Source organism: Bradyrhizobium sp. ORS 86 (genome assembly GCF_045571475.1).
Taxonomy (GTDB): Bacteria; Pseudomonadota; Alphaproteobacteria; order Rhizobiales; family Xanthobacteraceae; genus Bradyrhizobium.
In genome coordinates, this window is record NZ_CP120699.1 from 5457219 (window position 1) to 5514889 (window position 57671).

Here is a 57671-nt window from a genome sequence, read left to right on the forward strand (position 1 = left end):
ACATGCACTCCGGCATGTACGGCATGTACGCACTGCAGGAGAGCGTGCGGCAGATGCGCGGCATCGCGCCGGCGCAGGTGCCGAATGCCAAGATCTCGGTCTGCCACGGCGTCGGCGGCATGTTCGGGGCGAGCGGCACGATCATCTTCACGAACCAACGGTAACAATGGCTGGCGCGAGCGCAGCACTCAATCCGTCATTGCCGGGCTTGACCCGGCAATCCATCCTCTGAAGAACGATGGATGCGCGGGTCAAGCCCGCGCATGACGAGTGGAGCTCTGCATCGGCCCGCGAATACAGAACAGGAGAACCACATGGCAAAATCACTGCAGGATAAAGTCATCATCGTCACCGGCGCAGGCCGCGGCATCGGGCGCGAGATCGCGCTGCTCTGCGCGGCCGAGGGCGCCAAGGTCGTCGTCAACGATCCCGGCGGCGCTGCCGACGGCGCCGGCTCGAGCGCGGCGCCCGCCGAGGAGGTGGTCGAGGAGATCAAGAAGCGCGGCGGCACCGCGGTCGCGAACTTCGAGTCGGTGGCGGAAGCGATTCCGGCCAGCAAGATCGTGAAGACCGCGACCGATCATTTCGGCCGGCTCGACGGCGTCGTCAACAACGCCGGCATCCTGCGCGACATGATCTTCCACAAGATGAGCGTGGAAGCCTTCGAGGCCGTCATCAAGGTGCACTTGATGGGCTCGTTCTATGTCTCGCACGCCGCGGCGCGCATCTACCGCGAGCAGGAGAGCGGCTCCTTCGTGCACTTCACCTCGACCTCGGGCCTGATCGGCAATTTCGGCCAGGCCAACTACGCCGCCGCCAAGCTCGGCATCGTCGGCCTCTCGAAGTCGATCGCGCTCGACATGGGTCGCTTCAACGTGCGCTCGAACTGCGTGTCGCCGTTCGCCTGGACCCGCATGATCGGCACCATTCCGACCGAGACCGACGCCGAGAAGGCGCGCGTCGAGAAGATCAAACAGATGGGGCCGGAGAAGATCGCGCCGGTCTGCGCCTACCTGCTCTCGGATGCCGCCAGGGACGTCACCGGCCAGATCTTCGGCGTGCGCATGAACGAGATCTTCCTGTTCGGCCAGCATCGTCCAGTGCGTTCAGTTCATCGCGGCGAAGGCTGGACGCCGGAGACGATCGCCGAACACGGCATGCCGGCGCTGAAGGGATCGTTCTCCAAGCTCGACCGCTCAGCCGACGTCTTCACCTGGGATCCGATTTGACAGTTTTATGAAAAAGTCCCCTCGGCCTGCTCCGTGCACAACCGCGCAGCAGGCCGGGGCGGCACTATCTTCGGTTGCTTTATTGAAGCCTGCCCGCTTTATGCCGGATTGCGGGCGGATGGTTCCCTTCCCAACGAAAAAAGCGGGAGGAAACCATGACAAAAGCACTTACCTTTCAGCATAATCTACCGCTCAACCGCCGCAACTTGATGAGGGGCGCGGCGGCGGTGGCCGCAACGGCCGCGACCATCAAGGCCGCCTCCGCGGAGACGGTCGCCCCGTTCGGCGAGACAGGCGTGCCGACGCGCTCGAGGCCGCCGTTGCCCCTGGGGCCGCTTCCCGGCAGCCGCTATCCGGACTCCCACCTCGAATCCGCCAAACCCAAGACGTCGTTCGGACCGGCCGGTTTCCCCGCCTTTGCCGGCACCAGCGCGGTTGAGCGCATCGCGACGGGCTTTCGGTGGGCCGAGGGTCCGGTCTACTTCCCGGCCGGAAGGTATCTGTTGTTCAGCGATATTCCCAACAACCGCATCATGCGGCTGTCGGAGGATGACGGTCACGTGAGCGTATTTCGTCAGCCGTCCATGAACTCGAACGGCAACACGATCGATCGGGAAGGACGTCTGCTCACGTGCGAGCACAGCGGCCGGCGGGTCACGCGGACCGAGCTCGACGGATCGATCACGATCATCGCTGACAAATACAACGGCAAGAAGCTGAACTCACCGAACGACGTGGTCGTCGCCTCCGATGGCTCGATTTGGTTCACCGACCCGGCCTACGGCATCGGTGGCTATTACGAGGGCATCAAGGCCGAGCCGGAACAGGAGAAGCACAATGTCTACCGGGTCGATCCGAAATCCGGTGACATCAAGGTTGTCGCCGACGATTTCGTGGAGCCCAACGGCATCGCCTTCTCGCCCGACGAGAAGAAGCTCTACATCATCGATACTGGTTTCACCGACAGTCCGGACAATCCCTGCCACATTCGCGTGTTCGACGTCGATGTCGCAACCGGCAAGCTGTCGAACGGAAAGGTGTTCGTGGAGATTGCCAAGCCTGCCATCACCGACGGGATGCGGCTCGACACGGCCGGGCGGGTCTGGTGCTCAGTCGGATGGGGCGATCCGAATGAGGATGGCGTGCGCTGTTACACGCCCGAGGGCGAACTACTCGGCAAGATCCACATACCGGAAACTGTCGCCAACCTGTGCTTCGGCGGTCAGCAACGTAACAGGCTTTACATCTGCGGCACGTCGTCGATTTACGCGCTGTACACCAGCGTGCAGGGTGCAATGAAACCGTGATGTCCACATAACTACTGGTTTGCTTCGCCTCCCCCTGAAAGGACCCCTTTCAGGGAGAGGAAGGTCAGCCGCTATTTCTCAACCCCGCTGAAATCCCGTTGATCGTGATCTGAATCCCGCGCAGCACCTGCTCGTCCGGGTTCTGCGCGCGATGTTCCTTCAACAGCTCCACCTGCACGTGGTTGAGCGGGTCGAGATAGGGGAAGCGGTTGCGGATCGAGCGCTCCAGCAGCGGGTTGCCCTGCAGCAGACGATCGTGGCCCATGATGTCGAGCAGCGTCTCGATCGAGAGATGCCATTCCTTGCGGATACGGCCAAAGATCTTGTCGCGTAGCGCGACGTCAGGGACGAGTTCCGCATAGCGCGAGGCGATCGCGATCGAGCTCTTTGCCAGCACCATGTCCATATTCGACAGCAACGTGCGGAAAAACGGCCACTCTCTATAGAGCTCCTGCAGGAACGGCATGCCCTGCTCCGGATGCTCGGCGATCCACGTCTCGACCGCGCTCCCAAAGCCGTACCAGCCCGGCAGCATCAGCCGGCATTGCGCCCAGGAGAACACCCAGGGGATGGCACGAAGGTCCTCGATCTCACGGGTCTTCTTGCGCGACGCCGGACGGCTGCCGATGTTCAGCGTCGCGATCTCGTTGATGACGGTCGAGCCCCAGAAGTAATCGGCAAAGCCTTCGGTCTCGTAGACAAGACCGCGATAGGCCTTGAAGGCAAGCGCCGAGATCTGCTCCATCGCCTTGAGATATTCGGGGCGCGGCGCGCTCCGCCGTGGCTGCAGCAGGCTGGTCTCGAGCGTCGCGGCGGCGAGGATCTCGAGATTGCTGCGGCCGACCTCGGAATTGGAATATTTCGACGAGATGATCTCGCCCTGCTCGGTGATGCGGATCTGGCCGTTCACCGCGCCGCCGGGCTGCGCGATGATCGCGTCATAGCTCGGGCCACCGCCCCGCCCGACCGAGCCGCCGCGGCCGTGGAACAGGCGCAGGCGTACCCCGTGACGCTCGAACACCTCGACGAGGCCGATCTCCGCCTTGTAGAGCTCCCAGCCGGAGGTAACGAAGCCGCCGTCCTTGTTGCTGTCGGAATAGCCGAGCATCACCTCCTGCACGCCGCCGAGGCTGTCGACCAGCCTGCGATAGTCGTGCAGCGCCAGCATGCGGTCCATGATGCCGCTGGAGCCTTGCAAGTCCTCGATCGTCTCGAACAGCGGCACAATGTTGACAGCGCTGCGGCCGGACGGATTGACGAGGCCCACCTCCTTCAGGAGCACCGCGACCTCGAGCATGTCGGACATGCCCTTGCACATCGAGATGATGCATTGGGAGATCACCTCGGAGCCGAATTTGGCGTGCGCCTCGGCCGCCGCCCGGAACACGGCGAGCTCGCTTTGGGTCTCCTCAGAATATTTCACGAAGGGCGACGCGAGCGGCCGCGCGTTGCGCAGCTCACTCAGCAACAGGTTGACGCGGGCGTCCTCGCTGAGCGCCAGATAGGACATGCCGGGATTGGCGATATCGAACAACTCGGAGACGGTGCGCTCGTGCACCGCCGAATTCTGGCGGATGTCGAGCCGCGCCAGATGGAAGCCGAAGCAATCCACCGCACGCCGCAGCAGCCGCAGGCGGCCGCGCGCGATCACGCCGGAATTGTTCGCGATCAGCGAGCGGTTCAGCACGTCGAGGTCGGCCTGGAATTCCCTGACGCTGGCATACGGCTCAGCCTTGCCGACCGGCGGCCGCCTGGTCTCGACCTCGAGCCTGGCGGCGGTCGCCGCGAGCCGCGCATAGATGCCCGACACGGCGAGCCGGTAAGGCTCGCCGCTCCGGTGCGGCGAGGTGTCGGGCGAGCGCTCGGCGAGCGTGCGCAGCTCCTCCGAGATATCGGCGAGATGCGCCGCCAGCGACAGCTCGGCACCAAGCGCATGCAGCTCCTCGAGATAGAAGCTGAGCGCGCAGCTCGACTGCAGCCGCAGCGTGCCGCGCATCACCTCCGCGGTGACGAAGGGATTGCCGTCGCGGTCGCCGCCGATCCAGCTCCCGATCTTGAGGAACGAAGCGAGATCGCCCGCCTCGCCGCCCTCCTTGTTCAGGCGGTCCTCGAGCGCGCAGTGCAGCCGCGGGACTTCCTGCAGGAAGGTGTAGTCGTAGAAGGACAGGCCGTTGGCGACCTCGTCGAGCACTGTAAGCTTGGTCCGGCGCAGGAGATTGGTCTGCCACAGCGTCACGACCGCGCGGCGGAGTTGCTCGTCGGTGGCCTCGCTCTCGTCCGGTGTCATCTTCAATCGTTCGCTGCGGTCGAGCAGCTCCGCGACCTCCATCTCGCGGTCCATCGTGCTCTTGCGGCGGACCTCGGTCGGGTGCGCCGTCAGCACCGGGCTGACCAGCGCGCCCTTGAAAAAGCTGCGGAGGTCGGCCGGGCTGATGCCGGCGTCCCGGGCGTGCTTGAGCGTCTGCTCCAGCAGGCTCGGCCGCGGCGCCCCACCAGGGCCGCCCGTGCGCATCTGGCGGATGTTGTTCTGGTCCTCGGCGATGTTGGCAAGATGCGAGAAGTAGCTGAAGGCGCGCACGATCCGCAGCGTCTCGGCGATCGACATGCCGTCGAGGATGGCCTCCAGCTCTCGCCGCGCCAGCTTGTCCTCGTCGCGATGGAAACGGACCGAGGTCTGGCGAATGCGCTCGACCAGGTCGAAGGTGTCGGCCCCCTCCTGGTCCCGCACGGTGTCACCGAGAACGCGGCCCAGCAGGCGGATGTCGTTCCGAAGCCGGGCGTCTTCCTCCTGAGCCGTTTTCTCAAGCAGCCTGGCTTCTTCGGCGCGCTTGGCGCGGGCTTCGGTTTCGGAAGGCACGGTCTGGGGAGGCATGGCTGGCTACTCCAGAGGCTGCCCGGCAATGCCCAGGAGTGTGCAACTTTTTTGCCGCAGCGCAAGACGAACGTGCGCGGCGCACACATCCACCCCGTCGTCCCCGGCGAAGGCGCCGCTAGATCCTCCGCCCCGCCCGTTCCCAATACGGGTCGCGCAGGCGACGTTTGAAGATCTTGCCCGAGTCCTCCCGCGGTAGATTGGTCTGGATCTCGACGTGCTTGGGCACCTTATAGTCCGCAAGCGAGGTCTTGAGTTGGGCCCGGATTGCGGTGGTATCGAGCGTAACCCCGGACTGCGGTTCGATCACCGCCATCAACGCCTCTCCGAATTCCGCGTCGGGAATGCCGAACACCGCGCAATCGTGCACGCCGGGAACCGCATGCAGCACCGCCTCGATCTCGGCCGGATAGATGTTGACGCCGCCCGAGATCACCATGTCGCGCTTGCGGTCGCAGATGAAGACATAGCCGTCTTCATCGATGTAGCCGACGTCGCCCGAGGTGATGAATCCCTCGCGGTCGATCTCGGCGCGCTTCTCGGGCTTGTTGTGATAGGTGAAATCAGGGTTGCCCGCGATCCGCGAATAGATCTCGCCGATCTGTCCCTGCGGCACCTCCTTGCCGTCATCGCCGATGAAGCGCAGTTCTGCGCCAGGCGAGATCTTGCCGACCGTTCCGGGCTTCTTCAGCGCGTCCTCGGAATTGGCGAAGGTGACCGCGCCCGATTCCGTCGAGCCGTAGAATTCGTAGATCACAGGGCCCCACCACTCGATCATCGAGCGCTTGACGTCGGGCGGACAGGGCGCGGCGGCGTGGATGATGTGGCGCAGCGACGACATGTCGTATTTCCTGCGCACCTCGTCCGGCAGCTTCATCAGGCGAATGAACATGGTCGGCACCATGAAGATGGTGTCGATCTTCTCGCGCTCGATTAGCGCCAGGAATTCCTCGGCGTCGAACCGCGGCATCAGCACCAGCGCGCCGCCGAGCCGCCCGGAGCGGAGCCCGAAGGAATTCGGCGCGGAATGATAAAGCGGGCCTGGCAGGATCGCCCGCGCCCCCAGCTTCAGGCCGTAGATCATCGCCCGCATGGCTTCGGCGTTCGCCGTCTGCGCCGGCGTCGGCGCGAAGCGGCGCACGCCCTTCGGATGGCCCGTGGTGCCAGAGGTGTAGATCATGTTCTGCGGCTGCGGCACCGCCGGCCCCTCGTAGCGCGGGTGCTCCGCCAGCCAGGACTCGAAATCGGTCGCGAAGTCCGGCGTCGCGAGATGATCGGGATCGATCTTGTAGTTCGCCAGGATCTCCGGCGGCGTCGGCGCGCTGAGCACGGTGACGCCTGATGGAATGGCGCCGCGCAACGCGTGCAGCATGTCGGCATGGGCGATCAGCACGCGCGCGCCGGAGTCGGTCAACACGTAGTTGATCTCCTCCGGCTTGAAGTGCCAGTTGATCGGCACGCCATAGGCGCCGAGCCGCATCGCCGCATAGGCGGCCTCGATGAAGGCGATATCGTTGCGCATCAGCATGCAGACGCTGTCGCCCGGCTTGACGCCGAGTCTGTGCAAGCCGCTCGCGATGCGGTCGGTGCGCTCGGCGACTGCCGCGTGACCACGCTTGCGGTCGCCGCTGATGATGCCGTGGAAGAGTTGGGACGTTTCGCTCATTGTTTCTTCTTTTTTGGTCAACTCGAACAACTACCCTCATGGTGAGGAGGCGCATCGCGCCGTCTCGAACCATGAGGCCCGCGGCCATCCCTCGAGACGCCGCTTGCGCAGCTCCTCGGGATGAGGTCGGAAAGTGACTCACGCATCCGTGAATCGCGGCGCACGCTTCTCGAGATTGGCGCGGACGGCTTCGGTCTGGTTCGGGCTGCCGAGCAGCTTCTGCTGCTCGACGGATTCTGCAAGCAGCGCCGCCGCCGGATCGACCGAGAGATTGTTCAGCATCCGCTTCGCCGCGCGGATCGCATCCGGGCTCTTGCCGGCGATTTCGCGCGCGACTTCGAGCGCCGCGGCGCGGGGATCGTCACAAACACGGGTGGCGAGGCCGTAGCTCTGGGCCTCCTGCGCCGAGAAGATCCGCCCGGTGTAGGTGAGCTCGCGCAGGATGTCGTCGCGAACGAGACTTGCCAGGATCGGCGTGCCGGCCATGTCAGGCACCAGGCCCCATTTGATCTCCATGATCGACATCCGCGCATCCTGTGAGAGGAAACGCATGTCGGCGCCGAGCGCGAGCTGGAAGCCGCCGCCGAACGCGACGCCGTGGACCGCGGCGATGACGGGCACCGGAAGCTGGCGCCACCCCCACACCGCCTGCTGCGGGAAATTGGCCTTGCCATGGGTGCGGACGGTGAGATCGCGCTTTTCGCCGCCCGGCACCCCGTTACCGCCCTTCTCCTTCATCGCCGCGAAGCGGCCCATGTCGAGGCCGGCGCAGAAGGCCCGGCCCTCGCCGGACAACACCACCACGCGCAGCCCTTTTTCCTTGGAAAGTCGGTCGGTTGCGGCGACCAGCGCCTCGAACATCGCCGCATCGAGCGCGTTCATCTTGTCCGCCCGCACCAGCCGGACATCGGCGATACCGTCCGAAATCGATATCGAAACGCGATCTTCCATTGAAATCTCCCCCGCTGTCCTCGTTGGCGCTTTACAGAAAGGCCGTTGTTCGGTTTTAGTCAATCGACCAATTAACTGACAACCCCCGTGGGTGGAAACGATGTTCAGCGATCAGCTTCTCGTCGGGCGGCGCATTCTGGTAACCGGAGGTGGCACCGGCCTCGGCAAATCCATGGCCTCGCGGTTCCTGCAACTCGGGGCCGAGGTCCACATCTGCGGACGCCGCAAGAGCGTCTGCGACGAGACCGCCACCGAGTTGATGGCGGAGCATGGCGGACGCGTCGTCAGCCATGGCGTCGACATCCGCAACGCCCAGGCGGTCGACGAGATGATCGACGCGATCTGGACCACCAGCGGTCCCCTCACCGACCTCATCAACAACGCCGCCGGCAATTTCATCTCGCGCTCGGAAGAGCTGTCGCCGCGCGGCTTCGACGCGGTCGCCAACATTGTGATGCACGGCACTTTCTACGTGACCCATGCGGTCGGCCGCCGCTGGATCGCCGGCAAGCACCGCGGCAATGTGGTGTCGATCACGGTGACCTGGGTGCGCAACGGCTCGCCTTATGTGGTCCCGTCGGCGATGAGCAAGTCGGCGATCCACGCCATGACGATGTCGCTCGCGGTCGAGTGGGGCAAATACGGCATCCGCCTCAACACCATCGCGCCCGGTGAAATCCCGACCGAGGGCATGAGCAAGCGCATCAAGCCCGGCGACGAAGCCGGCGCGCGGACCAAGGCGATGAACCCGATGGGCCGTGTCGGCACCATGGAGGAATTGCAGAACCTCGCCGTGTTCCTGATCTCCGGCGGCTGTGACTGGATCAACGGCGAGACCATCGCGATGGACGGCGCTCAGGCGCTCGCGATGGGCGGCAACTTCTATCAGCTCCGCGACTGGAGCGACGACGACTGGACCAAGGCGCGCGAGTCGATCAAGGCGCAGAACGAGAAAGATCGCGCGGCGCGGGGCTGAAACACCAGCTCGCGCCTCACCCTCAACTGTCGTCCCTGCGAAAGCAGGGACCCATAACCACCGCCGCGCGCAATTGCGCACGCTGCGGCTCCAGCGGCGCGCCTCACGCACATTCGTGGTTATGGGTCCCGGCTCAAGGCCGGGACGACGGTGTGGATGCATCGTGCACAACACCCCATATTGTCTTTCGCGCGAGATGCCGCCACACTCCGCGCAAGCAAAACAAAATACCACGGGGGAAGCATGTCCGCTGCACAGCCACCGGCGAACCTTGCCGATATGGTGCGCGACCGCGCCAAGAGCCGCGGCGATGCGCTGGCTTACGAGTTCGAGGGACGCCAGACCACCTTCGCCGAATTCGACATCAAGACCAACCGCGTCGCCAATGCATTGATCGCGATGGACGTGAAGAAAGGCGAGCGCATCGCCTATCTCGGCAAGAACAGCGACTTCTATTTCGAGCTCTTGATGGGCGCGATGAAGGCCGGCGTCGTGATGGCGCCGGTGAACTGGCGCCTCGCGGGCCCCGAGATCGCCTTCATCGTCGACGATTGCAAGGCGCCCGTGCTGTTCGTCGGTCCCGAATTCATCACGCAGGTTCGCAACATCCAGGACAAGCTGCCGGGCGTGCGCACGATCATCACGACGGAGGGCGGCGCGCCGGAATGGCCCGACTATCTCGCCTGGCGCGACGCACAGAGCAGCGACGACCCGAAAATCCCGATCGCGCCGAAGGACATCGCGATCCAGCTCTACACCTCGGGCACAACAGGCAAGCCGAAGGGCGCGATGCTGTCGCATGCCAACTTCCTCAACCTGGTGCAGACCGGTAACGAGGCCGACAAGCCCGACTGGAACAAGTGGACCACCGACGACGTCTCGCTGGTCGCGATGCCGATCTTCCATATCGGCGGCTCCGGCTGGGGTGTCATGGGGCTCTATCACGGCGCCCGCGGCGTGATCGCCCGCGAGTTCGATCCGACCAAGGTGCTCGACTTCTTCGAGCAGTCCGGCATCACCAAGCTGTTCATGGTGCCGGCTGCGATGCAGTTCGTGGTGCGGCAGCCGCGGGCGCGGCAGGTCGACTTCTCCCGCCTGAAATACATGCTCTACGGCGCTTCGCCGATTCCGGCGGCGCTGCTGAAGGAGTGCATCGAGGTCTTCAAGTGCGGCTTCGTGCAGATGTACGGCATGACCGAGACCACGGGCACCATCGTCGCGCTCTCGCCCGAGGACCATGTCGAGGGGCTCGACCGGATGCACTCCGCGGGCAAGGCCCTGCCGGGCATCGAGCTTGCGATCCTCGACGCCGAAGGCAACCGCCTGCCACCCGGCGAAGTCGGCGAGATCGCGACCCGCTCCGGCTCCAACATGGCCGGCTACTGGAACCTGCCCGAGGCGACTGCGAAGACCATCGACAAGGATGGCTGGCTGCGCACCGGCGATGCCGGCTACATGGACAAGGACGGTTACCTCTACATCCACGACCGCATCAAGGACATGATCATCTCCGGCGGCGAGAACATCTATCCGGCCGAGGTCGAGAGCGCGCTCTGCGATCATCCCGACATTGCGGAAGCTGCGGTGATCGGCATTCCCGACGAGAAGTGGGGCGAGGCGGTGAAGGCGGTGGTGGTGATGAAGCCGGGCAAGACGGCGACCGCGACTGACATCATCAACTTCACCCGCGAGCGCATCGCCGGCTATAAGACGCCGAAGTCGGTCGACTTCATCGTCGCGCTGCCGCGCAACCCGTCGGGCAAGATCTTGCGACGAAACTTGCGCGATCCGTACTGGGCGGGGAAGGACCGGCAGGTGAATTAGCCGCTTCTGTCGTCCCGGCCAAGCGAAGCGTGAGCCGGGACCCGTAACCACCGCTTTTCATAGTGGCGCACCGCCGCGACCATATCTGTCATCCATAACAGCCGACGGTGGTTATGGGTCCCTGCTTTCGCAGGGACGACGATGGAGCGATTGCCGCGCATCATGTCTTCTTCATCCTCTCCCGCATGATCCGCCGTCGCTCCTTCGCCTCCTCCGACCACACCGCATTGATGTCGTAGAATTCGGCGAACACCTTTGCGCCCGGCGGCAGCGTCACCCATGGCTGCTTGGTCGAAGTGAAGATGTGGACGTCGGGCGGGCACTGGCTCGGGTCATCCATCGTGCCGACGCGAACGAAGCGCACCGCCGGTCCCGAACCCGGATAGTTGCTCCACACCGCGACCTTGCAGACCGGGCAGCGCGCGATCTTCTGACCCTTGCCGCTCGCCGACGGCGTGTCGATGATATCAGGCTCGGCCGCGAGGTGCTCGACTCGCTCGGCCTCGTACATCGCGTTGACCGCATGCACGGTGCCAGTCTCGCGCTGGCACCAGGTGCAGTGGCAGGCGTGCACGATCAAAGGCCTGCCGGTGAGGCGGTAGCGAACGTGTCTGCAGGTACATCCGCCTTCCATACTCATGCCGCCTCCTCCGTAGCGTGGCTCAGTGCTTGCCGGCTCCCATGTAGCCGAACAGGAAGCCCGCTACCTTGCGCTTCTGGATCTCCTCGCTGCCCTCGGTGATGCGGTAGCGGCGATGGTGGCGATAGATGTGCTCGAACGGCTTGTGGCGCGAATAGCCCATGCCACCGTGTACCTGCATCGCGCGATCGGCGGCGTCGCAGCACAGCCGATTTGCCCAATAGTTGCACATCGAGACCCTGTCCGACAGCGTGTGCTCGACCTGCGCCTGGGTGAGCTGGTCCATCTCCCAGGCGGTCTTACGGATCAACAGCCGCAGCATCTCGGCCTGGGTCGCCAGCTCGACCAGCGGCCACTGGATCGCCTGGTTCTCGGCCAGCGCCTTGCCGAACGGCTTGCGCTCCCGCGCGTATTTGACGCTCTCGTTGATGCAATAGACCGCCGCACCCAGCGAGCTTGCCGCCTGGCGAATGCGATTCTCATGGACAAAGCATTGCGCGAGCGACAGGCCACGGCCGACCTCGCCGAACTGCGCATCCTCAGGCACGAACACGTCAGTGAAGCTGACGCGCGGGTGATCGGTCGGCATGTTGAAGGTCCACATATACTGCTCGACCTTCACGCCCGGCGATTTCGCCGGCACCAGGAAGCAGGTGATGCCGCGGGCATCGCCGTCATTGCCGGACGTGCGGGCAAACAGCGCGCAGTGGGTGGCGACATGCATGCCGGTCGTCCACATCTTCTCGCCGTTGATGATCCAGCCCTTGACGTTGTCGCGGGTCGCCGGCACCGCCCTGGTCTCCATATGCGTGGCATCGGAGCCGTGGTCGGGCTCGGTCAGCCCAAAAGTGATGCGGCATTTCCCAGTGATCGAACCGTCGATCATCGCCTTCTGTTCGTCGGTTCCGTAGCGGTCGAGCATCGTCACGACCGGGAAATTGCCGACAATCGAATGCTCGTTCTGCAGGTCGTTGTGCAGGCCTAGCCCCTTGGAGGCGAAGTGCTCGCGGATCACGGCCATCCAAAGGTTGGAGCCGTCCTTGCCGCCATAGCGCTTCGAGATCGCGAAGCGCAAATGACCGGCAGCATCCGCGCGGTCCTTGGCCTTGCGCAGCAGCGCCTCCCATTCGTGGCGCGGCAGGCCGCCATTGTCGAAATCGGTGCGCGCCCATTCGCGGCGATGGTCGAAGAAGCGGATATTGTCGTCGGCCTCTTCAAGCGGCTTGATCTCGCGTTCGATGAAGCGATCGAGCTCGCCGAGATAGGCTGTCAGGTCAGCCGGCAGATTGAAATCCAAGGCGGTCTCTCCCGGAAATATCGTTGTTTCTGAGTTTGTGTTTAGGCGCTATCGCGCCCCTCGCGTTCGGATCGATTAAGGTGAGAAGCCCGTGTCCAAGTCAAGCAGGCGGATGACGCTTGCATGCGCGGTCGCCTTGCGTAATTGGATGGCACGGAACGGCGCGCACGCGCTAGGATGCCACGCATATTCTTCGCCGCAGAAAATCGACGGGAGCAGACATGGACCTCAAATTCTCCAAGGTGACGCGCAAGGGCCCCATCACCATCGTGACGCTGTCGCGCCCCGAGGTTTACAACGCGCTGCATATCGACGCGCATTTCGAGCTCAACAAGGTCTTCGACGACTTCTCCGCCGATCCCGATCAATGGGTCGCGATCGTCACCGGCGCCGGCGACAAGGCGTTCTGCGCCGGCAACGATTTGAAATGGCAGGCCGCGGGCGGCAAGCGCGGCTGGGACAAGGGCGGCTTCGCCGGCCTCACCACCCGCTTCGACTGCGACAAGCCGATCATCGCTGCCGTCAATGGCGTCGCGATGGGTGGCGGCTTCGAGATCGCGCTCGCCTGCGACCTGATCATCGCTTCGGAGAATGCGACCTTCGCGCTGCCCGAGCCGCGGGTCGGCCTTGCGGCGCTCGCCGGCGGTCTGCACCGGCTGCCGCGACAGATCGGGCTAAAGCGCGCCATGGGCATGATCCTCACCGCGCGCCATGTCAGCGCCAAGGAGGGTTTTGAGCTCGGCTTCGTCAACGAGGTGGTGCCGCAGGGCGAAGCGCTGGCCGCCGCCGAGCGCTGGGCGGAGACGATTGCCAAGAACTCGCCGATGTCGATCCGCGCCTCCAAGCAGACCATCCAGCGCGGCCTCGAAGTGTCGCTCGAGCAGGCGATCACCGAGCAGCGCGACTATCCGGCGGTGAAGGCGATGGTGGCCTCGCAGGATTACATCGAGGGCCCGAAGGCGTTCTCGGAGAAGCGCCCGCCGAAGTGGCTGGGGCGGTAGTCGCTCCTCCGTCATTGCCGCACCATCCTGTAGGATGGGTAGAGCGGAGCGAAACCCATCGGCCGTTGCCGCAGTCGTGATGGGTTTCGCTCCGCTCTACCCATCCTACTTATTTCCCAACTCCCTCTTGTACGACGCATAGTTCGGCTGATCGACGGCGAGCTTGTCCATCGTGGACTGCCAGAGATGTTCTGACAGTCCCGGCGTTGTCAGATCGACCTCGCCGCGCGCGATCTTGTCCGATAGCTCCCGGTTCAGTTCCGTCAGCGAGCCGTCGGCGCCGAGCAACTGCTTCAGCCGCGCGGCCTCAGTCGCGTCGCTCGCCTCGGCCAGCGCGAGCTGCCGGGTCACAAGGTCGAGCGCGTTGATGCCGACCCGCAGCTTGAAGGCATTGTGGCCCTTGATCGCGGGAGTGATCTCGCTGCGCAGGAAATCGGCGACGGCCTTGATCAGTTCCGTGGGTGTCGGTTCGTCCTGCATGTCATTGGCCTCGCGGAGCAAGCAGCCGCAACAGATCGATCTCGGTTTCCGACGCACGCCGTCCGATCATCGCGCGCTCCATCGAATGATCGGGGCCGGCGCGGAAGCGCTGCATCATGCCGCAGCACATCACCCCCCAGCGCAGCGTGCCCATCACTTCCCAGAACATCACGCGCGCCGGGTCGGCCTTGCGACCGGCCTCTTCATAGCCTGCGAACAGCTCCTCGCGCGAGCCGAAGCCGCCGACCGGCTTGTCGATCTCGCCGAAGCGCCAGGAGTTGACGCAGATCCAGCCCAGGTCCTCCATCGGATCGCCGAAATGCGCGAGCTCCCAGTCGAGCACCGCCCGCACCCCGTCGGCGCCGACGATCAGATTGCCGTGCCGGAAGTCGCCATGCACCAGCGTCACCTCGGACGACGGGCCGGGATCGCGATCGCGCAGCCAGCGCAGCGCCAGCTCGAACACCGGTCGCGGCCAATTGAAGCTACGATACTCGCGCTCGAGATCCTCGATCTCCCTGGTCGCGGTCATGCTGCGGAGCTGCGGCAGCTTCGCCCGCGGCAGGCCGTGAATGCCGGCGATGACGCGGCCGAGTTGGCGCGCCAGGATCGGCCGCGCGCTGGCAAATTCCTCGTCGCGCAAAATCTTGCGCGCGATGGTCTCGCCCTCGACGCGTGCCATGATGAAACCGCGGCCGAGGCCGTCCTCCGGTGCCAGCACATGCATCACCTTCGGCGACGGCAGCCCGGCGTCATGCGCGAGTTGCATCAGCGTGGCTTCGGCCTCAAGCCCCGCCGCGCGCGAGGGCGAGGCGCCGTAGCCGGGCGGCGCGCGGCGCAGGATCGCGCCGACATTGCCGCTCGCGTGAACGATGTCGAAGCTCCAGGTCTCCTGACTGGCGCCGCCGGAGAGCTTTGCGGCACCAGCGACGCCGGTCGCGCCTGGAAGGAACGACGCGACGCAGCGCCCGAGTTCGACCTCGATCATTTGCCCCGAAACTTCGCCGGCCGCTTCTCGAGGAATGCGGTGACGCCTTCCTTGAAATCCTCGGCACTGCCGGCGATCCGCTGCGACTCGAATTCCAGATTGAGCTGCTCTTCGAACGAATTCTCCGGGCTGTCCCAATAGAGCTTCCTGATCAGCGACAGCGCAATCGTCGGACCGTTGGCAAGCTCGTGGGCGAGTTTCATCGCCTCCTCCATCAGCGCGCCGTCGTCATAGACGCGGTTGACGAGGCCCCATTCCAGCGCCTTCTCGGCCGGCAGCCGCTCGCCGAGCAGCGATAGCTCGACCGAACGCGCCTTGCCGATCAGCCGCGGCAGCAGCCAGGTCGAGCCGCAATCCGGCACCAGGCCGATGCGGCGGAACGCCTGCAGGAAATAGGACGAGCGCGCGCACAGAATGAGATCACCCATCAGCGCGAAGCTCATTCCGGCGCCGGCCGCCGGGCCGTTCACCGCCGTGACGATCGGACAGTGCAGCCTACGCAGTCGGCGCAGGAACGGATGGAACGCGGTCTCGAGTGCCGCGCCGGCGTTGCTCTTGCCGGGCTTCTGCTGGTTGCGGCCCTGCAGATTAGCGCCGGTGCAGAACGCCCTGCCCGCGCCCGTGATCACGAGGCAGCGCACCTCATCGCGCTTGTCGTCGATCACGTCCAGCGCCTCGGCAAGGCCGCCGAGCATGTCGATCGACACCGCGTTCATGACCTCCTGATGGTCGAGCTTGAGGATCGCGACCGATCCGTCGAAGTCGAGCGTGACGTGCTTGAACTGCATTGTTTCCTCTATCTGTTGTCCCGCATGGATGGTGCGGTAGGTCGAACGCGTTGTCTCGACCCATATTTGATTTTTGCGCCGGGCTTGTCCATGGTGGCCGCAAGCCCATCCTCGAACGCGTGATTAGCGCGCGCCCAACAAAATGGAAACCCCAATGAGTGGCATCTTCGATCTGACCGGCCGCGTCGCGGTCATCACCGGCGGCAATGGCGGCATCGGCCTCGGCATCGCGCAGGCGCTTAATTCCGCGGGGTGCAACGTCTCGATTTGGGGCCGCAACGCGGACAAGAACGCGAGCGCGGCCGCGTCCATGACTGCGGGGCCCGGCAAGGTCGCAACGCAAATCTGCGACGTCAGCGATCCCGCCTCCGTCAAAGCGGCGATGAAGGCGACGCTCGACACCTTCGGCCGCGTCGACGGCTGCTTCGCCAATGCCGGCATCGGCGGCGGCGGACGGCGCGCCTTCATCGACCGCACCGAGGAGGAATGGCGCAGGATGTTCGCGACCAATCTCGACGGCGTCTTCCACGTCTTCCAGGTCGCCGCGCGCCACATGACCGAGCGCGCCGAAGCCGGCGACAAGTTCGGCCGGCTGGTCGCGACCTCGAGCCTCGCTTCGCTGTTCGGCACCGCGCGCAACGAGCATTATGCCGGCACCAAAGCGGCACTGAATGCGTTGTGCCGCGCGCTCGGCGTCGAGCTCGCGCGCCACGGTGTCACCGCCAATGCCATCCTGCCCGGCTGGATCAAGAGCGACATGACCGCAGGCATCATGGCCAACGACAAGTTCGTCGCCAACGTGATGCCGCGCATCCCGGTTCGCCGCTTCGGCGAGCCCAGCGATTTCGGCGGCATCGCCGTCTACATCATGAGCAAGGCATCGTCCTACCATACGGCAGATTGTTTCGTGATCGACGGCGGATATACGGCGTTCTAGCGATCGCTCCGTCCCACGCACCGGTGTCGTCCCCTGCGAAAGCAGGGATCCATACGCCGCGGCGGATGTTGAGAGCGGGGCTCGTCGTTCCAGCGACGAGCAATGATAACCGGTAGTGGTTATGGGTCCCTGCTTTCGCAGGGACGACGGCGAGCTTGTTGCACGACTTGCGAGTCATACGTCCGCATCCTCGCGGCGCCAATGCGTCCGAGTCTTGCGTTGACTTGCTCCTCCGCTGTTAGCAGAGGGCGCAGCCACGGAATGACGGAAGAGGACGACGTCGCGTCAGAACACCACGCGGCGCGGCGTCCGCTTCCGTTGCGGGAAAACTGCTGCTAGCGTTTCGGCCGCGGCACGTATCGGTCTAGCTGCTCCGGCAAGACGCAGCGGTACGGCTGTCGCTAGCAACAGGAGGATTCTTGAAATGTTTTCACACGTGATGGTCGGCACCAACGATCTGGACAAGGCCAAGGCGTTCTATGATGCGCTGCTCGCCACCCTCGATGTCCGGCCGGCCAGGGTCGACGGTCACCGCATTTTCTACGTCACCAAGACCGGCGTTTTCTCGGTCTCGAAGCCGATCAACGGCGAACCGGCGACGCATGCCAATGGCGGCACGATCGGCTTTGCCTGCAACTCGCCCGAGCAGGTCGAGGCCTGGCACGCCGCCGGCATCGCCAATGGCGGCAAGTCGTGCGAGGACCCGCCGGGCGTGCGCGAGGCCACCGTCGGCAAGCTCTATCTGGCTTATCTGCGCGATCTCGACGGCAACAAGCTCTGCGCCATGCATCGGCTGGGCTGACACCGCTCGATCAAAGTTTCGCAACGCGCGGCGGCGTTCAAACAACGTTTTAAACGCCGTCGCCAAATTCCGCGATGCGGCACGGATCGTCTCCAAAATCGATGCTCGCGCTTCGCGTCGGCCGCGTCTATTGTCCGCCGCGAAGCGCCTTCGTCGATGGGAGAAACGACAATGAAACACGCCTACGTGCCGCGCACGACCAACTACACGCTCAACCCGGGCGACGAGCTCAACGACCTGCGCATGTCGGACCAGGTCCGGCCGCTCTATGACCATGTGAAGCAGTTCATCCGCGACGTGGTCGAGCCGATGTCGGTCGAGTTCTATCGCGCCGGCGAGAAGAAGACCGACCGCTGGAGCTTCACGCCCGAACAGCTCGCGGTGCTGCAGAAGGCCAAGGACAAGGCGAAGGAGGTCGGCCTCTGGAACTTCTTCCTGCCCGACGCCGAAACCGGCGAAGGCCTGAAGAATCTCGACTACGCCTATATCGCCGCCGAACTCGGCAAGAGCCCGCTCGCGTCCGAGACCATGAACTGCTCCGCGCCCGACACGGGCAACATGGAGGTGCTGGAGCGCGTTGGCACCAAGGAGCAGAAGGAGAAGTGGCTGAAGCCCCTGCTCAACGGCGAGATCCGCTCGGCCTATGCGATGACCGAGCCGAACGTCGCCTCCTCCGACGCCAAGAACATCTCGACCACCGCAAAGCTGGTCGGTGACGAGTGGGTGATCAACGGCGAGAAGTATTATATCTCCGGCGCCGGCGACCCGCGCTGCAAGATCATGATCGTGATGGTGAAGACCAATCCCGACGCGCCGCCGAGCAAGCAGCAGTCGCAGATCCTGGTGCCGATGGACACCCCCGGCGTCGAGATCCTGGGCCCGATGCAGGTGTTCGGCCACGATCACGCGCCGCGCGGCCATATGCATCTGCGCTTCAACAATGTGAAGGTGCCGAAGGCCAACATGCTACTCGGCGAGGGCCGCGGCTTCGAGATCTCGCAGGTCCGCCTCGGCCCGGGCCGCATCCATCACTGCATGCGGACTATCGGCAAAGCCGAGAAGGCGCTCGACATGATGGTGCAGCGTGGCCTGACCCGCGAAGCATTCGGCAAGAAGATCGCCCATCTCGGCGGCAACACCCAGATCATCGCGCAGGCGCGCTGCGAGATCGAGGCGATGCGGCTGATGGTGTTGAAGGCAGCCAAGGCGATGGACGTGCTCGGCAACAAGGAGGCGCGCGTCTGGGTCTCGATGGTCAAGGCGATGGTCCCCGAGCGTGCCTGCAAGGTGATCGATCAGGCGATCCAGATGCACGGCGCCACCGGCATCTCGCACTGGACCCCGCTCGCCGAAATGTACCAGGACGTCCGCCACCTCCGCTTCGCCGACGGACCGGACGAGGTGCACTGGATGGTGGTCGGCCGCCACGAGCTGAGCATGCCGTAGTCCTTCTCCCTCTCCCGCTCTTCGCGGGGAGAGTTGCGTAGGGTGGGCAAAGGCGCTCTTGCGCCGTGCCCACCGCCGCGCAGCTCAGAATGTCGGGACCAGGGAGTCTCCACAAAATGCGGTGAGCGATGAGATTTGCGGAGAGTCCCCCTCGCCCCGAATTCAAGCTACGCTTGAATTCCGACCTCTCCCCGTAAGCGGGGCGAGGTAAGCAAGCAGGAACCTCCGCATGGAATACGCTCCCGAAGACCTCACCCAGCGCGAACGCTACAAGGTGCTGACCTCGTTCGTGCTGCCGCGGCCGATCGCCTGGGTGACGAGCTTGGGCGCCGACGGCGTGGTCAATGCCGCGCCGTTCTCGTTCTTCAACGTGTTCTGCGAGGATCCGCCGCTCTGCATGTTCGCGGTCAACCGCCGGCCCGACGGCCGCCACAAGGACACACTCGCCAACATCCAGCGTACCGGTGAGTTCGTGGTCAACCTCACCGACGAGCCCTTGGCGCGCGCGATGCACGAGACCAGCGGCGACTTTCCGCCGGAGATCGGCGAGCCCGCCTATCTCGGCTTGAGGCTCGCGCCATCGAGCAAGATCGCAGTGCCGCGCCTCGCCGATGCGCCATGGGCGATGGAGTGCCGGATCTGGAAGCTGATCGACGTCAACGGCGACCGCCAGCTCATCATGGGCGAAGGCATCAACTTCTACATCCGCGATGAATTGTGGGATCGCGAGGCGATGCGCGTGCACATGGAGCGCTACCATCCGATCGGACGCATGTTTGCCGACCGCTACTGTCGCACCGATGACCGCGTGGTGTTTCCGGCGGCCGAAGGCGCGAAAAAATAAAGGAAGAGACAATGAGCGAAGCATTCCGCGACAACGAGGCGCAGAGCCGGTTCGAGCTCACCGTTGACGGCGCGACCGCCTTCGTCGTCTACCGCAAGACGCCTGACACCGTCACACTGGTTCACACCGAGGTGCCGCCGGAGCTCGGCGGTCGCGGCATCGGCTCGAAGCTTGCCCGCGCCACGCTCGAGGCGGTGCGCGCGGACGGCCGTAAGCTCGTCGTCAAATGCGAGTTCATCCAGGGTTTCATGACGAAGCATCCGGAGTACAACGATCTGCTGAGGTGACGCTGAGCAGTGGTCTTGCGACGTCACAAACCCTCATGGTGAGGAGCGCGGACGCGCGTCTCTGCATACTTCGAGACGCCCGCTTCGCGGGCTCCTCAGGATGAGGGACGGAAGCATAGCGAGGATTATGATGCCGCCGCCTCGCCGATCTTATCCTGCGTCTTCGTATCAAAGTCGCTGGCGTCATGGCGCTCGTGGAGCTGGCTTGCCGGATCGCCCCAGGTGCGGTTGACCATGCGGCCGCGCTTCACCGCGGTCCGCGCCGCGATCGCATCGGCCCAGCGCTGCACGTTCTTGTACTCATGCACCGACAGGAATTCGCCGGCGCCATAGAGCACGCCCTTGGCCAATCCGCCATACCAGGGCCACACCGCCATATCGGCGATGGTGTAGACCTTGCCGGCGAGGTATTCGTTGTCGGCGAGCCTGCGGTCGAGCACATCGAGCTGGCGCTTCACCTCCATCGCGAAGCGATCGATCGCGTATTCGATCTTGGTCGGTGCGTAGGCATAGAAGTGGCCGAAGCCGCCGCCGAGATAGGGCGCGGCGCCCATCTGCCAGAACAGCCAGGAGAACGTCTCCGCGCGCGTCCTGGCGTCGGTCGGCAGGAACGCGCCGAACTTCTCGGCAAGATAGACCAGGATCGAGCCTGACTCGAACACCCTGATCGGCTCCGGGCCGCTGCGGTCCATCAGTGCCGGGATCTTCGAGTTCGGATTAACCGCGACAAAGCCGCTGCCGAACTGGTTGCCGTCGATCTTGATCAGCCAGGCATCGTACTCGGCGCCCTTGTGGCCGGCCGCCAGCAGCTCCTCCAGCATCACCGTGACCTTCACGCCGTTCGGCGTCGCCAGCGAATAAAGTTGCAGCGGATGACGTCCAACCGGCAATTCCTTGTCGTGCGTGGGGCCGGCAATCGGCCGGTTGATGTTGGCGAAGCGCCCGCCACTCTCCTTGTTCCAGGTCCAGACTTTCGGTGGCTCGTAGGCAGGGGTATCGGTCATGCAATTGGCTCCGACGCAGAAGGCGCGTGAGGGTTAGCTAGCCTCGAAACCGTGGTTGGCAAGGGGACCGGGCGAGCGACCGCCCTTCCCGTTGTCATGCCGGAGCATGACCAATGCGGGTCTCGGCCAACCGTCATTGCGAGCCAACGGGTCGCGCGAACGCGCGCCCGATGACAGGCTCCGCGAAGCAATCCATCTCCTCGTTGGATCTGCATATTTTGCCTTGCGGAATGCGTGGCGCACAGCGCCCCACCGATAGCGCCTGCACGCAAGATCGCCGTCAACGAAAGCCGCTTGGCTTCGCCGACCATCAAGGCTAGCGTCGCCGAAGCTGATGCCATCGCAGCAAGACAAGCAGCCATCGAAGCTGCCGCCGGGGAGACAACGCATCCATGAAATCACCGATCTGCGACATGCTGGGAATCGAATTCCCCCTGCTCGCCTTCAGCCATTGCCGCGACGTGGTGGCGGCGGTCAGCCGCGCCGGTGGCTTTGGCGTGTTCGGCGCGACCGCGCATACGCCGGAGACGCTGGAGCAGGAGCTGAAGTGGATCGACGCGCATGTCGACGGCAAGCCCTACGGCATCGACGTCTTGATTCCCGAGAACATCTCGACCGCTGGCGAGAAGAACGTCACCTGGAAGAGCCTGGAGAAGCGCGTGTCGCAGGAGCACCGCGACTTCACCCGTAATCTCTTGAAGAAGTACGACATCGAGCTGACGACCCGGAATGTCGCCGACAACCAGCCGCAGCCGTTCGACGCCGAGACAGCGCTGCAACTGCTCGACGTCTCGTTCCGCCATCCGATCAAGCTGATCGCGAATGCGCTCGGCGTGCCGCCGAAGGCGATGATCGACCGCGGCAGGGCGCACGGCGTCCCGGTCGCAGCGCTGGTCGGCGCCAAGGAGCATGCGCTGCGCCAGGTCGCGGCCGGCGTCGACATTCTGGTCGTGCAGGGCACCGAGGCCGGCGGCCATTGCGGCGAGGTCTCGACCATGGTGCTGGTGCCCGAGGTGATCAAGGCGATCAAGAAGGTCCGCGATGTGCCGGTGCTGGCGGCCGGCGGCATCATGACCGGACGGCAGATGGCCGCCTGCATGGCGATGGGCGCGGCCGGCGCATGGACCGGCTCGGTGTGGCTTGCGACCGTGGAATCGGAGACCTCGGAGATCTTCCGCGAGAAGATGATCGCGGCCTCCTCGCGCGATGCAGTGCGCTCCAAGGGCCGCACGGGAAAACCGGCGCGCCAGCTCCGCTCGGTGTGGACCGATGCCTGGGATCGCGCACCTGACAGCCCCGGCGCGCTGCCGATGCCGCTGCAGAGCATCATCAGCCGCGACGCCTTCAACGCCATCGACCGCGCAGCCGCGGCCGGCAACGAAAAGGCGCGCGACCTCGTCAGCTACTTCGTCGGCCAGGGCGTCGGCCTGATCGACAGCGTGAAATCGGCCGGCGCGGTGGTGCAGGAATTCAAGGAAGATTTCATCGAGGCCGTCGAGCACATGAACGCGCTGGTGGCCGAGTAATCGAATACCTGGCCATCCTTCGAGGCTCGCTGCGCTCGCGCCTCAGGATGCCGGCGTGCCGGTAGCCGTCACCCTGAGGTGCTTAGCACAGCGAAGGCCTCGACGGGCGACGGCGCGCCAAGGGATTGACAAGCAAAGCAAGTAGAAATGACAACATCCTCTATCCCCGAAGACCGCATTCCCGTCATCGTCGGCGTCGGCGAGATCGTCGATCGTCCGAAGGACATCGCCGCCGGCCTCGAGCCGCTCGCGCTATTGGAAGAGGCGCTGAAGCGCGCGGAGGCAGACTCTGGCGCAAAGCTGCTTGGCGACATCCAGTCGCTCGACATCGTCAACTTCCTGAGCTGGCGCTACCGCGATCCCGAGAAGCAGCTTGCGCAGCGGCTCGGCATCGATCCGGCGCATCTCTACTACGGCCCGGTCGGCGGCGAGAGCCCGATCCGCTATCTGCACGAGGCGGCACAGCGCATCGCGCGCGGCGAATGCAGCGTTGCGGCGGTCTGCGGCGCCGAGGCGCAGTCGACTGCAACGAAGGCGCAGCGCGCCGGCGTCGAGCTGCCCTGGACGCCGTTCGCACATGACGTCGAGGAGCCGAAGCGCGGCGCCGCGTTCCAGAAACCGCTTGCCGTGACGCTCGGCGTCTTCAGGCCGATCACGGTCTACCCGCTCTACGAGTCCGCGACCTCGGCGCATTGGGGCCAGACGCCGCGGGAGGCGCTGAAGGAATCGGGCGAGCTGTGGTCGACCTACGCGCGGGTCGCCGCCGACAATCCGAACTCCTGGCTGAAGAAGCGCTTCACCGGCGAGGAGATCACCACCGCGACGCCGGACAACCGGATGATCGCCTGGCCGTATACAAAGCTGATGGTGGCGAACCCGACCGTGAACATGGGCGGCGCGCTGATCCTGACCAGCCTTGCGAAAGCGCGTGCGGCCGGCGTGCCGGAGGATCGCCTGATCTACCCGCTCGGCGGCGCCTCGGCGGAGGAGCCGCGCGACTACCTGACCCGCGACCAGTTCGTCGAGAGCCACGCGCAGACCGCGGTGCTGAAGGCGGTGATGGATCTCGTCGAGGGCGACGGCAAAAAGTTCGACGCGATCGAGCTCTATAGCTGCTTCCCCTGCGTGCCGAAGATGGCGCGGCGGACGCTGGGCTTAGGCCGCGACGTGCAGCCGACCGTGACCGGCGGGCTGACTTTCTTCGGCGCACCGCTCAACACCTATATGACTCATGCGGCCTGCGCGATGGTGCGCAAGCTGCGCGGCGGCGGCAAGCTCGGCCTGCTCTACGGCCAGGGCGGCTTCGTCACCAAGCATCATGGCCTCGTGCTGTCGCGCCAGGCGCCGAAGGCGGCGCTCGAGCAGGCGACTTCCGTGCAAGCGGAAGCGGATCGCCATCGCCGAGAGGTGCCGGAGTTTACGACCGAGGCTCGCGGCAAGGGCAAGGTCGAAGCCTTCACCGTGATCTATCGCGGCAATGGCGAGATCGAGCACGGCGTCACGATGCTGCGCATCGAAGACGGCAGGCGCACGCTCGGCCGCATCCCGGCGAGCGACACGGCGACGCTGGCGCATCTGCAGAACATGGACCGCACGCCGGTCGGCACGACCGGCGAGATCGTCACCGCGGCCGACGGCATGCTGGAATGGCGGGCGGGATAGTGGTTCTCCCTCGCCCCGCTCTTGCGGGGCGAGAACCGTAGGCTGTGCAAAGCGAAGCGTGCCCACCATCACGAGCAGAACATGAGATGGCGGGCACGGCGCTGACTCGCCTTTGCCCATCCTACGCGTCTTTCTGCGTCGTGATGGGCATGACGAAGTGGAAGCAGCTCGCTCCTCCGCCTACCCCTTCACGTCCTGCTTTTCAGAGGCCGTCGTCGGCTTGCCCTTGGCACCGACGCCGACCACCCGCACCTGCTCGCCGTCGTTCAGACCGTCCGGCGGGGCGGTGATGACGCGGTCGTCGGCGGCAAGGCCCGAGGCAAGCTCGATCTCCTTGCCGAGATCGCGGCCGATCTTCACCGTCTTGAACACCACCTTGTCGTCCGGGCCCACGGTCGCGACCCGCAGCCCGCTGGCGTTGAAGATCAGCGCGCTGGAGGGAATGCTCAGCGGCGAGGAATCGCGCTGCAAGTTCAGCTTCACGCTGGCGTAGCCGCCCGGCATCAGCTCGCCCTTGGAATTCTCCAGCCCGAGCTGCATCCGCGTGGTGCCGGAGGCGACGTCGACCGCCTGCGACGAGGCCTCGACCGTCGCCTCGAACGCCCGATTCGGATACTCCGGCAGCGAGATCGTGGCCTTTGCGCCGATCTTGATCGCCGGCACGTAGTTCTGCGGCACGTTGACGTAGACGCGCAGCTTACTGATGTCGGAGACCGTGAACATCGCGGGGCCGGTGCCGCCGCCGGCGTTGATCAGCGCGCCGACGTCGGTGTCGCGCGAGGTCACCACGCCGTCGAACGGCGCCGTGATCTTCTTGTAACCGGCGAGCGCTTCCAGCCGCTCGACATTGGCCTGACCGGCCTTGACCGCGGCGTTCTTGTTGGAAAGGTCGGCGGTGCGCTCGTCGATCTCCTGCGCGGAAACGAAGTTCGACGCCACCAGCGTCTTGCGCCGGGTCAGCGTGGCCTCCGAGAGCCTGGCGCTGGCCTGCGCGCTGGCGAGATCGGCGCGTGCCTGCAGCAATTGCTGATCGAGATCGGGGGCCTCGATCTCGGCGATCACCTGGCCGGCCTTGACCCGCGCACCGATATCCACGTCCCAGCTCTTGAGGTATCCGGAAACCCGCGCGAAGATCGGCGCACGGTAATAGGCCTCCAGCCGCCCCGGCAGGTCGATCGTCGGACTCAACGCCTTGGCATTCGGAAGCGCCACGGCCACCGTCGGAATGGCCTGGTCATCGGTCCATTGCTTCAGCCGCGTGTCCTGCTCCTCACGGGCCCGGATGCCGGTGCCGACAATCAGGCCCGCCCCGATCAATGCGACCACGCCGAATATGCCCAGCTTCCGGTGAGAGACCGGCGGGCGCTGTTCAGTGGGCGACATGCGGGATCTCCGATGAGGCGGCGGCTTTGGCGCCTTGCTTCTTGTGTACCATACTGAATACCACGGGAACAAACATCAGGGTCGCGAAAGTCGCGAAGATCAGGCCGCCGATCACGGCGCGGCCGAGCGGCGCATTCTGCTCGCCGCCCTCGCCCAGCCCAAGCGCCATCGGCGTCATGCCGATGATCATGGCGAGCGCTGTCATCAGCACCGGACGGAACCGGACGAAGCCGGCCTCCAGCGCGGCGGCGACGGGATCGCCAAGCTCCTCATAACGCTCACGCGCGAAGCTGATCACCAGCACGCTGTTGGCGGTCGCCACGCCCATGCACATAATGGCCCCGGTCAGCGCCGGCACCGACAGCGTCGTCTGGGTCGTGAATAGCATCCAGACGATACCGGCCAGTGCTGCGGGCAGCGCCGTGATGATCACGAACGGATCCGACCAGGACTGGAAGTTCACGACGATCAAGAGATAGATCAGCACGACGGCGCCGAGGAGGCCGAACAGCAGGCCGGTGAAGGCGCTGTTCATGGTCTGCACCTGGCCGAGCAGCACCACGGAGGAGCCCTTCGGCACCTCCTTGGCGGTGTCGGCGATCAGCTTGCGCACGTCGGTTGCGACCCCGCCGAGGTCGCGGCCTTGCGTCGTTGCATAGATCTGCACCAGCGACTGGATGTCGTATTGCGACACCACTGCGCTCGAGGTCGAGCGCTTGATGTTGGCGATGCCGCCGAGGATCGGCGCCTGCGTGTTGCCCGTCGCCGTGATCGGCAAGGTCTGCAACGCGCTCAGCGAGTCGATCTGGTATTGCGGCGTTTGCATCACGATCGAATAGGACACGCCGTTGTCCGGATTGAGATAGTAGGTCGGCGCGACCTGCGACGAGCCGGCGAGATTGACGACCAGGGAGTTGGTGACGTCACGCTCGGTGAGGCCGACATATTGCGCGCGGGTGCGGTCGACATCGACGTTGAAGGTCGGGCTGTTCGGCGACTGCTGGATGCGCGCGTCGGCAATGCCGGGGATGCGGCGGATCTTGGCCAGCAGCTTGTTGGCGTAGGCGAAGTTGGCTTCGAGGTTGGCGCCGCGGATTTGCAGGTCAATCGGCGCCGGCGCGCCGAAGTTGAGGATCTGGCTGACGATGTCGGCCGGCAGGAACGCGAAGCTGGTCCCCGGGAACAGCCGCGGCAACTGCTCGCGCAGTGTCTGCACATGCTCAGCGGTCGGCTTGTGACCTTCCTTCAGCTTGATCTGGATGTCGCCGTCCTGCGGACCGATCACGCCGGTGTTGTTGTAGGTCATGTTGATGCCGGAAATCGGCATGCCGATGTTATCGGTCAGGGTCTCGATCTCACCGGGGACCAGCTTGCGGATCGCCTTCTGGATGTCGGCGAGCTGATTGGCGGTCTCCTCGACGCGGGTGCCGACCTGGGTGCGCACATGCATCAGGATGTTGCCGGCGTCGACCGACGGGAAGAAGTTGCGCCCCAGGAACGGCACCAGAAGGAACGACGCGGCGACGATCGCGAGAAACCCGGTGACGAACACCTTGCGGTGGCCGAGCGCGAGCGCCAGCAGGCCGTGATAGCCACCGCGGATGCGCTCGAACCGCGCCTCGAAGCCACGCTGAAACCAGACCAGCGGATTGCGCGACTTCGGCGGCTCGCCGTCGTGATGCACATGCGCCTGCAACAGGTAGTTCGCCATGGTCGGCACCAGCGTGCGCGACAGGATGAACGACCAGGTCATCGCAAACATAACCGCTTCCGCCATCGGCACGAATAGGAAGCGCGCGACGCCGGTGAGGAAGAACATCGGCACGAACACGATGCAGATGCAGAGCAGCGAGACGAAGGCCGGCGTCACGATCTGGTTGGCGCCGTCGAGGATCGACTGCTGGACCGGCTTGCCCTGCTCGAGGTGATAATTGATGTTCTCGATCGTGACCGTGGCGTCGTCAACGAGGATGCCGACCGCAAGCGCAAGGCCGCCGAGCGTCATGATGTTCAGCGTCTCGCCGATCAGGGACAGCATGATGATGGCGCCGAGCACCGACAGCGGGATCGACACTGCGATGATGATCGTGGAGCGCCAGCTCCCCAGGAACAGCAGGATCATGACGCTGGTGAGCAGCGCGGCGATCACGCCCTCGAAGGCGACGCCCGTGATGGCGCCGCGGACGAACAGGGATTGGTCGCCGATGAAGCCGATTTTGAGCGCGTCCGGCATCTGGTCCTTGACCTCGATCACCTTCTGCTTGATGCCGGAGATGATATCGAGCGTCGAGGTCGCACCCGCCTTCAGCACCATCATCAGCACCGAACGGTTGCCGTTGACGTGCACGATGTTGGTCTGCGGGGGATTGCCGTCACGCACGCTGGCGACGTCGCGGATATAGACCATCGCGCCGTTGACAGTCTTGATCGGCAGGTCGCCGAGCTCCTCGAGCTTAAGCGGCGAGTTGTTCAGGTTGATGGTGTATTCGAACTCGCCGATCTTCTGGGTGCCGACCGGCGTGATCAGGTTCTGGGCGGCGAGCGCATTGGCGACATCCTGGCCCGACAGACCGCGCGCCTGCAGCGCCGTCGAATTGAGGTCGATCTGGACCTGGCGCTGCTTGCCGCCGAACGGATACGGGATCGCCGCGCCGGGCACGGTGACCAGCGGCGTGCGCAACTGGTTGATGCCGATGTCGGCGAGGTTCTGCTCGGTCAGGCCTTCGCCCGACAGCGCGACCTGGATGATCGGGACCGTCGAGGCGCTGTAGTTCAGGATCAACGGCGGCGTCGCGCCGGGCGGCATCTGCTTAAGCAGCGTCTGCGAGATCGCGGTGACCTGCGCATTGGCGGTACGGATATCGACGTTGGGCTGGAAGAAGATCTTGATGATGCCGACGCCGTTGTAGGAATTGGCGACGATATGCTCGATGTCATTGACGGTCGTCGTCAGCGCCCGCTGGAACGGTGTTGTGATACGGCCGGACATCTGGTCCGGCGGCAGACCGGTGTACTGCCAGACCACGCCGATCACGGGAATGCGGATGTCAGGGAAAATGTCGGTCGGCGTGCGCAGGGCCGCCAGCGGTCCAATGATCAGCAGGAGGACCGCGAGCACAACGAAAGTATATGGCCGGCTCAGGGCGATACGGACCAGTGCGATCATAGAAAGGGTATTCCCGAAAGTCTCTAAGAAGCCTGCCCAGGCAAAGGAATCGGCGCTCGAAAAAAGGCCGTTCCATACAGGCCCCGATTTACCCGATGGACCGTGAAACGCCAACCCGTGGGGCGCCAACGGCCTTCACTTCCTTGGCATAGCGTGTGAAGTGACCCGTTAGGACGCCGACTATCTGAGCAAGGTATCGCCGAAAAAAGGCTGGCCTGCTGCGAAAATCAGCAGCGCAAGCAGATTGTGCTCGCCCTGCGAAGTTGATGCATCGCTGGTCTGCGAAATTGTAGAACGTGACGAGCTGATCCAAGCCGCGTTCGTTTCAACGGGGAGTTCCGATCTCCGCTTGGGCGCGATTGCCTTCGCGCTCCCTGATGCACAAGCGGTCAGGCGGCGCGAACCGCGTTCAGGAATCGGCCGACCTCGAGCTTGAGACGGTTGCTGTCACCCGACAGCGTCTGTGCCGCCGACAGCACCTGGGTCGACGCCGAGCCGGTCTCGGTCGCTCCGTGCTGCACGTCGGTAATGTTGACCGAGACCTGCTGGGTGCCGTGCGCGGCCTGCTGCACATTGCGCGAGATCTCCTGCGTCGCCGCGCCCTGCTCTTCGATCGCGGCCGCGATGGTCGAGGAGATTTCCGACAGGCGCTCGATGGTGGAGGAAATTTCCCCGATCGCGCCGACCGATTGCTGCGTCGCCGCCTGGATGCCTGAAATCTGCTGGCCGATCTCGCCGGTCGCCTTTGCGGTCTGCTCGGCGAGTGCCTTCACCTCCGATGCGACGACGGCGAAGCCGCGGCCGGCATCGCCGGCGCGCGCCGCCTCGATGGTCGCGTTCAGCGCCAGCAGGTTGGTCTGGGCGGCGATGGTGCTGATGAGCTCGACCACATCACCGATGCGCGCGGCGGCCTTCGACAATTCGCCGACCCGATCATTGGTGGTGCGGGCCTGGTCGACGGCCTCGCTGGCGATGCGGGCGGATTCCTGCACCTGGCGGCTGATCTCGTTGACCGACGATGACAGCTCTTCGGCCGCGGACGCCACCGACCGCACGTTTGTGGAGGCCTCCTCGGAAGCCGCCGCGACGGTCGTCGCGAGGTCCTGCGAACGCTCGGCGGTGGACGTCAGTGTGGTCGCGGACGCCTCGAGCTCGGTCGAGGCCGACGCGACGGTCTCGACGATCTCGCCGACTGCGCGCTCAAAGCCATCGGCAAGCTGGAGCATGTCGGCACGGCGCTGCGCGGCCGCGCGCGCCTCCGCCTCCTTCTGCTCGCGCTCCATCCGGATCTTGGCGAGGCCGTTGTCCTTGAACACGAGCGCGGTCCTGGCTACGTCGCCGACCTCGTCACGGCGATCGGTGCCGTCAACGGCGACGTCGTAGTTACCGTTGGCAAGCTGTTGCAGCATCTCCACCACGGCACGGATCGGCTTGGCGATGCCGTACTGCCCGACGACGAAGCCGAACAGCAGGCCGAATGCGACGCCTGATGCCGCGAGCAGGACCAGGAGTTCCGAAGTCGACGCGGTTTCCCGCGCGTCTGCCTTGACGTTCTCCCTGACGCGCTGGTCCTGCCGATCCGCGATGGCCCGGATCCTGGCCTGGAGCTCTTCCGCCGCCGCACGGCTGTTCATCGCGGCGTCGCGAAGCTTCTCGGCGGACCGGGTCAGCTCGGCCGTGCTGGCGCCATCGACCGCATCCAGCGTCTGCTTGAGCTGGGCCCGATAGGCCGCAAGCGCCGACCGCACGCCGGACAGCATGCTGATGGTCTGCTCATCCGAGGTGTGGCTGATCTCGGCGAGGCGTTCCTCGAACAATTTGATCTGGGCTTCGATCACCGAACGCGCCGCGAGCCTGTTCTCGTCGCGGGGATCGAGCGCACTGCGGAATTCGGCGCCATTGATCGCGAGCACGTTCTGATTGGCGCGGGCCGAGAGCAACGCCCGTTCCGCCGCGCGCGCCGTGATCGCGCTGCGTTCGCTGAGCGACTTCAGTGAGGAAATGCCAAGCCAGGCCATCATTCCCGCGATGAGGGAAAGACCGCAAACGATCGCCAAAATCTTCGGGAGGATGCGGAATCTTGCCAGCAACATCGTCGGACGCCTCTTTGCGCAAGGATCTTCGCGACCGCCTCATGCACGATGGCCTCGTCGCACCGTGACAAAATACCGCGCGCGAACCTACGCTTGGTTAATCCGGATTCCGTGGAACTACGTAGGCACGCTGCGCGGCGAATAGGCAACGAAATGTGCCCGACCTGCGGCGGCCGGGCTCACTTCGAACTGCGAGCTTGATCGATGTCAGGCGGCGCGAACGGCGTCCAGAAATTTACCGACCTCGAGCCTGAGACGGCTGCTGTCGCCCGAGAGCGATTGGGCCGCCGACAGCACCTGGGTTGAGGCCGAGCCGGTTTCGGTCGCACCGTGCTGCACGTCGGTGATGTTGGCCGAGACCTGCTGGGTGCCCTGCGCTGCCTGCTGCACGTTGCGGGAAATCTCCTGCGTCGCGGCGCCCTGCTCTTCGATGGCCGCCGCGATGGTGGACGAAATCTCCGACAGGCGCTCGATCGTCGACGAGATCTCCTTGATCGCGCCGACTGACTCCTGCGTCGCGGCCTGGATGCCGGAAATCTGCTGGCCGATCTCGCCGGTCGCCTTCGCGGTCTGCTCGGCCAGCGCCTTGACCTCGGACGCCACGACCGCGAAACCACGGCCGGCTTCACCGGCGCGCGCCGCCTCAATGGTCGCGTTGAGCGCGAGCAGGTTGGTCTGGCCGGCAATGGTGTTGATGAGCTCGACGACGTCGCCGATGCGCGCGGCGGCCTTGGACAGCTCGCTGACCCGATCATTGGTGCTGCGCGCTTGACCGACCGCATCGCTGGCCATCCGCGCCGACTCCTGCACCTGACGGCTGATCTCCGTCACCGACGACGACAGCTCCTCGGTGGCGGACGCCACCGACTGCACGTTGGCGGAGGCCTCTTCCGAGGCTGCTGCGACCGCGCTGGTCAGTTCCTGCGAACGCGTGGCCGTGGACGACAGTGTGCCGGCCGAGGCTTCGAGCTGGGTCGAGGCCGACGACACGGTCTGCACGATCTCGCCGATCATCTGTTCGAAATTGCGGGTGATGGCGTCGACCCGGCGGCCGCGCTCGATCTTGGCCTCCGCGTCCGCCGCGGCGGCCTCGTCGGCGGCCTTCTTGGCGATCAGCGCCTCCTTGAACACCTGCAATGTGTCAGCCATCGTGCCGATCTCGGTTTTCTCGCCCTGATGGGGAACGACAGCGGTGAGGTCACCGCGACCGAGCGCCTGCATCGGCGTGACGATCGAGGCGATGCCGGCGGAGACATCGCGGACCAGATAGAAGCTGACGCCGACGCCGATCAGGACGGCGACGCCGAGAATGACCGCAAGCACCATGAACGCCGAGTTGTAATTGTCGGCAGCATCCTTCGCAGCCTTGTCGGCACCGGCGTTGTTGAGCGCGATATCCTTGCGCAGGATCTCATCGGCCTCGAGGCCGATCTTGTTCACGACCTTGGTGTTCAGTTCATGGGCTTCTTGCGGGAGCTTGCCGGCTTCCTTGCGCGACAGGGCCAGCACGTCCTCGGTTCCCTTCTTGTACCTGTCCCAGGTCTCGGCCCACTGCTTGTAGAGCGCGCGCTCCTCCGCCGACGAGATCATCGCCTCGTAGCTCGCCCGCGCCTTGCCATTGGCCTCGACCACGCCGGCGAGCGTCTTCTCGGCCGCCAGCTTCTCTTCAAGGGTCTCTGCGAGCATGTGTTCGCGGATCACGTTGCGATAGGTGATGACGCCGGCGCGGAGTTCGCCGAGGACGCGCACACTCGGCAGCCAATTGGTGGTGATGTCGACGGTGTTGGCGTTGATCGCCTGCATGTCCCTCACGGCGAGCAGGCCCATGCCCGCCATCGCGACAAGCAGGAGCGCCACCACGGAAACGATTTTGGCGCGAATCGAGAGTTTGGCGAACATCGTGATATCTCTGGCTGGTGGGGCGGGCCCTGGTCCGGAATCAAACGGCGACGCAACGGGACGCCGCAGACATCAAAGCCTGCGCCGTGCCTTCGGTTGGGTTAATTTGAATCCCCGTTGAACTACGGAGTCGCGCGTTGGCTCCGTGACGGCACGCGTGCGAAGCGCGCTTAGCGCATCAGGGCGAGCGCGTCCGAGAAGAATTCCGGTCCGCCGAAATTGCCCGACTTCAGAGCCAGCAGCATGTCGCCGCTCGTCATTCCAACGGCGCGCAGAACGGGGACGCCTGCGGCGATTTCCGCACCGACGAGGAATCCCGGGATTCGCAGCCGATCGACTGCAGCGCCTGACGTTTCACCACCGGCCACCACCAGCCTGCGCACGCCCGCCTGCACCAGGCCTTCGGCGATGTCGGCCATCGCCTGCTCGATGGCATGCCCGGCAGCATCGCGGCCGTGACGGGATTGCAGGCCTGCGACCTCATCGGGGGTCGCACTGCTCGCGATCAGGATCGGGCCGTCGCCGGTGCGATCCTTGATCCGATCCTTGGCCCAGGCCAGCGCGCGCTGCACCTCGTCCTTGCCGGTCACCACCCGTTCGGGATCGAGATGCAGCACCGGCATCACCTGCTCGGCATTCGCGATCTGCTGCAGGGTCGCCTGCGAACAACTGCCGGCGAGGCAGGCCGCCGGACCGCCGACCGCCACGTCGGGCAGCGCGCTTGCGGCATCCGCCTTCACGGTCCCGCCTGCGACCAGCGCCCGCGCCAATCCGAGCCCGATGCCGGAGGCGCCGACCGAGACGCGATGATCGAGCGCCACCTGCCCGATGGTTTCGAGATCACGGTCGAACACCGCGTCGACGATCGCAGCACCGATACCTTTGGCTGCGAGATCGGCGAGCTTGGCCCTGACGGCCTCGACGCCACGGCCCAGCGTCGCGAGATCGATCAATCCCACCTTCGTCCTGCTCTGGCGCGCCAGCACCCGCACAAGGTTGGAATCGTGCATCGGATTGAGCGGGTGATCCTTCAGCGGGCTCTCGTTCAGCGGCACCGAGCCGACGAACAGATTGCCCTGATAGACAGTGCGGCCGGTCTCCGGGAATGCCGGCGTCACCAGCACGATCGGATCGCCGGAATCAGCGCGCAACGCATCCATCACCGGGCCGATATTGCCGGCGTCGGTGGAATCGAAGGTCGAGCAGATCTTGAACAGGATATGGGCCGCACCCCGCCCGCGCAGCCAATTTTCAGCGGCGCGCGAGCGCGTCACGGCAAGGCCGGCCTCGATCGAGCGGCTCTTGAGCGACACCACGACGGCGTCGACTTCGGGCAGCGCGAGATCGGCCGCAGGCACACCGATGGTCTGTACGGTGCGCAAGCCCGCACGGGTCAGCGTGTTGGCGAGGTCGGAGGCACCGGTATAGTCGTCGGCGATGCAACCAAGTGCGAGCGTCACGGCTTCACTCCGGCATAGAGCTTGAACCAGGCGAGACCATCCGTGGTCTTGCCGCGCGGATTGTACTCACAGCCGACGAAGCCGCCATAGCCGAGCCGGTCGAGCTCGCCGAACAGGAATGGATAGTTCAACTCTTCTCCGTCGGGCTCGTGGCGCGAGGGGATCGAGGCGATCTGGACGTGGCCGATGATCGGCATCATCTCGCGCAGCCGCATCGTCACGTCGCCATGGATGATCTGACAGTGATAGATGTCAAACTGCAGCTTGAGATTCGGAAGCTTCAGCTCGGTGATCAGGTCACGGGCAAAGTTGAAGTCGTTGAGGAAATAGCCGGGCACGTTGCGCGGATTGATCGGCTCGATCACGACATCGAGGCCATGCGGCGCGAAGAACTCCGCAGCGTAAGCAACCGATTTGTAAAAGGCTTCCACCGCGCGCCGGTCACCACGATCAGCGATCCCCGCCATCAGATGCAGCCGCTTCACGCCGGTCGCCTGCGCATAAGGCAGCGCGGTTGTCAGGCTCTGCTGCAGATCGGTGAAGCGATCGGGCAGCGCGGCAAAACCCTTCTCGCCGGCGTTCCAGTCGCCCGGCGGCAGGTTGAACAGCGCCTGCGTCAGCCCGGCGGTCTTGAGCCGCTTGCCGACCTCCTCGGCCGGATGGTCGTAAGGAAACAGGTACTCGACCGCGGTGAAGCCCGCTTTCGCGGCCGCCTCGAAGCGGTCGAGGAACGGGACCTCGTTGAACATCATGGAGAGATTGGCGGCAAAGCGGGGCATCTGGAGATCCTCTTATTTCGCGCCGGGCAGTTGGGTTCCGGTGACCTGCGCATACATCCGCGCCACCGAGGCATCGTCATCGCGGCCCATGCCGGCCGCCGCCGTCATCAGGAACATCTGCAACGCTGCGGCCGAGACCGGTACCGGGAAGCGCGCATTGCGCGCCATGTCCTGGATGATGCCGAGGTCCTTGACGAAAATCTCCACCGCGCTGCGCGGGGTGTAATCCCCGTCGAGCACGTGCGGCATGCGGTTCTCGAACATCCAGGAATTGCCGGCGGAGGCGGTGATCACCTCATAGACCTTCCGGATATCAAGGCCCTGCTTGGCGGCAAACGCAATCGCCTCCGAGGCTGCGGCGATATGCACGCCGGCAAGCAACTGGTTGATCATCTTGAAGGCGGCGCCCTGCCCGGCGGCATCGCCGAGCTCGTAGAGCTTTGCGGCCATCGCATCCAGCGCTGGCCGTGCCTTTGCAAACGCCGCGGCGCTGCCCGAAGCAAGGATGGTGAGTTCGCCCTGCGCCGCGCGCTGCGCGCCGCCGGAGATTGGAGCGTCCAGATAGTGCCGGCCGGTCGCCTCGAGCTGCTTGGCGAGGCGCCGCGCGATATCGGGATCCATAGTGGCTGACGACACGAACACCGCGCCCTTGGGCAGCGTCTCGGCCACGCCGTTTGCGCCAAACAGGATGGCCTCGGTCTGCGCCGCATTGACGACGACGCTGACCGCGATATCGGCATCCTTCGCCGCCTCGGCCGGCGTCTTCGCGCCCTTGCCACCGTCGGCGAGAAAGCGGGCAACCGCATCGGCCGTCACATCGCAGCCGGTGACGTCAAAGCCGGCGCGCTTCAGCGAGGTTGCCATGCCATATCCCATCGACCCGAGCCCGATGACGGCAATGCGCGGTGTGGCGGAACTGGACATGCGGCGATCCCTCGAATGTTTCCCGGCTTTGAGCATGATCACTTCGGAAAACCGCGGCCACTTTGCGCCGGCGCGGCCCTCCGGGTGCGGATCATACCCATTATTGCCTGCCTATCATGGCTTGGCCGCACTGCCAAAGCATGAGACAAGGCGAAAACATCGGAGGCTTGCGCGTCATGAGCGAAACAAAGCTTCGTGAAGATATTTGCCGCTTCGGCCGCTCGCTGTTCGAGCGCGGGCTGACGCCGGGCTCCTCGGGCAATATCAGCGTCCGGCTCGATGACGGCGGCTGGCTGGTGACGCCGACCAATGCCTCGCTCGGCTTCCTCGATCCGGCAAAAATGTCGCGGCTCGCGGCCGACGGCCGGCTCATCTCCGGCGACGCCCCGACCAAGGAGGTGCCGCTACACACCGCGCTCTACCAGACCCGCTCGGCCGCGCGCGCCGTGGTGCACCTGCACTCGACCCATTCGGTCGCACTCTCGATGCTGCCCGAAATCGACCCGCGCGCCGCACTGCCGCCGATGACGGCCTACTACGTGATGAAGTGCGGCCAAACCGCGCTGGTGCCGTATTATCGCCCCGGCGATCCCGCGGTCGCCGACGCGATCAAGGGGCTGGCAGGGAAATATTCATCCGTGCTGCTCGCCAATCACGGTCCCGTCGTCTCCGGCGACACGCTGGAGGCCGCGGTGTTCGCAACCGAAGAGCTCGAGGAGACGGCACGACTTTATCTGCTGCTGCGCGGGCTGAACCCGCGATACCTGTCGCCGGAGCAGGTGTCGGATCTGGTCAAGACGTTTGGGCTCGCGTTGCCGGAGCACCCGCACTAGACTTCGCACCGGGCAGACATGCGGAGAATACTCATGTTGAGGTTCACGGGCTTTGCGTTAGGGATTGTATTCGTCGGCGGCCTTACGGGATCGGCCGCACAGGCCGAGACCGTGCAGAGCATGCTGGCGGCACAGCTTCGCACCCAGGGCTATGCCTGCGACAAGGCGCTCGGGGCGAAAAAGGACGCCAAGCTCTCGAAGCCGGACGACGAGGCATGGATCCTCAGGTGCACCAACGCGACCTACCGCATCAGACGCGCGCCGGACCTCGCAGCCAAGGTCGAGGTCGTCAAGTAGCGCACGTCGATCGTAACCCGCATGAGCGCAGCGATATGCGGGGCGCTCGCGGATGCCGCTTCGCTGTCCGGGCTAGGGAGCTGCCGCTACCCAAGCGCAAGCTCCAGCTTTCGTCACTGCGAGCCACCCGGTCGGCGCGAAGCGCCGCCGGATGACAGGCTCCGCGAAGCAATCCATCTCACCGCTCGGGGGAAAGATGGATTGCTTCGTCGCTTCGCTCCTCGCAATGATGGTAAAGCTACAATCCCAGATACGCCTTGCGCACGTCGGGATTGGTGCTGATCTCCGCGGCCGCGCCCTGCATCAGCACGCGGCCGGTTTGCAGGATGTAGGCACGGTCGGCGATCTCCAGGCATTCGGCCATGCGCTGCTCGACGATCAGCACGGTCATGCCGGCGTCGCGGATGCGCTTCACGGCCTGGAAGATCTCGTCGACCAGCTTCGGCATGATGCCCTGCGACGGCTCGTCGAGCATCAATAGCCGCGGCCGCGTCATCAGCGCGCGGCCGATCGCCAGCATCTGCTGCTCGCCGCCCGACAGCGTCTCGGCGCGCTGATCGAGCCGTTCCGAGAGCCGCGGAAACAGCTTGAACACCAGATCGAGCGGCTCGTCGCGATTGGCCTGGCTGCGGTAGAGATAGCTGCCGAGACGGAGGTTGTCGCGCACCGACAGCCGCGGAAACAGCCGGCGATTCTCCGGCACGAAGGCGATGCCGCCGGCCGTGATGACGTGCTGCGGCTTGCCGTCGATGCGGGCGCCATCGAAGGTCACGGTCCCCGAGCGCGGTCGCTCGGCGCCGGCGATCGATTTTAACAGCGTCGACTTGCCCGCGCCGTTGGCACCGGCAACGCAGACGATCTCGCCCTTGGCAACGTCGATCGACACCGACGAGATCGCAACCAGGCCCTGATAGGCGGTGGTGACTTCACGCACCGACAGCATGACGGTCCCCGAGATAGGCGGTGATGACTTTGGGATTGCGGACGACCTCAGTGGGCTTGCCTTCGATCAGAACCTTGCCGAGATCGAGCACGATGGCGCGGTCGACCAGCGGCATCACAATTTCCATCACATGCTCGACCATCAGCACGGTGATGCCGGCGGCGCGCACCTTGCGCACGAGCTCGACGCCGGTCTGCGCCTCGACTGGCGTCAATCCGGTCAGGACCTCGTCGAGCAGCAGCAGCTTCGGCTCGGTCGCGAGCGCGCGGGCGACCTCGAGCCGGCGCTTCTCGGACGGCACCAGGTCGCTGGCCAGAACGTCGGCGCGCGCGGCGAGCCCGCAGAACTCCAGCACCTCATAGGCCTTCTTCCGCGCCACCCGCATGACGGTGTTGCGGATCAGTGCGCCGACGATGACGTTGTCGATGACGGTCATGGTCTCGAAGCTCTTCACCACCTGGAAGGTGCGCCCGATGCCGCGCTGGCAGCGTTCGGCCGCGCGCAGCGCCGTGACGTCCTCGCCGTCGAAGATGATCGAGCCCTGCGTCGGCGGCAGCACGCCCGCGATCAGGTTGAACAGCGTCGACTTGCCGGCGCCGTTCGGGCCGATCAGGCCGACGATCTCGCCGCGGCCGACCGAGATCGAGACGTCGCTGTTGGCGACGAGACCGCCGAAACGCTGCCAGACGCCGCGGGTTTCCAGAAGCGCCGTCATCGCGCGGCCCCCTTGCGCGGCGAGAACACGCTCACCAGCCCGCGCGGCAGCGCCAGCGAGATCAAAACGATCAGCGTACCGTAGACGATCAGGTCGACGCCGCGCCCCGAACCGCCGACGAACGAGCGCGTCAACTCGGTGAGCGGGATCAGGATGACCGCGCCAAGCATCGGCCCCCACAGCGTGCCGATGCCGCCGAGCACCGCGGGCAACGCCATCAACAGCGAGAACTGGAAGCCCATCACGCTCTCGGGATCGATATAGGAGACGAACTGGGCGTAGAAGCTGCCGCCGACGGCGACCAGGAAGGCGGAGACCGCAGCCGCGCCCATCTTGGAATTGAACACGACCACGCCGAGGCTTTCGGCGGCATCCGGATTGTCCTTCACCGCACGCCACCAATAGCCCCATTTGGAGTCTTCCAGCCACCAGGTGACGAACCAGGCGATGCACGCCAGCGCCAGCGCGAAATAGAAGTACGGCAGCTTGGAGCGGGTGAACTGGAATTTCAGCCAACTGTCGCCGCGCACCGGGATGTCGATGCCGAGCGCGGCACCCGCCCAATCCCAGTTCTGGATCAGGAGCAGCGCGATCTCGGCGATCACGATGGTCGCGATCACGAAGTAGTGGCCGCGCAGGCGGAAGCAGGGATAGCCGAGCGCCATCGCGATGACAGCGGAGATCGCGCCGCCCGCCAGCATGCCGAACCAGGGCAGCACGCCGAACTTGGTGAACAGCAGCGCGGTGGTGTAGGCGCCGAGCCCGAAATAGAGCGCGTGACCCAACGAGATCTGTCCGCAATAGCCTGACAGGATGTTCCAGCTCTGCGACAGCGCGGCGTACATCAGGGTCAGCACCATGATGTTCTGGACGTAGACGTCCTTGACGAACAGCGGCACCAGCGCGGCGATCACGGCGAGGCAACCGGCCATGATGAGGTCGCGCCTGCGGCGTTGGGCGAAGTGCTTGTCCATCACATCGATCCGAACAGGCCGCGCGGGCGGATGAAGACGATCAGGAGATAGACGGCATAGATCCCGACCGATTTCAGCGACGGCGGCAGGATCAGTGCGGTGGTCGCTTCCACCAGGCCGACGATGATGCCGCCGGCAAAGGCGCCGAACACGCTGCCGAAGCCGCCGAGCGCCACTGTGACGTAGGCGATCAGGGCGAAGGAGGCGCCGACATCGGGATAGACGTAGAAGAAGATCGCCATGATGGCGCCGGCGAGTCCCACCAGCGCCGCGCCAAGGCCCCAGCCCAGCGCGAACACCCTGTTCTTGTCGATGCCGACCAGCGCCACCGCGCCCGCGTCCTCGCGCGTCGCCTCGAGCGCGCGGCCGAAGTCGGTGCGATGGATAAAGAAATAGAGCGCGCCGAAGGCCGCAATCGAGACGAGCGCGCCGACCAGTTGCGGCTCGGGCAGATAGATGCCGGCGACCGCCACCGTCTTGCCGCCGAGCCAGGAGTTGGTGACGCTGCGGTAGTCGGGCGTGAAGAAGAACTGCGCCAGGCCGCGCATGACGATCGCAAGACCGAAGGTCGAGAAGATCTGCACCATGCCGGCATTGGCTTTGGCGCGCACGGCGAAGCGGACGATCAACAGATAGACCACCGCGCCGAACACGAACAGCGCCGCGGCGACCAGCGGCGCCGACAGCAAGGGATCGATCGCGAAGAACGCGAACAGGAAGAAGGTCGCGTACATCGCGATCATCAGGAACTCGCCGTGCGCGAAATTCACGACGTCCATCAATCCGAAGATCAATGCGAGCCCGGCGGCGATCAGTCCGTAGAGCAGCCCCATCAGCAGGCCGCTCGCCAGACTCTGGATAATGGTCTCGGCTGTCACCGCCGTCTGTCCCCCTTGAGCATCCGACCGATCAGCTATTCATCGGCCAGATCGCCTCGGAGACGGCGGCCTGTTCCGGGAAGATCGTGACGAAGTTCTTCGCGGCATATTGCAACAGCACCGGATCGGCGAAGTTGTTCTGCCCCATCTCGTCGAACTTGACGCGTCGCCACGGCATGATGGTCACATCGCCCGGCATGTCGGTCGCGGCCAGCGCTTCGCGGATCTTCTCGCCGTCGGTCGACTTGGCGCGGTTGATCGCATCGGCCATCACGATCAGGCCCATGAACTGGCGCGACGAGTAGTCGTTGAAGTCCTTGCCGGACTTGGCGCGGTACATCTCGTTGATGAGGCCGACCATCGGCCGCTTCTGCGCAAGATCGAGCGAGAAGCTGCCGCGCGAGATGACGCCTTCGAGCTTGTCGCCGACCGCGTCATAGGTGGCCTTTTCCGAGAAGCCGGCATCCTGCGCCACAATGTTCTTCGGCTTGTAGCCGAGCTCGGCCATGGTCTTGACCAGGAGGATCGCGTCGGTGGTGTAGCTCGACGGCATCAGCACGTCGGCATTCGCGGCCTTGAGCTGCTGCACCTCGGCGGTCAGCGACGGCGAGTTGGCGCGATACTTGATGTCGGTCACCACCTTGTAGCCGCGCTCGTTGGCGAGCTTGAGCTGCGCGTTGGACGAATCGGTGCCGAAAATGGTGTCCTCGTGGAACAGCGCCAGCGTCTCGATCTTCTGACCCTTCTTCTTCATCGCGTCGAAGAAGTCGAACATCGCGGTCGAGAACATCTCGTCATGCGGCGCGGCGCGGAAATAATACTTCAGGCCACGGCGATGCAGGCTCGGCGAGGAGTTGTCGGCCGAGATGAACGGCACCTGGTAGCGTTCGCAGATCTGGCTGACGGTGACGGCGACCGCGCTCTGATAGGTGCCGATCACGGCGCAGACCTTGTCCTGCGTGATCAGGCGCTCGGCTTCGGCGCGGCCCTTCTGCGGATCAGCCTGATGATCGGCGAATACGAGGCGCACCTTGGCGCCGCCGAGGCCGGGCAGGCCTTCGCCCTTGGCCAGCGGCAATGCGAAATCATAGTTCTTGTTGATGATGTCGGCGGCGGTCTCGAACGCACGCTGCGCATCGACGCCGATCTGGGCGCTGGAGCCGGACAGCGGATAGATCACGCCGATCACCACCTCGTTGGTCTGCGCGCGCGCGGCCATCGGACCGAGCGCAGCGGCGGCAGTGGCACCGAGCAACACGTTACGGCGAGAGATCGTCATTCCCAATTTCCCCTAGGTCAGTTTGTTTTTATCGATGAAGTGCTTGTAGCGCGCAGTAAAGCCTCAATGAATTGCACGAATTGCCTATTCAAAGCACAGCGAGCTGCTTGTTCCTGAGATCCGTGACGAGCATCAATCCCGGCGCGTGCGTGATCGCGAACGGCAGCTTTGCGTTCGCGATCACCGCTTGCGGCGTCACACCGCAGGCCCAGAACACCGGGATCTCGTCGTCCGCGACCGGCACCGGATCACCGTAGTCGGGTTTCGCGATGTCCTTGATGCCGATCGAGTGCGGGTAGCCGAGATGGACCGGCGCACCATGCACCGAGGGAAAGCGTGAGGTGATCTGCACCGCGCGGATCGCATCCGCCGGCTTGAACGGCCGCATCGACACCACCATCGGTCCCTGGAACGGACCCGACGGGGCACACGCAATATTCGTGCGGTACATCGGCACGCGCACATTGTGCTCGATGTGACGAATCGGCAGGCCCTCGTCCATCAGCGCCTCTTCGAACGAGAACGAGCAGCCGAGCACGAAGGCGACCAGATCGTCGCGCCAGTAGTGCATGATGTCGGTCGGCTCGTCGGCCACCTCGCCGTCGCGCCAGACCCGGTAGCGCGGCACGTCGGTGCGGATGTCGAGATCGAGGCCGAGCGCGGGGATGCGGGGATCGCCGACATCGGACATGCCGATGATCGGGCACGGCTTCGGATTGAGTTGGCAGAACCGGTGGAAGGCGCCGGCGAGTTTCTCAGGCAGGATGGCGAGATTGCCCTGGACGAAGCCGTTGGCGACGCCGGCCGTGGTCGAGGCCATGCCGTTGCGGCAGGCGTGGCGGGCCTCAACGCTCGGAAGCACCGCCTGCCCCTGAGATCGCTGCGCTGCCGCAAAAACAGTCATGGGTCCCTCCTGCCCATAATGTCGACAAGGACAAGCCAACACCAAGCGTGATATAATGTCTAATCGTCCTTTCTAATCAAAATCGATAATCCTGATTTATCGATTGGAAAATTGCTTCTCATGACGGACTTCCGCTCGATCGAAACATTCCTCTGGGTCGTCAAGCTCGGCAGCTTTCGCGGCGCCGCCCAACGCCTCAACACCACCCAGCCGGCGATCTCGCAACGCATCGCTCAGCTCGAGCGCGAGATGGGCGTCAAGCTGTTGAACCGCGACCATCGGGTCGCGTCGCCAACGCCGAGCGGACGCCAGATGATGGTCTATGCCGAGAAGCTGATCGGGCTGCGGTCGGAGATGATGGCCGAGGTCGGCGACCGTTCGGCGATGCGCGGTGCGCTGCGGCTCGGTGTCGCGGAGACGATCGTGCACACCTGGTTGCCGCGGCTGGTCAAGAGCGTGAACGAGATCTATCCGAACCTGTCGCTGGAGATCGAGGTCGACATCACGCCCAATTTGACTGCGCGGCTGCTGGCACAGGAGATCGAGCTAGCCTTCGTGCTCGGACCAGTCTCGGCCTCCGGCGCGCACAACCGCGTGCTGTGCGATTACCCGATCAGCTTCCTCGCCAGCCCGGCGCTTGGCCTCGGCGCCGGTCCGGTGGCGCGGCAGGATTTGGCGCGATTTCCTATCATCACCTTTCCGCGCAAGACCCAACCCTATGAGACGGTGCGCGCACTGTTCAATGGACCCGATCTGCCGCCGATCCGCCTGCACGCCTCAACGTCGCTCGCGACCGTGATCCACATGGCCAATGAGGGCCTCGGCATCGCGGTCATCCCGGCGGCGATCGTCGAGAACGAGCTTGCCGACGGACGGTTGCAATTGCTCTATACCGACCTCAAGCTGCCGCCCCTCACCTTCACCGCAAGCTGGCTCGCTTCTCCCGATGCAGTCGCGATCGAGCGCGTCGCCAATCTCGCCGGACAGATCGCGCGGCCGCGCGTGGCGGTTGACGAGGCGAGAGTGGCGCGTCATTGAACGAGAGCCGGAGATGAACTGTCATTCCGGGGCGGCTCGAAGAGCCGAACCCGGAAGCTCGAGATTCCGGGTCTGGTCGTTCGGACCATCCCGGAATGACAGAATGCGAATGGAATGAGCATGAGCCGAGCCGCTACCAATCTGCAGATCGATTCCGCCCGCCTCTGGGGCACCATCCATGAAACCGCGCAGTTCGGCGCCACCCCGAAAGGCGGCGTGCGGCGGCTGACACTGAGTGCCGAGGACAAGCAGGTGCGCGACTGGTTTCGCAAGGCGTGCGAGGACGCAGGCCTTGAGGTGCATGTCGACGCGCTCGGTTCGATGTTCGGGTTGAGGAAAGGAAGGGACATGTCGAAGCCGCCGATCGGCGTCGGCTCGCATCTCGACACCCAGCCGACCGGCGGCAAGTATGACGGCGTGCTCGGCACCCTCGCCGCGCTCGAAATGGTGCGCACGCTGAACGATGCCGGCATCGAGACCGAGCTGCCGATCTGCATCTGCAACTGGACCAACGAGGAAGGCTCGCGGTTCGCGCCGGCGATGATGGCGTCCGCCGCCTATGTCGGCGACTTCACCACCGACGACATCTTGTCGCGCAAGGATGCCGAGGGCGTCACGGTGGCGCAGGCGCTGGATTCCATCGGCTATCGCGGCGATGCCCCGGTCGGCCGTCAGAAATTCACGGGCTTCGTCGAGCTGCATATCGAACAGGGGCCGATCCTCGAGGCCGAGAACAAGACCATCGGCGTGGTCGATTCCGGTCAGGGCGTGCTGTGGTACGACGGCAAGATCACCGGCTTCGAGAGCCACGCCGGCTCGACGCCGATGCCGCTGCGGCGCGATGCGCTGGCAACCCTGTCGGAGATCGTGCTGGCGATGGAAGGCATCGCCAAGAAGCACGGCCCGAAGGCGGTCGGCACCATCGGCGAGGCCGTGATCGCAAAGCCCTCGCGCAACGTCATTCCGGGCGAGATCGCTTTCACCGTGGATTGCCGCAGCGCCGATGCTGCGATCATGGACGCACTCGACCGCGACCTGCGCGCGGCGGTGGCGGAGATCGCCGCGCGGCGCAAGGTCGAGGTTCAGCTTGATCTGGTCTGGCGCAAGGCACCGACGCATTTCGATCCGAAGCTGGTCGACGCCGTGGAGAACGCGGCCAAGCAGCTCGGCTATTCGCACCGTCGCATCACCTCCGGCGCCGGCCACGACGCCTGCAACCTCAACACCGTGATGCCGGCGGCTATGGTGTTCGTGCCTTGCAAGGACGGCATCAGCCACAACGAGCTGGAAGATGCGACGCAGGCTGACTGCGCCGCGGGCGCCAACGTGTTGATGCACACCGTGCTGGCGCTCGCCGGCGTCGCATCCTGATCATCATCTCTTCCTTTGGACGGAGGCTTTCGTGCGCGGAGTGTTTGTCGACGCCAATGAATCGCTCGCGGTCATCATGGAGCGGCTGGAGAAATCAGGCGATCCCAAGATACGGATCAACCGCAATCCCGACATCAAGCCCGAGGACTATCCAGCCGTGCTCGACGGCGCCGAGATCGCAATCGTCGATCACACCGCGCTGCCGACCGATATTGCGAAGACGTGCGCCGGACTGAAGCACGTCGTGTTCCTCGGCACCGGCGCGCGCAGCTACATGAACCCCGAGGAGCTCGCCGAGCTCGGCATCTCTGTGCATCTGATCAAAGGCTACGGCGACACTGCGGTTGCGGAATCCGCGATCGCGCTGATGTGGTCCTCGGCGCGCGTGATCGCGCAGATGGACCGCGAGATGCGCGCCGGCAACTGGCTGCGCGAGGACGGCATGCAGCTCACCGGCAAGACGCTCGGCCTGATCGGCTTCGGAGGCATCGCTGCCGAAGTCGCCCGCATCGCGCTCGGCAGCGGCATGAAGGTGATCGCCTGGAACCGGTCGCCCAAGATGCATCCGGGCGTCGAGTTCCTCGATCTCGACACGGTGCTCGGAAAGAGCGATGTGGTCTCGATCCATCTCTTGCTCAATGACGAGACCCGCGGCCTGATCACGCGCGAGAAGATCGCGAAGATGAAGCAGGGCGTGATCCTGATCAACACCGCCCGCGGCGCCATCGTCGACGAGCAGGCCATGATCGATGCGCTCCAATCGGGCCATATCCGCCACGCCGGCCTCGACGTCTACAACATCGAGCCGTTGCCGAAGGATCATCCGCTGACCAAGATTCCCAACGTGACGCTGTCGGCGCATTCTGCATTCCGCACGCCCGAGGCGAGCGAGAATTTGATCCACGCGGCATTGGAGCATTGCCGAAGAATCGTGAAGGGATAATTTTCACTGCCGTCCTGGACAAGCCAACGGGCCGGCGCAAAGTGCCGCCCGCTGATAGGCTCCGCGGCGAGCTGGGACCCATTACCACCGCTCCACATTGTCACGAAGGTTGGGGCCACAGCGAGCTCCAACAACAAGACCCTGTGGCTATGGGTCCCTGCTTTCGCAGGGACGACAGCACGGCGTTGGGTGACGAGCCCCCTCCTCCACAAAGGGAGAGGGTGAGATCATCTAATCCACCATTTCCGCGACCGCCTTGCCGCACGCCGTGGTGTCGGCGTTGCCGCCGAGATCGCGGGTGCGCAGCGTGCGTTCGCCGAGTGTGCGCTCGATCGCGCCGACGATGGCGTCCGCGGCCTGTTTCTCGCCGAGGTGCTCCAGCATCATCGCACCAGACCAGATCATGCCGATCGGGTTGGCGATGCCCTGCCCCGCAATATCGGGCGCTGAACCGTGCACCGGCTCGAACACCGAGGGGAAATCGCCCTCCGGATTGATGTTGCCCGACGGCGCGATGCCGATCGTGCCGGTGCAGGCCGGACCGAGATCCGACAGGATGTCCCCGAACAAGTTGGAGCCGACCACGACGTCGAACCAGTCCGGATGCAGCACGAAGTTCGCGGTCAGGATATCGATGTGGTACTTGTCCCACTTCACGCCGGGATACTTCTTGGCCATCGCCTCCACGCGCTCGTCCCAATAGGGCATGGTGATGGAGATACCGTTCGACTTGGTGGCCGAGGTCAGGTGCCTTTTCGGCCGCGACTGTGCGAGATCAAAGGCGAATTTCAGGATGCGGTCGACGCCGGTGCGGGTCATCACCGTCTGCTGCGTCACGAACTCGCGGTCGGTGTCCGGGAACATGCGGCCGCCGACGGAGGAATACTCGCCTTCGGTGTTCTCGCGCACCACCCAGAAATCGATGTCGCCGGGCTTGCGGTTCGCCAGCGGCGACGGCACGCCGGGCATCAGCCGCACCGGCCGCAGGTTGACGTATTGATCGAACTCGCGGCGGAACTTGATCAGCGAGCCCCACAGCGAGATGTGATCCGGGATCTTGGCCGGCCAGCCCACCGCGCCGAAATAGATCGCGTCATGCTTGCCGATCTTGTCCTTCCAGTCAGCCGGCATCATCTCGCCGTGCTTCTCGTAGTAGTCGTAGGAGGCGAAGTCGAAATGGTCGAACTGCACGGCGACGCCGTGCTTCTTCGCGGCGGCCTCGATGACGCGCAATCCCTCCGGCATCACCTCCTTGCCGATGCCGTCGCCGGGAATGACCGCAATCCGATACTGCTTCTTGCTCATCGAGAATACCCTTGTGATTTGCCCGGCCGGCAACGCCGCCTATCCTGATCGCCCTGCAATGGACCAAACTTCGCGCGAGCGCAACGCTGCAGTGCAGTGTTGACCGCCGCGCGACCCTGCCCCTACGAATTCGCCGACACCCGTTTCTCATAACAAGCGAGACATCCCATGGATCTGCATCTGCGCGGCAAGCGTGTCCTGATCACCGGCGCCTCCAAGGGCATTGGCGCGGCCGCGGCCGAAGCCTTCGCCGAGGAAGGCGCCAATCTGCTGTTGGCCGCGCGCAACGGCGATCAGCTCAAGGCGCTCGCCGAGCGGCTGCGCTCCGCGCACCAGATCGATGCCGCGACCAGCGTGGTCGATCTGCGCAAACCAGATGACTTGGCCCGGCTGGCCAAGGAGGCCGCCGACATCGACATTCTCGTCAACAATGCCGGCGATATCCCCGGCGGCTCAATCGACAAGATCGACGAGGCGACCTGGCGTCACGCCTGGGAGTTGAAGGTGTTCGGCTATATCAACCTGACGCGTGCGATCTATGCCCAGATGAAGGCGCGCGGCGGCGGGGTCATCGTCAACGATATCGGCGCCGCCGGCGAGAAGTTCGACGCCAATTATATCTGCGGAAGCGCCGGCAATGCAGCGCTGATGGCCTTCACCCGCGCGCTCGGCGGCAAGAGTCTCGCCGACAACATCCGCGTCGTCGGCATCAATCCGGGTCCAGTCGGCACCGATCGCCACGTCACGCTGCTCAAGACCCGCGCCAAGCACCAGTTCGGCGATGAGAATCGCTACAAGGAGTTCCAGAAGGGCATGCCGCTCGGCCGCCCCGCGCACGCACGCGAGATCGGCGACCTCATGGCGTTCCTCGCCTCCGACCGCGCCGGCTACACGTCGGGCGTGATCTACACGGTGGACGGCGGGTTTACGGCGGGATGGGGTTAGTTGGCTCGCACTAGCCCCTTGCTCTGCCGTCATCCTGAGGAGCCGCAAAGCGGCGTCTCGAACGATGGGCTGCGGGCCACGTCGTCCTTCGAGGCGCGCTCCGCTCGCACCTCCAGCGACAGTGGCGAAGCCATTGCGCGGGGATGACGTGGATCGAGCCGAATGTTTGTGGCCATGATGGTTTCCACTTTCCGGCAAAATGGTCTACAGCAGCAACAACAGAAGACTTGCAACCAACGGAGACAAGCAAGTGGCAGATCAGGGGCTGATCCGGGAAACGGCCTGCGCCGTCGTCGATAAGCTGAAATCCGGCGAGGTCACGCCGCTGGATCTGCTCGACGTGCTGGAAAGGCGCATCGCCGAGGTGGACGGCAAGGTCAACGCGCTGCCGACGCTCTGCTTCGACCGCGCGCGCAACCATGCCAAGGCCCTGATGCAGAAGCCCGCCGCCGAGCGCGGGCTGCTTGCGGGGCTTCCCGTTCCGATCAAGGACCTCACCGCCGTCGAGGGCGTACTGACCACGCAGGGCTCGCCGATCTTCAAGGACAACATCCCGGCCAAGTCCGACCTCCTGGTCGAGCATCTCGAAAACAACGGCGGCGTGATCTACGCCAAATCGAACACACCGGAATTCGGCGCCGGCGCCAACACCTTCAACGAGGTGTTCGGCCCAACCCGCAATCCCTGGGACACGTCACGCTCGGCCGCCGGCTCCTCCGGTGGCGCGGCCGTGGCGCTCGCGACCGGCACCGCCTGGCTCGCGCATGGCTCCGACATGGGCGGTAGCCTACGCAACCCGGCGAGCTTCTGCGGCATCGTGGGCCTGCGGCCGAGCATCGGCCGTGTCGCGCACACGCCGAAATTCGGCGTCAATCGCACGCTCGGCGTACAGGGACCGATGGCGCGCAACGTCGAAGACCTCGCGCTGCTGCTGGACGCGATGAGCGGCGAGCACGCCGCCGATCCGCTGTCCCTTCCCGCGCTGCCGACATCGTTCCTTTCCGCTGCGCGCTCGAACCGGAAGCCGAAGCGCATTGCCTATTCGCCCGATCTCGGCATCACGCCTGTCGATCCCGAGGTCAAGGCGATCACACGCAAGGCGGCGGAGCGTTTCGCGGAAGCCGGCGCAATCGTCGAGGAAGCCCATCCCGACCTGCACGAAGCCCACGAATGCTTCCACGTGCTGCGCGCGTTCGATTTCGCGATCAGCAAGGCGCAACTGCTGCGCAACAAGCGCGATCTGCTCAAGCCCGAAGTGATCTGGAATATCGAGGAAGGGCTGAAGCTCACTGTCGAGAAGCTCGAGCGCGCCGAGGCGCAGCGCGTGGCGATGACCGAGCGTGCGCTTGGCTTCTTCGACAAATATGACCTGCTGCTGGCGCCTGCGACCATCGTGCCGCCATTCCCGGTCGAGAACCGCTACGTCGCTGAATGCGACGGCAAGAAGTTCGACAACTATGTCGAATGGCTCGGCATCGTCTACGCGATCACGCTGGCCTGCTGCCCGGCGCTGTCGCTGCCCTGCGGCTTCACCGCCTCCGGCCTGCCGGTCGGTTTGCAGATCGTCGCCAAACCGCGCGCCGAAGCCCAGCTCTTGGCCGGGGCGAAGGTGCTGGAAGATATTCTCGGCCTGCGCGGCACGACGCCGATCGATCCGCGGCCGCCGAAGTGAGGCGTCCTACGCCTTCTCTTCCGCTGACTTCAGCGCGACGGTGAGCGCGAACTTGGTCTGCTCGACGATCTCGTCCATCAGTTCCTCGCGGCTGATGTGGGCGACCTCGCCGGTGAGCAGGCCCTGCTCGGCCAGCATCACGATGCCGTGCAGCCCGGCCCAGATCTTCAGCGCCTGGCGTTCGCGCAGCAGGCCGACGGCGGGCGCCTCGAACGCCTCGATCAGCAATTCCAGCGTTTCCATCGCCGCGGTATGCAGCTCACTGCCCTTCGGCGCGCAGGCCATGATTCGCGAGGCGAACATCAGCCGGTAGACGCCGTGACGCTGCAGCCCGAAGGCGAGCGCCGCCTGCGCGAAGCGCGACAGCTTCGACTGCTTCCCCGGCTTATCGATGGCCTCGCGCATGACCACGTTGAACTGCCGGAACGCCTCGGCGGTGACCGCCTGCAACAGCGCGTCGCGATCGGCAAAGTGCCGGTACGGCGCCGGCTGCGAGACGCCGAGTTGCTTGGCCAGCGCCTTGATGCTGATCGCCTCCGGCCCGCCAAGCTCGACCTCCTGGAGGGCAGCCTGGATCAGGGCGTCGCGCAGGTCGCCATGATGATAGGTCTTGAACGGCTTACGAATGATTTGTCCCATTGCAGTGATGATCGCCGGTCAGGTCATAGAGAATGCAACATTAGCGATATCAACCGCTTGCGTCACTTCCTCCAAACGGAGCATGCAAGCCATTAAGGGCAAATCGGCAGGTCCGTCCATGAAAAACGGTTGGCCGAGCTTTGCGAGATGGCCAACGCCGCGAGACCCGTTCGATTGCTGATCTCGAGCGTCTGGAAAGCGTTGTGCAGATGAACCTTGATGGTGCTGCGGCAAGCTTCGGTCGGCCATAGTATCTTTCACAAAGCGTACGCTGCAGCGCAGCGCTGCGGATATCCCGGCTCTCCGCGGCGGGAGGAAAACCCACAATGTCTGATAGTCACACACCGATCCCTCATCCGAACGATGCGCCCCCAACCTCGCGCATCGTTGATCGGCCCATATCCAACGGCATATAGGGATATCGGGCATTCGAATCTAAACTTAATGCACCGCAATGAAAGGAGGCTCCCGCGGCATCGCACGCAACATATATTGAAAAACATCAATTTTTCTTCCGTCACCGCATTAAGTGTAAGAGCCGGATTTTCAATCGCCCCCACCCTAGTTTGGCAGGGAGTACATCATGAGGCGGCAACATTGCTTTTCAATCGTACTTGTCGGCAAAAACGGATTACGCAAAGAAGGTTTGGCAGGCATCCTTCGTTCGGCGGATTTTCGCATCCTGGCTTCGGTTTCAAGCGCCGATGAATTGCAGACCCGCAAGGCCCTACCCCACCAAGTGCTGTTTCTTGTCGTCCATTCCGGCGATGAATTTGACAGCACCGTCGAGCAGATCGAGCTTTGCAGGAGCCATCGTCCGGACGGGCGCGTCGCCGTCGTGGCCGATCGCTATCGAGTGAACGAACTGGCTTCGGCATTCCGAGCAGGCGCTACCGGCTATTTCATCGACGTCACGACCTGCGAGGTCTTCATCAAGTCGATGGAGCTCGTGATGATGGGGGAAATGGTTTTTCCCGCCACATTCCTGTCAGGGACCCTCGATCCGGCAGCGACACGCTCGAACGAGATCAGATCACGCGACAACGGCGAAGCCGCGGTTATCGCACCGGAAGACAAAAGCTCTCCCCAGCTCTCACCACGGGAGACGTCGATACTGCGCTGCCTTATCGACGGCGACTCGAACAAATGCATCGCGCGAAAGATCAATATCGCCGAGGCCACCGTGAAGGTGCACATCAAGGCGATCCTTCGCAAGATCCGGGTTCAGAACAGAACCCAGGCGGCGATCTGGGGCGTCAACAACCGATTGCCGGCACAATCATCAAGCGACAGGCTGCCCCCATCGGATTCTGATGTGACGAGCCATCTTGCGAGTGTCGCCGGTGAGATACGGCAATTGCCGCACATTAGTGCACCAGCGACGTTCGACGGCACCGACCATACATCGCATCCATTTGATGTGTCCCCCGCCAACGGACACACTCGCAAGAAAATCCATGCGGCGGCGAGCGGCGTTATCCGTCTCGCCAAATGATTGATCGTCTAAATTGACGCCGCTCGTTCGGCGCGATTGACGCTGCGTCGCAGGGGTCATCAATACTGCCCTGTTGCCGCCGGGCTTCATTTCGACGAGCGACGACGGCAGGACGCCAAACGCTAGAGAGAGAGAGGAGCGGATCGTTGGAACCGCACGGCGCCGCCGCGGCAGAAGGTCGCACATAATTGCCCCGATCACTGCCCCAATCGCTCCAACATCCACAACGCTTAAGCCGTCCATGCCGTTCAACCGTTGTTTAGTTGCTGAATTTTCGCTTGACGTGCGAGCCGGACAATAATGTAATACGATATAACTTAATAGAGCTGATTTTGCCCAAGCAAGATCAACTTGCGCAACGAAGAAAATGAGGAACACAGCGCGCCCAATCGCGCGCGAGACCGAGGGAGAGCGCTGGCATGTCCAGGCTGAAGATCCGCGTCGACCAGGACAAGTGCCAAGGTCACGCACGCTGTAAATCACTCGCCCCAGAACTGTTCGAGCTCGACGAATACGGCAACGCGCATGAGATCGGCGACGGATCCGTTCCGGCCGGGCTCGAGGACAAGGCGTGGCTCGCGCAGACCAACTGCCCGGAAATCGCGATCGAGATCACCGAAGAATAGCAGCGACCGAGACGCAGGCCGCATTCCCCAACAGCCGGTTTGAACGAACGAGAAGGAACGAGCCGATGTCCGATTCCCCGTCCGCAAGCTATCTGCCCGAGCATCCCCCGGTCACCGACTGGGTCAACGATTTCGACCATACCGATCCAACCTGGACCGAAGACCCGTTTCCAATCTGGGAGGAATTGCGCGCGGCGTCTCCGGTCGTGCATACCGAGCGCTTTCTCGGCTGCTATATGCCCACCACCTATCAGGCGGTGAAGGAGATCGCTTATGACACCGAGCACTTTTCCTCGCGCCGCGTGATCGTGCGCGACGTCCGCCCCGAGATCTCGGCCCGCGCGCCGCCGATCACCTCGGATCCGCCGGAGCATAAGCCGGCCAAGCAAGTGCTGCTGCCTCCGTTCACGCCGGACGCAATGAAGAAGTTGGAGCCGCGCGTGCGCGCGATCTGCAACGAGCTGATCGACGAATTCATCGCCGATGGCCGTTGCGACGCCGCGGCGCGCTACACCAAGCATATCCCGGTGCGCGCCATCGCCCACATGCTCGGTATCCCCGAGAAGGATGGCGACCTCTTCATCAAGTGGATCCACCAGATCCTCGAGCTCGGCATCAAGAACGAAGACGAGCTGATGAACGGCGTGCGCGAGATGACCGGCTACTTCATGACCCATCTCGAGCAGCGCAAGCAGCAGCCGGGCGACGACCTGATCTCTGCGCTGATGAAGGCGAAAGGACCGGACGGCCAGCCGCTTTCGGACGATCACGTGCTGGGCTCGTTGCGACTGCTGCTGATCGCGGGCATCGACACCACCTGGAGCGCGATTGGCTCCTCGCTCTGGCACCTCGCCAAGACGCCGGCCGACCGCGAGCGCCTGGTTGCCGAACCGGCACTGATCCCGACCGCGATCGAGGAATTCCTGCGCGCCTATTCGCCGGTCACGATGGCCCGCGAGGTGATGAAAGAAACCACCATTTCCGGCTGCCCGGTGAAGGCCGGCAACATGGTGCTGCTGTCGTTTCCGGCGGCCAACCGCGATCCCGCCATGTTCCCCGAAGCCGACAAGGTGATCATCGACCGCAAGGAAAATCGCCACGCTGCGTTCGGCCTCGGCATCCATCGCTGCGTCGGTTCCAACCTGGCGCGCATGGAGATGATCGTGGCGATCGAGGAATGGCTGAAGCGGCTCCCGGATTTCCGTCTCGACCCGGCCGGCAAGGTGACTTGGTCCGAAGGCACGGTGCGCGGTCCTCGTCAACTGCCGATCCTGTTTGGCAAGAAGGCCTGAGGAACCGGACAGCAGTTACATCGCACCACCCGATGAGGTAGTTTGCCCCGGAATCGAACCAACCATTCCGGAGCTACGCTATGACCGATCAAACCGCTCAACCCGCGAGCGATCACCTCGACGTTCACGACGTCGAGCGGCGGGTGAAGGCGATTTTCATCGGTTCAGTCGGCAATCTCGTCGAGTGGTATGATTTCTACGCCTATACGGCGTTTGCGCTGTATTTCGCTCCCGCGTTCTTCCCGCACAGCGATCCGGTGGTGCAGCAGCTCAACGCCGCGGTGCTGTTTGCCGCGACCTTCCTGATGCGCCCGCTCGGCGGCTGGCTGTTCGGCTTCATCGCCGACCGCTACGGCCGCCGCCTGTCGCTGACCGTCTCGGTGGTCTGCATGTGCTTCGGCTCGCTGATCATCGCGGTGACGCCGACCTACGAGACCATCGGTATTGCCGCGCCCGCGATCCTGGCACTGGCGCGCATCATCGAGGGCTTGAGCCTGGGTGGCGAGTATGGCGCGAGCGCCACCTATCTCAGCGAGGTCGCCGACGCCAAGCACCGCGGCTTCTATTCAAGCTTCCAGTACGTCACGTTGATCGGCGGCCAGCTCACCGCGATCATCGTGCTATTGCTGCTGCAGAAGGTGTTCCTGACCCCTGAGGAGCTGAAGGCCTGGGGCTGGCGGATCCCCTTCGTGATCGGGGCGATGCTCGCGATCTTCGCGGCCGTGATGCGCCGCAGCCTGCACGAGACAGAGGCGTTCATCGAGGCCAAGAGAGTTTCGAAGCCGACCGGCTCGATCGTGGCGTTGTTGAACTATCCCCGCGAGCTGCTGCTGGTGGTCGGGCTCACCGCGGGCGGCACCGCGGCATTCTACACCTTCACGACGTACATGCAGACTTTCGTGAAGCTCTCGGTCGGCCTGACCGAGGACCAGACCACCTTCGTGATCTTCGGCTCGCTGATCTTTGCGACCATCCTCCAGCCGACCTACGGCGCGATCTCCGATCGCATCGGCCGCAAGCCGCTGCTGATCTTCTTCGGCATCGCCGGCACGCTGGCGACGGTGCCGATCCTCACCACATTGAAGGAGAGCAAGTCCCCATTGATCGCGTTCCTCCTGATCTGCGGCGCCTGGATCTTCGTCGCCGGCTATACCTCGATCAACGCGATCGTGAAGGCCGAGCTGTTTCCGACCAATGTGCGTGCGCTGGGTGTCGGCCTCCCCTATGCCATCACCGTGTCGGTGTTCGGCGGCACCGCGCCGGCGATCGCGCTCTACTTCAAGAGCATCGGGCACGAGAATTGGTTCTATTACTATCTGAGCGGCATGATCTTCCTGTCGCTCCTGATCTATGCGACCATGCGCGACACCAAGCATGCCTCCGCGATGCATCGTCACGAGTGATGACGGCAAGCCGATGACCGACGACGCCGAGCCCCCTGCCGAGAGCAAGCTGACGCGCAGCAAGCAACGCTGGGCGCGCGAGGGCAAGTTCCTCACCGGCAACATGACTCGGCCGGAGGAGCAGCGCCTGCCACCGGGCCAGCATCTGACGCGGGATTGGCCGGTGCTCGACCTTGGGCTGATGCCTGACATCTCGCAGGCACGCTGGCGGCTCGATGTCCATGGCGCGGTCGAGCACACGATCTACTGGACGTGGGAGCAATTCCTCACGCAGCCGCAGACGCAATTCGTCTCCGACATCCATTGCGTCACGACGTGGTCTCGCTATGACAACCGGTGGGAAGGACTTGCGACGCGTGACCTGCTCGCCGCCTGCCGGCCGCGCGAGGAGGCGCGGTTCGTCGTGCTGCATTCATATGACGGCTATACGACGAACCTCCCGCTCGAGGACTTCGCGGCCGAGGACGCGTTACTGGCCCATCGCTGGTCCGGTGAGCCGCTCGAGCAGGAGCACGGCGGCCCGGTCCGGCTGGTGGTGCCGCATCTCTATTTCTGGAAGAGCGCCAAATGGCTGCAGCGCATCGAGTTCGTTGCCGAGGACGCGCCGGGCTATTGGGAAGTGCGCGGCTATCACAACCGCGGTGATCCCTGGGCCGAGCAGCGCTATTCCGGCGACTGATCCCAACGACGATGATGGAGCCTGCCGATGCCGCACGAACGTTTTCAATTCACCGGCGAGGGCGGCCATCAGCTCGCCGCGGCCCTTGACACGCCCGATGGCCCGGTCAAGGCCTACGCCCTGTTCGCGCACTGCTTCACCTGCGGCAAGGACGTGCTGGCCGCGAAGCGCATCGCCATCGCACTTGCCGCCAAGGGCATCGCAACCCTGCGGTTCGACTTCACCGGGCTCGGCTCCAGCGAAGGCGATTTCGCCAACTCGACCTTCTCGTCGAATGTTGCGGATCTCGTTCGCGCTGCCGATCATCTGCGCGAGACGCGTGCCGCGCCGGCGATCTTGATCGGCCATAGCCTGGGCGGCGCGGCAATCCTCGCGGCGGCCGGGCAAATTGCAGAAGCCAAGGCCGTCATCACCATCGCCGCGCCGTCCGATCCCGCCCATGTCACCCACCTTTTCAAGGATCGGATCGACGATATTCGCGCGCAGGGCGAGGTTGAGGTGTCGCTGGCCGGTCGTCCGTTCCGCATCAAGCGGGAATTCCTCGACGACGTCGCCGAGCAGAACCTGATGGCGCAGGTGACCAAGCTACGCAAAGCCCTCCTGATCATGCATTCGCCGACCGACGACACCGTCAGCATCGACAACGCGACCCATATCTTCGTCGCGGCGAGGCACCCGAAGAGTTTCGTCTCGCTTGCGAGCTCCGATCATCTCCTGAGCGGCAAGCAGGACGCGGCCTATGTCGCCGATGTCATCGCCGCCTGGGTCGAGCGCTATGTCGATCTCGCAGCGCCACAGCCGGTGGCCGATATGGGCGGCGGCCCGCGTAACGTCGTGGTGCAGGAAACCCGTGCGAGTAGGTTCCAACAGACCATTACCACCGGTCCACACCGGATGCTGGCCGATGAGCCGATTGCCGTCGGCGGCCAGGACAGCGGCCCGGGTCCTTACGATTTTGTGCTGGCCGGGCTTGGTGCCTGCACCTCGATGACCATGCGCATGTATGCCGATCGGAAATCGCTGCCGCTCGATCGTGTCACCGTGACACTGACGCACAGCAAGATCCATGCAAAGGATTGCGCGGACTGCGAGACACGCGATGGCATGCTGGACCAGATCGACCGCATCATCCGGATCGAGGGGACGCTCGATGATGACCAGCGCAAGCGGCTGATGGAGATCGCCGACAAGTGCCCGGTGCACAAGACG

Annotated in this window: 51 protein-coding genes (2 of these 51 cut by a window edge); 26 read left to right on the forward strand and 25 right to left on the reverse strand. The window is 64.4% G+C overall.

The window, feature by feature from the left end:
* The 3 genes from P6U25_RS25250 to P6U25_RS25260 all read left to right on the forward strand — a co-directional run.
* Positions 1-164, forward strand: the 3' end of a protein-coding gene (locus P6U25_RS25250; protein ID WP_407147474.1) for a thiolase C-terminal domain-containing protein. It extends 976 nt beyond the left edge of the window; the window shows 164 of its 1140 coding nt (coding positions 977-1140); its start codon lies beyond the left edge, outside the window; the stop codon is at positions 162-164.
* A 150-nt stretch (positions 165-314) separates the two neighbouring features.
* Positions 315-1229, forward strand: coding sequence for an SDR family oxidoreductase (locus P6U25_RS25255; RefSeq protein WP_407147475.1), 915 nt, complete (start codon positions 315-317; stop codon positions 1227-1229).
* 155 nt (positions 1230-1384) lie between these two features.
* Positions 1385-2536, forward strand: coding sequence for an SMP-30/gluconolactonase/LRE family protein (locus P6U25_RS25260; protein WP_407147476.1), 1152 nt, complete (start codon positions 1385-1387; stop codon positions 2534-2536).
* Between the two features lie 64 nt (positions 2537-2600).
* Here the strand turns inward: P6U25_RS25260 and ppc are convergent, their stop codons facing one another.
* The 3 genes from ppc to P6U25_RS25275 form a co-directional block, all read right to left on the reverse strand.
* Complete coding sequence (ppc, locus tag P6U25_RS25265; protein ID WP_407147477.1) at positions 2601-5408, reverse strand: phosphoenolpyruvate carboxylase; 2808 nt, start codon at positions 5406-5408, stop codon at positions 2601-2603.
* 118 nt (positions 5409-5526) lie between these two features.
* Positions 5527-7074, reverse strand: a complete 1548-nt coding sequence (locus tag P6U25_RS25270; RefSeq protein WP_407147478.1) for an acyl-CoA synthetase — start codon at positions 7072-7074, stop codon at positions 5527-5529.
* 138 nt (positions 7075-7212) lie between these two features.
* Positions 7213-8025 (reverse strand): crotonase/enoyl-CoA hydratase family protein, encoded by an 813-nt coding sequence (locus P6U25_RS25275; protein ID WP_407147479.1) that lies wholly within the window; start codon positions 8023-8025, stop codon positions 7213-7215.
* 100 nt (positions 8026-8125) lie between these two features.
* On the opposite strand from P6U25_RS25275, the gene P6U25_RS25280 reads away from it, so the two are divergent.
* Together P6U25_RS25280 and P6U25_RS25285 are read left to right on the forward strand one after the other, a co-directional pair.
* Positions 8126-9001, forward strand: a complete 876-nt coding sequence (locus tag P6U25_RS25280) for an SDR family oxidoreductase (RefSeq protein WP_407147480.1) — start codon at positions 8126-8128, stop codon at positions 8999-9001.
* Positions 9002-9244: 243 nt separating this feature from the next.
* On the forward strand, positions 9245-10825 hold the full coding sequence (locus P6U25_RS25285) for a fatty acid--CoA ligase (protein WP_407147481.1): 1581 nt from the start codon (positions 9245-9247) through the stop codon (positions 10823-10825).
* Between the two features lie 160 nt (positions 10826-10985).
* On the opposite strand, the gene P6U25_RS25290 is transcribed toward P6U25_RS25285, so the two are convergent.
* Complete coding sequence (locus P6U25_RS25290) at positions 10986-11465, reverse strand: GFA family protein (protein WP_407147482.1); 480 nt, start codon at positions 11463-11465, stop codon at positions 10986-10988.
* Between the two features lie 22 nt (positions 11466-11487).
* Positions 11488-12762 carry an acyl-CoA dehydrogenase family protein gene (locus P6U25_RS25295; RefSeq protein ID WP_407147483.1) on the reverse strand — a complete coding sequence of 425 codons (1275 nt, stop codon included), beginning with the start codon at positions 12760-12762 and terminating at the stop codon, positions 11488-11490.
* Between the two features lie 221 nt (positions 12763-12983).
* On the opposite strand from P6U25_RS25295, the gene P6U25_RS25300 reads away from it, so the two are divergent.
* The gene (locus tag P6U25_RS25300) at positions 12984-13763 is read left to right on the forward strand and encodes an enoyl-CoA hydratase-related protein (RefSeq protein WP_407147484.1); all 780 of its coding nucleotides are present in this window, start codon (positions 12984-12986) and stop codon (positions 13761-13763) included.
* 105 nt (positions 13764-13868) lie between these two features.
* Here P6U25_RS25300 and P6U25_RS25305 read toward each other — a convergent pair whose 3' ends face one another.
* The 3 genes from P6U25_RS25305 to P6U25_RS25315 are packed head-to-tail and all read right to left on the reverse strand — an operon-like array spanning position 13869 to position 16019.
* The gene (locus P6U25_RS25305; RefSeq protein WP_407147485.1) at positions 13869-14243 is read right to left on the reverse strand and encodes a DUF6285 domain-containing protein; all 375 of its coding nucleotides are present in this window, start codon (positions 14241-14243) and stop codon (positions 13869-13871) included.
* 1 nt (position 14244) lies between these two features.
* Positions 14245-15231 (reverse strand): phosphotransferase family protein, encoded by a 987-nt coding sequence (locus tag P6U25_RS25310; protein ID WP_407147486.1) that lies wholly within the window; start codon positions 15229-15231, stop codon positions 14245-14247.
* Positions 15228-16019, reverse strand: a complete 792-nt coding sequence (locus tag P6U25_RS25315; protein ID WP_407147487.1) for an enoyl-CoA hydratase/isomerase — start codon at positions 16017-16019, stop codon at positions 15228-15230. The genes P6U25_RS25310 and P6U25_RS25315 overlap by 4 nt, the downstream gene beginning before the upstream one ends.
* Before the next feature lie 154 nt (positions 16020-16173).
* Here P6U25_RS25315 and P6U25_RS25320 point away from each other — a divergent pair, with 154 nt between their 5' ends.
* The 5 genes from P6U25_RS25320 (at position 16174) to P6U25_RS25340 (ending at position 20335) form a co-directional block, all read left to right on the forward strand.
* Complete coding sequence (locus tag P6U25_RS25320; protein ID WP_407147488.1) at positions 16174-16956, forward strand: SDR family NAD(P)-dependent oxidoreductase; 783 nt, start codon at positions 16174-16176, stop codon at positions 16954-16956.
* Between the two features lie 424 nt (positions 16957-17380).
* Positions 17381-17758: a VOC family protein gene (locus P6U25_RS25325; protein ID WP_407147489.1), complete on the forward strand. Its 378-nt coding sequence runs from the start codon at positions 17381-17383 to the stop codon at positions 17756-17758.
* 171 nt (positions 17759-17929) lie between these two features.
* Positions 17930-19204 carry an acyl-CoA dehydrogenase family protein gene (locus P6U25_RS25330; protein ID WP_407147490.1) on the forward strand — a complete coding sequence of 425 codons (1275 nt, stop codon included), beginning with the start codon at positions 17930-17932 and terminating at the stop codon, positions 19202-19204.
* 229 nt (positions 19205-19433) lie between these two features.
* Positions 19434-20048 carry a flavin reductase family protein gene (locus P6U25_RS25335; protein WP_407147491.1) on the forward strand — a complete coding sequence of 205 codons (615 nt, stop codon included), beginning with the start codon at positions 19434-19436 and terminating at the stop codon, positions 20046-20048.
* Between the two features lie 11 nt (positions 20049-20059).
* Complete coding sequence (locus P6U25_RS25340) at positions 20060-20335, forward strand: GNAT family N-acetyltransferase (protein WP_407147492.1); 276 nt, start codon at positions 20060-20062, stop codon at positions 20333-20335.
* A 125-nt stretch (positions 20336-20460) separates the two neighbouring features.
* Here P6U25_RS25340 and yghU read toward each other — a convergent pair whose 3' ends face one another.
* Positions 20461-21339, reverse strand: a complete 879-nt coding sequence (gene yghU / locus P6U25_RS25345) for a glutathione-dependent disulfide-bond oxidoreductase (protein WP_407147493.1) — start codon at positions 21337-21339, stop codon at positions 20461-20463.
* Positions 21340-21731: 392 nt separating this feature from the next.
* Between yghU and P6U25_RS25350 the strand changes: the two genes are divergently transcribed.
* Together P6U25_RS25350 and P6U25_RS25355 are read left to right on the forward strand one after the other, a co-directional pair.
* Positions 21732-22865, forward strand: coding sequence for a nitronate monooxygenase (locus P6U25_RS25350; RefSeq protein WP_407147494.1), 1134 nt, complete (start codon positions 21732-21734; stop codon positions 22863-22865).
* A gap of 147 nt (positions 22866-23012) precedes the next feature.
* Positions 23013-24527, forward strand: a complete 1515-nt coding sequence (locus tag P6U25_RS25355) for an acetyl-CoA acetyltransferase (protein ID WP_407147495.1) — start codon at positions 23013-23015, stop codon at positions 24525-24527.
* 180 nt (positions 24528-24707) lie between these two features.
* On the opposite strand, the gene P6U25_RS25360 is transcribed toward P6U25_RS25355, so the two are convergent.
* The 7 genes from P6U25_RS25360 to ltnD form a co-directional block, all read right to left on the reverse strand.
* Positions 24708-25910 (reverse strand): efflux RND transporter periplasmic adaptor subunit, encoded by a 1203-nt coding sequence (locus tag P6U25_RS25360; RefSeq protein ID WP_407147496.1) that lies wholly within the window; start codon positions 25908-25910, stop codon positions 24708-24710.
* Positions 25897-29076, reverse strand: coding sequence for an efflux RND transporter permease subunit (locus P6U25_RS25365; RefSeq protein ID WP_407147497.1), 3180 nt, complete (start codon positions 29074-29076; stop codon positions 25897-25899). The genes P6U25_RS25360 and P6U25_RS25365 overlap by 14 nt, the downstream gene beginning before the upstream one ends.
* A gap of 389 nt (positions 29077-29465) precedes the next feature.
* Positions 29466-31169 carry a methyl-accepting chemotaxis protein gene (locus P6U25_RS25370; protein WP_407147498.1) on the reverse strand — a complete coding sequence of 568 codons (1704 nt, stop codon included), beginning with the start codon at positions 31167-31169 and terminating at the stop codon, positions 29466-29468.
* Between the two features lie 207 nt (positions 31170-31376).
* Complete coding sequence (locus P6U25_RS25375; RefSeq protein WP_407147499.1) at positions 31377-33068, reverse strand: methyl-accepting chemotaxis protein; 1692 nt, start codon at positions 33066-33068, stop codon at positions 31377-31379.
* 170 nt (positions 33069-33238) lie between these two features.
* Positions 33239-34528, reverse strand: coding sequence for a 3-oxo-tetronate kinase (gene otnK / locus P6U25_RS25380; RefSeq protein ID WP_407147500.1), 1290 nt, complete (start codon positions 34526-34528; stop codon positions 33239-33241).
* Positions 34525-35307: a 2-oxo-tetronate isomerase gene (gene otnI / locus P6U25_RS25385; protein ID WP_407147501.1), complete on the reverse strand. Its 783-nt coding sequence runs from the start codon at positions 35305-35307 to the stop codon at positions 34525-34527. The genes otnK and otnI overlap by 4 nt, the downstream gene beginning before the upstream one ends.
* A 12-nt stretch (positions 35308-35319) precedes the next feature.
* Complete coding sequence (gene ltnD / locus P6U25_RS25390; protein WP_407147502.1) at positions 35320-36231, reverse strand: L-threonate dehydrogenase; 912 nt, start codon at positions 36229-36231, stop codon at positions 35320-35322.
* A gap of 176 nt (positions 36232-36407) precedes the next feature.
* Here ltnD and P6U25_RS25395 point away from each other — a divergent pair, with 176 nt between their 5' ends.
* Positions 36408-37064, forward strand: coding sequence for an aldolase (locus P6U25_RS25395; RefSeq protein WP_407147503.1), 657 nt, complete (start codon positions 36408-36410; stop codon positions 37062-37064).
* A gap of 33 nt (positions 37065-37097) precedes the next feature.
* Complete coding sequence (locus P6U25_RS25400) at positions 37098-37361, forward strand: hypothetical protein (protein ID WP_407147504.1); 264 nt, start codon at positions 37098-37100, stop codon at positions 37359-37361.
* A 238-nt stretch (positions 37362-37599) separates the two neighbouring features.
* Here P6U25_RS25400 and P6U25_RS25405 read toward each other — a convergent pair whose 3' ends face one another.
* The 6 genes from P6U25_RS25405 to P6U25_RS25430 all read right to left on the reverse strand — a co-directional run bounded on the left by P6U25_RS25405 (position 37600) and on the right by P6U25_RS25430 (position 43054).
* Positions 37600-38304: an ABC transporter ATP-binding protein gene (locus tag P6U25_RS25405; protein ID WP_407147505.1), complete on the reverse strand. Its 705-nt coding sequence runs from the start codon at positions 38302-38304 to the stop codon at positions 37600-37602.
* Positions 38288-39019: an ABC transporter ATP-binding protein gene (locus P6U25_RS25410; protein ID WP_407147506.1), complete on the reverse strand. Its 732-nt coding sequence runs from the start codon at positions 39017-39019 to the stop codon at positions 38288-38290. The genes P6U25_RS25405 and P6U25_RS25410 overlap by 17 nt, the downstream gene beginning before the upstream one ends.
* Complete coding sequence (locus tag P6U25_RS25415) at positions 39016-39993, reverse strand: branched-chain amino acid ABC transporter permease (RefSeq protein ID WP_407147507.1); 978 nt, start codon at positions 39991-39993, stop codon at positions 39016-39018. Before P6U25_RS25415 ends, P6U25_RS25410 begins: the two co-directional genes overlap by 4 nt.
* Entirely contained in the window at positions 39993-40826 is an 834-nt protein-coding gene (locus P6U25_RS25420) for a branched-chain amino acid ABC transporter permease (protein WP_407152607.1), read from the reverse strand. Before P6U25_RS25420 ends, P6U25_RS25415 begins: the two co-directional genes overlap by 1 nt.
* Positions 40827-40902: 76 nt before the next feature.
* Positions 40903-42150 carry an ABC transporter substrate-binding protein gene (locus P6U25_RS25425; RefSeq protein ID WP_407147508.1) on the reverse strand — a complete coding sequence of 416 codons (1248 nt, stop codon included), beginning with the start codon at positions 42148-42150 and terminating at the stop codon, positions 40903-40905.
* A gap of 88 nt (positions 42151-42238) precedes the next feature.
* Complete coding sequence (locus P6U25_RS25430) at positions 42239-43054, reverse strand: putative hydro-lyase (protein ID WP_407147509.1); 816 nt, start codon at positions 43052-43054, stop codon at positions 42239-42241.
* Positions 43055-43174: 120 nt separating this feature from the next.
* On the opposite strand from P6U25_RS25430, the gene P6U25_RS25435 reads away from it, so the two are divergent.
* From P6U25_RS25435 to P6U25_RS25445, 3 genes are all read left to right on the forward strand, one after another.
* Positions 43175-44092 (forward strand): LysR family transcriptional regulator, encoded by a 918-nt coding sequence (locus P6U25_RS25435; RefSeq protein ID WP_407147510.1) that lies wholly within the window; start codon positions 43175-43177, stop codon positions 44090-44092.
* Between the two features lie 120 nt (positions 44093-44212).
* Complete coding sequence (locus P6U25_RS25440) at positions 44213-45463, forward strand: Zn-dependent hydrolase (protein ID WP_407147511.1); 1251 nt, start codon at positions 44213-44215, stop codon at positions 45461-45463.
* A gap of 31 nt (positions 45464-45494) precedes the next feature.
* The gene (locus P6U25_RS25445) at positions 45495-46406 is read left to right on the forward strand and encodes an NAD(P)-dependent oxidoreductase (RefSeq protein ID WP_407147512.1); all 912 of its coding nucleotides are present in this window, start codon (positions 45495-45497) and stop codon (positions 46404-46406) included.
* 231 nt (positions 46407-46637) lie between these two features.
* On the opposite strand, the gene P6U25_RS25450 is transcribed toward P6U25_RS25445, so the two are convergent.
* Positions 46638-47711 (reverse strand): tartrate dehydrogenase, encoded by a 1074-nt coding sequence (locus P6U25_RS25450; RefSeq protein ID WP_407147513.1) that lies wholly within the window; start codon positions 47709-47711, stop codon positions 46638-46640.
* A 168-nt stretch (positions 47712-47879) separates the two neighbouring features.
* On the opposite strand from P6U25_RS25450, the gene P6U25_RS25455 reads away from it, so the two are divergent.
* The gene (locus P6U25_RS25455) at positions 47880-48656 is read left to right on the forward strand and encodes an SDR family oxidoreductase (protein ID WP_407147514.1); all 777 of its coding nucleotides are present in this window, start codon (positions 47880-47882) and stop codon (positions 48654-48656) included.
* A 29-nt stretch (positions 48657-48685) separates the two neighbouring features.
* Here P6U25_RS25455 and P6U25_RS25460 read toward each other — a convergent pair whose 3' ends face one another.
* On the reverse strand, positions 48686-48832 hold the full coding sequence (locus P6U25_RS25460; protein WP_407147515.1) for a hypothetical protein: 147 nt from the start codon (positions 48830-48832) through the stop codon (positions 48686-48688).
* Between the two features lie 23 nt (positions 48833-48855).
* On the opposite strand from P6U25_RS25460, the gene P6U25_RS25465 reads away from it, so the two are divergent.
* Positions 48856-50328: an amidase gene (locus tag P6U25_RS25465; RefSeq protein WP_407147516.1), complete on the forward strand. Its 1473-nt coding sequence runs from the start codon at positions 48856-48858 to the stop codon at positions 50326-50328.
* Positions 50329-50334: 6 nt separating this feature from the next.
* Here P6U25_RS25465 and P6U25_RS25470 read toward each other — a convergent pair whose 3' ends face one another.
* Positions 50335-50967 (reverse strand): TetR/AcrR family transcriptional regulator, encoded by a 633-nt coding sequence (locus P6U25_RS25470; RefSeq protein ID WP_407147517.1) that lies wholly within the window; start codon positions 50965-50967, stop codon positions 50335-50337.
* Between the two features lie 583 nt (positions 50968-51550).
* Here P6U25_RS25470 and P6U25_RS25475 point away from each other — a divergent pair.
* The 6 genes from P6U25_RS25475 to P6U25_RS25500 form a co-directional block, all read left to right on the forward strand.
* Positions 51551-52462, forward strand: a complete 912-nt coding sequence (locus tag P6U25_RS25475; RefSeq protein WP_407147518.1) for a LuxR C-terminal-related transcriptional regulator — start codon at positions 51551-51553, stop codon at positions 52460-52462.
* A 419-nt stretch (positions 52463-52881) separates the two neighbouring features.
* Positions 52882-53088, forward strand: coding sequence for a ferredoxin (locus P6U25_RS25480; RefSeq protein ID WP_407147519.1), 207 nt, complete (start codon positions 52882-52884; stop codon positions 53086-53088).
* A gap of 65 nt (positions 53089-53153) precedes the next feature.
* Positions 53154-54380, forward strand: coding sequence for a cytochrome P450 (locus P6U25_RS25485; protein WP_407147520.1), 1227 nt, complete (start codon positions 53154-53156; stop codon positions 54378-54380).
* An 80-nt stretch (positions 54381-54460) separates the two neighbouring features.
* Positions 54461-55783 (forward strand): MFS transporter, encoded by a 1323-nt coding sequence (locus P6U25_RS25490; RefSeq protein WP_407147521.1) that lies wholly within the window; start codon positions 54461-54463, stop codon positions 55781-55783.
* A 13-nt stretch (positions 55784-55796) separates the two neighbouring features.
* On the forward strand, positions 55797-56462 hold the full coding sequence (locus P6U25_RS25495) for a sulfite oxidase-like oxidoreductase (protein ID WP_407152608.1): 666 nt from the start codon (positions 55797-55799) through the stop codon (positions 56460-56462).
* A gap of 27 nt (positions 56463-56489) precedes the next feature.
* Positions 56490-57671: the 5' portion of an alpha/beta fold hydrolase gene (locus P6U25_RS25500; protein ID WP_407147522.1), read on the forward strand. The gene runs 42 nt beyond the window's last position; the window shows 1182 of its 1224 coding nt (coding positions 1-1182); its start codon is at positions 56490-56492; its stop codon lies beyond the right edge, outside the window.

Bases quoted from the DNA above. Each gene is read 5' to 3' on its own strand.
- P6U25_RS25255 (WP_407147475.1), top strand. From the start codon at position 315: ATGGCAAAATCACTGCAGGATAAAGTCATCATCGTCACCGGCGCAGGC.
- P6U25_RS25260 (WP_407147476.1), top strand. From the start codon at position 1,385: ATGACAAAAGCACTTACCTTTCAGCATAATCTACCGCTCAACCGCCGC.
- ppc (WP_407147477.1), bottom strand. From the start codon at position 5,408: ATGCCTCCCCAGACCGTGCCTTCCGAAACCGAAGCCCGCGCCAAGCGC.
- P6U25_RS25270 (WP_407147478.1), bottom strand. From the start codon at position 7,074: ATGAGCGAAACGTCCCAACTCTTCCACGGCATCATCAGCGGCGACCGC.
- P6U25_RS25275 (WP_407147479.1), bottom strand. From the start codon at position 8,025: ATGGAAGATCGCGTTTCGATATCGATTTCGGACGGTATCGCCGATGTC.
- P6U25_RS25280 (WP_407147480.1), top strand. From the start codon at position 8,126: ATGTTCAGCGATCAGCTTCTCGTCGGGCGGCGCATTCTGGTAACCGGA.
- P6U25_RS25285 (WP_407147481.1), top strand. From the start codon at position 9,245: ATGTCCGCTGCACAGCCACCGGCGAACCTTGCCGATATGGTGCGCGAC.
- P6U25_RS25290 (WP_407147482.1), bottom strand. From the start codon at position 11,465: ATGAGTATGGAAGGCGGATGTACCTGCAGACACGTTCGCTACCGCCTC.
- P6U25_RS25300 (WP_407147484.1), top strand. From the start codon at position 12,984: ATGGACCTCAAATTCTCCAAGGTGACGCGCAAGGGCCCCATCACCATC.
- P6U25_RS25305 (WP_407147485.1), bottom strand. From the start codon at position 14,243: ATGCAGGACGAACCGACACCCACGGAACTGATCAAGGCCGTCGCCGAT.
- P6U25_RS25310 (WP_407147486.1), bottom strand. From the start codon at position 15,231: ATGATCGAGGTCGAACTCGGGCGCTGCGTCGCGTCGTTCCTTCCAGGC.
- P6U25_RS25315 (WP_407147487.1), bottom strand. From the start codon at position 16,019: ATGCAGTTCAAGCACGTCACGCTCGACTTCGACGGATCGGTCGCGATC.
- P6U25_RS25320 (WP_407147488.1), top strand. From the start codon at position 16,174: ATGAGTGGCATCTTCGATCTGACCGGCCGCGTCGCGGTCATCACCGGC.
- P6U25_RS25325 (WP_407147489.1), top strand. From the start codon at position 17,381: ATGTTTTCACACGTGATGGTCGGCACCAACGATCTGGACAAGGCCAAG.
- P6U25_RS25330 (WP_407147490.1), top strand. From the start codon at position 17,930: ATGAAACACGCCTACGTGCCGCGCACGACCAACTACACGCTCAACCCG.
- P6U25_RS25335 (WP_407147491.1), top strand. From the start codon at position 19,434: ATGGAATACGCTCCCGAAGACCTCACCCAGCGCGAACGCTACAAGGTG.
- P6U25_RS25340 (WP_407147492.1), top strand. From the start codon at position 20,060: ATGAGCGAAGCATTCCGCGACAACGAGGCGCAGAGCCGGTTCGAGCTC.
- yghU (WP_407147493.1), bottom strand. From the start codon at position 21,339: ATGACCGATACCCCTGCCTACGAGCCACCGAAAGTCTGGACCTGGAAC.
- P6U25_RS25350 (WP_407147494.1), top strand. From the start codon at position 21,732: ATGAAATCACCGATCTGCGACATGCTGGGAATCGAATTCCCCCTGCTC.
- P6U25_RS25355 (WP_407147495.1), top strand. From the start codon at position 23,013: ATGACAACATCCTCTATCCCCGAAGACCGCATTCCCGTCATCGTCGGC.
- P6U25_RS25360 (WP_407147496.1), bottom strand. From the start codon at position 25,910: ATGTCGCCCACTGAACAGCGCCCGCCGGTCTCTCACCGGAAGCTGGGC.
- P6U25_RS25365 (WP_407147497.1), bottom strand. From the start codon at position 29,076: ATGATCGCACTGGTCCGTATCGCCCTGAGCCGGCCATATACTTTCGTT.
- P6U25_RS25370 (WP_407147498.1), bottom strand. From the start codon at position 31,169: ATGTTGCTGGCAAGATTCCGCATCCTCCCGAAGATTTTGGCGATCGTT.
- P6U25_RS25375 (WP_407147499.1), bottom strand. From the start codon at position 33,068: ATGTTCGCCAAACTCTCGATTCGCGCCAAAATCGTTTCCGTGGTGGCG.
- otnI (WP_407147501.1), bottom strand. From the start codon at position 35,307: ATGCCCCGCTTTGCCGCCAATCTCTCCATGATGTTCAACGAGGTCCCG.
- ltnD (WP_407147502.1), bottom strand. From the start codon at position 36,231: ATGTCCAGTTCCGCCACACCGCGCATTGCCGTCATCGGGCTCGGGTCG.
- P6U25_RS25395 (WP_407147503.1), top strand. From the start codon at position 36,408: ATGAGCGAAACAAAGCTTCGTGAAGATATTTGCCGCTTCGGCCGCTCG.
- P6U25_RS25400 (WP_407147504.1), top strand. From the start codon at position 37,098: ATGTTGAGGTTCACGGGCTTTGCGTTAGGGATTGTATTCGTCGGCGGC.
- P6U25_RS25405 (WP_407147505.1), bottom strand. From the start codon at position 38,304: ATGCTGTCGGTGCGTGAAGTCACCACCGCCTATCAGGGCCTGGTTGCG.
- P6U25_RS25410 (WP_407147506.1), bottom strand. From the start codon at position 39,019: ATGACGGCGCTTCTGGAAACCCGCGGCGTCTGGCAGCGTTTCGGCGGT.
- P6U25_RS25415 (WP_407147507.1), bottom strand. From the start codon at position 39,993: ATGGACAAGCACTTCGCCCAACGCCGCAGGCGCGACCTCATCATGGCC.
- P6U25_RS25420 (WP_407152607.1), bottom strand. From the start codon at position 40,826: ATGGGGCTGCTCTACGGACTGATCGCCGCCGGGCTCGCATTGATCTTC.
- P6U25_RS25425 (WP_407147508.1), bottom strand. From the start codon at position 42,150: ATGACGATCTCTCGCCGTAACGTGTTGCTCGGTGCCACTGCCGCCGCT.
- P6U25_RS25430 (WP_407147509.1), bottom strand. From the start codon at position 43,054: ATGACTGTTTTTGCGGCAGCGCAGCGATCTCAGGGGCAGGCGGTGCTT.
- P6U25_RS25435 (WP_407147510.1), top strand. From the start codon at position 43,175: ATGACGGACTTCCGCTCGATCGAAACATTCCTCTGGGTCGTCAAGCTC.
- P6U25_RS25440 (WP_407147511.1), top strand. From the start codon at position 44,213: ATGAGCCGAGCCGCTACCAATCTGCAGATCGATTCCGCCCGCCTCTGG.
- P6U25_RS25450 (WP_407147513.1), bottom strand. From the start codon at position 47,711: ATGAGCAAGAAGCAGTATCGGATTGCGGTCATTCCCGGCGACGGCATC.
- P6U25_RS25455 (WP_407147514.1), top strand. From the start codon at position 47,880: ATGGATCTGCATCTGCGCGGCAAGCGTGTCCTGATCACCGGCGCCTCC.
- P6U25_RS25460 (WP_407147515.1), bottom strand. From the start codon at position 48,832: ATGGCCACAAACATTCGGCTCGATCCACGTCATCCCCGCGCAATGGCT.
- P6U25_RS25465 (WP_407147516.1), top strand. From the start codon at position 48,856: ATGGTCTACAGCAGCAACAACAGAAGACTTGCAACCAACGGAGACAAG.
- P6U25_RS25470 (WP_407147517.1), bottom strand. From the start codon at position 50,967: ATGGGACAAATCATTCGTAAGCCGTTCAAGACCTATCATCATGGCGAC.
- P6U25_RS25475 (WP_407147518.1), top strand. From the start codon at position 51,551: ATGAGGCGGCAACATTGCTTTTCAATCGTACTTGTCGGCAAAAACGGA.
- P6U25_RS25480 (WP_407147519.1), top strand. From the start codon at position 52,882: ATGTCCAGGCTGAAGATCCGCGTCGACCAGGACAAGTGCCAAGGTCAC.
- P6U25_RS25485 (WP_407147520.1), top strand. From the start codon at position 53,154: ATGTCCGATTCCCCGTCCGCAAGCTATCTGCCCGAGCATCCCCCGGTC.
- P6U25_RS25490 (WP_407147521.1), top strand. From the start codon at position 54,461: ATGACCGATCAAACCGCTCAACCCGCGAGCGATCACCTCGACGTTCAC.
- P6U25_RS25495 (WP_407152608.1), top strand. From the start codon at position 55,797: ATGACCGACGACGCCGAGCCCCCTGCCGAGAGCAAGCTGACGCGCAGC.